The organism is Dactylosporangium sp. NBC_01737 (assembly GCF_035963215.1).
Taxonomy (GTDB): Bacteria; Actinomycetota; Actinomycetes; order Mycobacteriales; family Micromonosporaceae; genus Dactylosporangium.
Window position 1 is genome coordinate 688,350 of record NZ_CP109153.1, and the last position, 57,542, is coordinate 745,891.

Genomic DNA, 57,542 nt, shown 5'->3' on the forward strand with positions numbered 1-57,542 from the left:
CACCTTCAGCGCGTCGGACAGGCCGATCAGCTCGTCCAGGTCGGCCGAGATGAGCAGCACGCCCATGCCGGCGATCCGGGCGTTGCGGATGTGGTCCCAGATGGCGGCCTGGGCGCCGACGTCGACCCCGCGGGTCGGGTGGGCGGCGATGAGCACCTTCGGCTGGTGGCTCATCTCCCGGCCGACGATGAGCTTCTGCTGGTTGCCGCCGGACAGCGCGACCGCGGCCACGTCGATGCTCGGCGTGCGCACGTCGTATTCGGCGACGATCCGGGTGGTGTCGCGGCGGGCGCCGCCGACGTTGATCAGGAAGCCGCGGGCGTTGGGCGGCTCGGTCTGGTGGCCGAGGATCCGGTTCTCCCACAGCGGCGCGTCCAGCAGCAGGCCCTGCCGGTGCCGGTCCTCCGGGATGTAGCCGACGCCCGCCTCGCGCCGCCGGCGGGTGTCCCACCCGGCGATCTCGACGCCGTCGAGCTCGACGGTGCCCGTGGAGGCGCGCATGCCGATGATCGCCTCTGCGAGCTCGGCCTGGCCGTTGCCCTCGACGCCGGCGATGCCGACGACCTCGCCCTTGTGGATGGTGAACGTGGCGTCGTCCACGATCGGCCGCCCGTCGGGGCCGCGGACCGTGAGCCCCCGCACGACCAGGACCGGCACGTCGGTGACGGTCGACTCGCGGGCCTCGGGGCTGGGCAGCTCGCTGCCGACCATGAGGGTCGCCAGCTGGCGGGCGGTGACCTGGTCGGGCTTGACGGACGCGACGGTGGTGCCGCGCCGGATGACGGTGATGTCGTCGGCGACGCCGCGGACCTCGTCCAGCTTGTGCGAGATGAACAGCACGGTCAGGCCCTCACGGATGAGCTCGCGGAGGTTGCCGAACAGCTCGTCGACCTCCTGCGGGACCAGCACCGCGGTCGGCTCGTCGAGGATGAGGATGCGGGCGCCCCGGTAGAGCACCTTGAGGATCTCGACCCGCTGGCGGTCGCCGACGCCGAGGTCCTCGACCAGCGCGTCGGGCTCGACGTCCAGCCCGTACCGCTGGGAGATCTCGGTGATCTTGTCCTTGGCCTGGGTGCCGATGCCGTGCAGCTTCTCGGCGCCGAGGACCACGTTCTCCGTGACCGTGAAATTGTCGGCGAGCATGAAGTGCTGGTGCACCATGCCGATGCCGACCTCGATCGCGCCCTGGGGCGAGGAGAACTTCACCGGGTTGCCCTCGATGAGGATCTCGCCCTCGTCCGGCGGCTGCATCCCGTAGAGGATCTTCATGAGGGTCGACTTGCCGGCACCGTTCTCACCGACGATCGCGTGGATCGTCCCCTTACGGACGGTGAGGTTGACGTCGGAGTTCGCCACGACGCCGGGGAACCGCTTGGTGATCCCCTTCAGCTCGACGGCGGGTGGGTCCGCGGTCACGAGAGGCTCCTTCAACAAGTGATGGCGGGGGACCGGATCACAGTCCCCCGCCTCACGCCCAGCTTCCGATTACTTGGTCGGCACCGTGATCGTGCCGGCGACGATGTCCGCCTTGAACTTGTCGAGCTTGTCCTTGATGTCGTCGACCTGGCCACCGGAGGTGGAGTAGCCCACGCCGTCGGACTTGAGGTCGAAGACGGTCGGACCGGCCTTGAACTTGTCCTGGCCGAAGTCCTTGACGAAGTTGAACACCGCGTTGTCGACCCGCTTGAGCATCGACGTCATGATGACCGTCTTGAGCGAGGCGTCGGTCACGGTGTTGTACTGGTCGGAGTCGACGCCGATGGCCAGGGCGTTCTTGGCCTTGGCGGCCTCGAAGACACCCGTGCCGGAGCCGCCGGCGGCCGCGTAGATGATGTCGGCCTTCTGGTCATACATACCGGTCGCCGCGGTCTTGCCACCCGCGGGGTCGTTGAAGCCCTTGCAGGCCTCGGCCGGGGTCGACAGGTAGTTGGTCAGCACCTTGACGTCGGCCTTGGCGGCCTTGGCGCCGGCGGCGAAGCCCGCCTCGAACTTCTTGATCAGGTCGACCTGGCAGCCACCGATGAAGCCGACCGTGCCGGTCTTCGTCTTCAGCGCCGCGGCCGCACCGACCAGGAAGGAGCCCTGCTCCTCGGCGAACACGAGGTCGGCCACGTTGTCGGCGGCGGTGCCGCCGTCGACGATGGCGAACTTGGTCTGCGGGCAGTCCTTCGCGGCGCGAGCGAGCGGGCCGTTCTTGGAGTCCGCGCCGTCGTAGACGAAGCCGACCGCGATGACCGGGTTGTAACCGGTCGTGCAGAGCAGCTTCAGACGCGTGTACTTGTCGTTCTCGCTCTCGCCGGCGACCGCGGCCAGGTCCTTGACCTCAAGGTTCAGCTCCGACTTGACCCGGTCGAGACCGGCTGCCGCGGAGTCGTTGAACGATTTGTCGCCGCGGCCACCGATGTCGAACGCAAGGCCGACCTTGACGCTCTTCTTCGTGGTGCCGCTGCTCGTGCTGCCTGGCTCGTCGCCCTTGTCATCGCCGCAAGCGGCCATGCTGCCCAACGCGACAATCGCCACCGCGGCGGCCGCGAGAACCTTCATCCCACGCACTCGGCGCAAGACGGTCTCCCTTCACCAAAGCACCGCCCCAACGCGGTGAATCCCAACGGCGGGAGCGTACGCCCTCGGACCGACAGTTCCGTTGTTTGCTGCCGGGTTGGGAGGAGTGCGTTATAGGGCCGTGACGTGCCGACCGTCCCTCCAGCCTACTGAGATCGATCTTGTAACGCCCGGTTTACTTCCAAAAGACGGCAACGGCGGCGTTAACGAGCGTTAGCCCCACCAAAGCCAGGAAATGCCCACGGTTGACCTGCTCGCGCTTGCGTGAGAAGAACGCCATGGCGAAGATCGCCAGCCCGATGACGGCCTTGACGGCGAGCTTGGCGGCCGGCGGCTCGTCGCCGTCGCGCAGGGGCGCGGACAGCGCGATGCCGGTCACGACCTGGACGGTCGCACCCCACAACATGGCGTTGTTGATCCGCAGCTTCCCGGTGAGGTACTGGGTGATCGACCCGCCCAGCAGCAGCGCGAAGCCGATGAGGTGGGCATAGAGGAGGATGAGCCGCAAAGGTTCCACAGGCGCAAGGTAGCGGTTGGTTGACTCTCCCGCTGCTGGAGGGTCCACGATGGCCGCATGAACATCGGCGAGCTGTCCCGGCTGTCCGGCCTGCCGGTCAAGACGATCCGCTACTACTCCGACGTCGGACTGGTCCCGGAGGCCGAGCGCTCCCACGCCGGCTACCGCCGCTACGACCACGACTCGCTGGTCAGGCTCGAGTTCGTGCGCACGCTGCGGGAACTCGGGCTGGACATCGCGACCATCAAGCGGGTCCTGGACCGCGGCGAGGACCTCGGCGCCGTCGCCGCCGCGCACGCCGAGGCGCTCGGCGTGCAGATCCGGGTGCTGCGGCTGCGCCGGGCGGCGCTGCGCGCGGTGTCCCTGCACTCGGCACAGGGCGACCCGACCCCCGCGGAGCTGGACCGGATGACCCGCATCGCGCAGGCGAGCACCGACGAGCGCCGGCGCATCGTGGACGAGTTCTTCGACAGCATCTTCACCGGGATCGCCGACTCCGCAGAGGCCGCGGAGTTCACCGCGCGCATGCGCAGCGTCTCCCCCGAGCTGCCCGACGACCCCACCGACGCGCAGGTCGACGCGTGGATCGAGCTCGCCGGGATGCTGCGCGAGCAGGACTTCCGGGCGCGGCTGCGGGAGATGAGCAAGCGGAGCTTCGCATCGGACGAGCGCCGCCTGGCGCCCACCGACATGTCGGAGATCTCGTGGTTCACCGGTCACGTCGGCGCGTACATGGACGACGGCGTGGCGCCCGGAAGCCCTCAGGCGGTGCCGGTGGTCGCCGCCGTCCTGGACCGGTGGGGCGTGGCCGAGGGCGACCGCGAGGCGCTCATCGACCAGCTCACCCTCGCCGTCGACCCGCGCGCCGAGCGCTACTGGCAGCTCATGGCGGTGATCAACGGGTGGCCGCCGGTCCCGGCCACCATGCACCGGTGGGAGTGGTTCCTGAACGCCCTCCGGGCGGGCCGTGGCCCGTTAGCGTGACCTGGTGGAGTGGTGGCGGCACGCGGTCATCTATCAGGTCTATCCGCGCAGCTTCGCCGACGCCGACGGTGACGGCGTCGGTGACCTGCCCGGCATCACCGCCCGGCTCGGCCACCTCGCCGACCTCGGGGTCGACGCGCTGTGGCTCTCGCCGTTCTACCGCTCCCCCATGGTCGACGGCGGCTACGACGTCAGCGACTACCGCGACGTCGACCCCGTCTTCGGCACCCTTGCCGACTTCGACGCCCTGCTGGCCGAGGCCCACCGGCTCGGGCTGCGGGTGATCGTCGACATCGTGCCCAACCACACGTCGTCGCTGCACCCGTGGTTCGTGCAGGGCCGGCGCGACCGGTACATCTTCCGCGACGAGCCGAACGGGTGGCGGTCGCTGTTCGGCGGACCCGCCTGGACGCAGGTCGCCGACGGGCAGTGGTACCTGCACCTGTTCGCGCCCGAGCAGCCGGACCTGAACTGGCACAACCCGGACGTGCGGTCGGAGTTCGACGACATCCTGCGCTTCTGGCTGGACCGCGGCGTCGACGGCTTCCGGGTCGACGTCGCCCACGGCATGATCAAGGACCTGGCCGGCGTGACCCTCTTCGACCACGAGGACGTCCACGAGATCCACCGCCGCTGGCGCAAGATCCTCGACTCCTACCCCGGCGACCGGATGGCCGTCGCGGAGGTGTTCGACACCGCGCCGGACCGGGTGGCGCGCTACGTGTCCGTCGGCGAGCTGCACCAGGCGTTCAACTTCGACTTCCTGGAGGCACCCTGGGACCCGGTGGTCCTGCGCCGGATCATCGACGCGTCCCTGGCCGCCGCGGTTACGGTCGGCGCGCCGCCGACCTGGGTGCTGTCCAACCACGACCGGCGCCGGCACGTGACCCGCTTCGGCAGCGTCCGGCGGGCCCGCGCCGCCGTCCTGCTGATGCTCGGCCTGCCCGGCAGCGCATACCTGTACCAGGGCGAGGAGCTCGGCCTGCCGGAGGTCCTGGACCTGCCGGACGAGATGCGGGTCGACCCGCAGTGGATCCGCTCCGGGGGCACCGAGCTCGGCCGGGACGGCTGCCGCGTGCCGCTGCCCTGGTCGGGCGAAGCCCCGCCGTTCGGCTTCGGGCCGGGCGGCTCCTGGCTGCCGCAGCCGGCGGACTGGGCCCCGCTGACGGTCGCCGCGCAGCGCGACGACCCGCGCTCCACGCTGACCCTCTACCGGGAGGCGCTGCGGCTGCGCCGCCCGGCCACGACGCTGCGCTGGCTCGACGCACCCGACGGCGTGCTGCTGTTCGAGACGGAGACCACCCGGGTCGCGGCGAACCTGACCGCCGCCGCGGTGCGGGTCGAGGGGCCGGCCACCCCGCTGCTGAGCAGCAGCGAGATGGCCGGCGAGCTGCCACCGGACACGACCGCCTGGTGGGCGATCCAACCGGACTAGGCCGTCAGCTTGGCCGCGATCCGGGCGAAGCCTGCCCGGATCTCCTCGATCGACGGCGCCTCGTGCGTGTGGTCGTCGTGGTCGTGGTCGTGGTCATGGCCGTGATGATCGTGATCTTCGTAGTCGGCGAACTCCTCGTCGAGCGCCGCCGTCTCCAGGTCCTCGTTCTCGGCCGCCAGGCGGGAGGCGGCGATGTCACCGAGGATCTGCTCGGCGGTGACGTGCGGCTGGAGCGGCTCGACCACCGCCATCAGGTCCTCGTCGGCCACCACGGCCTCGGCGAGGGCGAGCGCGTGCGCCCGCTCGTAGGGCCCGCACACGACGGGCTCCCACTCCTCGTCCTCGTTCAACGGGCCGAAGGTGATGATCCACGGCAGGGTCAGCGCCGGCGCGTCGGCCGGCAGGTCCAAAGTCACAAGTGCACCCACGGCGCCCATCATGACGGGTCGCGCGGCTCCGGTGTCGCCGAACCGCCGGACGGGGCGGGACGCCGGCCGATGTTGGCCGCCATGTCGGCCGCCACCGTGACCGCCTCCGGGTCGGCCGCGCCCGCCGGTGTCCCGGTGGCGGGCTGCCCCGCGGCGGCCGTCTTCGGGTGCTCCGCGCGCACATTCTCCGCCACCCGCTGGGTGGTCTCCGCGGCCTCCTCGACCAGCTCGGCCGCGCGGACCGCCGCCTTCACGTCGCTGCGCGGCTCGCCGCCGGCGAGGTCCTTGGCCCGGCCGTGCGTGTCGGTGGCCGCCAGCGCCGCGGCGAACAGCAGCAGCTGGTGCAGCAGGTACATGTACAGCAGCAACCCGATCGTGCCCGCGACCAGCTGGTAGGCCGGGTTGTCCTCGGTGCGGGTGATGTAGAGCTTGCCCAGCGACTTGAGCACGCCGAGCCCGACCGCGAAGAGCAGCGCGGAGGGCAGCAGCCGCCGCAGCGACATCCGCAGCCGCGGCACGCCGGCCAGCAGCGCCATGCCCAGGACCAGGTCCACGATCCCGGACAGCAGCGTCGAGGTGCCCCGCAGCGCCACCCGGACCGGGTCCTGCTCGAGGTCGCCGGCCAGCCAGTACAGCAGCTCCTGGACGCCGGCGAAGATGCCGATCGACACGATGAGCAGCAGCCCCAGCGCCACCAGCACGGCGAGGTCCACGAGCCAGCGCACCACCGGGTTGCCCGGGTGCTCCTGCAGGTGCCACAGCGCGCGCTGCGAGGAGCGCAGGTTCTCCACCCAGCCGACCCCGGCGATGACCAGGCCGAGCAGGGCGATGAGCCCGATCTGCTGGCTGCCGGCGAAGATCTGGTCGGAGTGCAGCTGCGGCAGGTTGACCGCCAGGTAGCTCTGCACCCGCTCGACGACCGCCTCGTTGCCGCCGAGGACCCGGCCGAGGATGAAGAACGCCACGACCACCATCGCGAACACGGCGAAGAAGCCGTAGTAGGCGGTGGCGGCGGCGAGGCGGGCCGCGTCGAGGTCGAAGTAGCGCTCCTGCGCCCGCCAGACGTGATCGAACACGCGGGAGCGGCGGCGGCCCGCGGCCACCACCCGATCGAAGCCGGCTTCCAGCCGGTCCAGCAGGCTCACTCTCTTATCGTCGCTGATCGGCGGCGGAGTGGCGCGGCGACAGCCGGTACTGCGCGTACGGCTGCCATCGACCGCTCTCGTCGTGCTCGAACAGCGCGAACCCGTCGACGGGGAACGCCGCCTCGTAGCCGGCCAGGTCGGCGAAGGCCGCGTCGAGCCGCTCCGGGGCCACGTTGTGCGCGACCGTCACGTGCGGGTGGTACGGGAACGGCACCGTCGCCTCGATCGCGGCGGCGCCGAGGACGGCCTGGTGCAGCTGCTCGCACTCGCTGATGCCGGCCGCGACCGCCACGAACACGACCTGGGTCAGCGGGCGGAAGGTGCCGGTCCCGCGCAGCCGCACCGTGAACGGGCCGTGCCGCCGCGCGACCTCGGCGAGGTGCCGGTCGATCGCGGGCAGGTCGGCCGCGTCGACGTCGGTCGGGCCGAGCAGGGTGACGTGCGCCGGCACGTGCGCGGCGGCCGGGTCGCCCGCGGCCAGGCGGGCGGCGGTGAGCTCGCTGCCCCACGGGTCGGGGAGGTCGATCGCGACGCCGATGGTGGTCCGCACGCGAGCCACGTCAGTGCGCAGCACCCGGTGCGAGGAACCCGATCCGGTCGTAGACCGTGCTCAGGGTGGCACCGGCGACCGCGCGCGCCTTCTCGGCGCCGATCGCGAGCAGCTTGTCCAGCTGCGCCGGGTCCTCCAGGTAGGTGTTGGTGCGCTGCTGGATCGGGCGCAGGAACTCCACCACGACCTCGGCGAGGTCCTTCTTGAGGTCGCCGTAGCCCTTGCCGTCGTACGCCGCGACGAGGTCCTCGATGCTCCGCCCGGTCAGCGCCGAGTAGATCGTGAGGAGGTTGGAGATGCCCGGCTTGGCGGACTGGTCGAAGATGATCTCGCGGCCGGTGTCGGTGACCGCCGACTTGATCTTCTTGGCGGCCTTCGCCGGGTCCTCGAGCAGCTCGACGAGGCCGGACGCGGTCGACGCCGACTTCGACATCTTCGCGGTCGGCTCCTGCAGGTCGGTGATCTTCGCCGTGTCCTTGATGATGTACGGCGCCGGCACCGTGAACGTGGCACCGAACGTCGTGTTGAACCGCTGGGCGAGGTCGCGGGTCAGCTCCAGGTGCTGGCGCTGGTCCTCCCCGACGGGCACGGCGTCGGCCTGGTACAGCAGGATGTCGGCCGCCTGCAGGATCGGGTAGGTGAACAGCCCGATGCTGGAGCGGTCCGCGCCCTGCTTGCTCGACTTGTCCTTGAACTGGGTCATCCGGCTGGCCTCGCCGAACCCGGTGATGCAGCCCATCACCCAGCCGAGCTGCGCGTGCTCCGCCACTTGGCTCTGCACGAACAGCGTGCACCGCTCGGGGTCGAGCCCGACCGCGAGCAGCTGCGCCGCGCTCACCCGGGTGCGCCTGCGCAGCAGCGCCGGGTCGTGGCCGGCGGTGATCGCGTGCAGGTCGACCACGCAGTAGAACGTGTCGTGCGTGTCCTGCATCGCCACCCAGTTGCGCAGCGCGCCGAGATAGTTGCCCAGATGGAACGAGTCGGCGGTGGGCTGGATCCCGGAGAGCACCCGAGGACGGGCGGTGCTGACGGACGGCGACATGCGGGTCATTCTGTCAGCACCACCACAGCGGTGGCGCAACCGGGAGCATGCCGCAGGAGTCTTCAACGGTGAGGGGGTGACGGGGTGGGCGAAGAGCTCGAGGCACGCGAAGCCGTCCGTGACGCGTACGAGGCGCACTACCGGCGACTGGTCGCCGCCCTCTATGCGCTCACCGGCGACCACGCAGAGGCCCAGGACCTGGTCCAGGAGGCCTACGCGCGTGCCCTGGCCCGCCCCCGGCAGTTCCTCGACGTCGCCGATCCCGAGGCGTGGTTACGCACCGTGGCGATGAATCTGGCCCGGACCCGCTGGCGGCGGCGGCGCCTGTTCGACACACTGGTGCGCAGCGGGCGTGTCGCCCGGCCGGTGGAAAGCGTCCCCGGTGTCGACCCCAACCGGGTCGCGCTGGTCGCCGCCCTGCAGCAGCTGTCGCAGGCCACCCGGGAGACGATCGTGCTGCACCACCTGGCGGACATGTCGGTCCACGAGGTCGCCGACACCCTGGGCGTGCCCGTCGGCACGGTGAAGGCACGCCTGTCGCGGGGCCGCGCCATGCTCGCCGCGCTGCTCAGCGACACCGACGCCGACCCCCGGGCCGACGCAGGAGGGCTCCGCCGCCCCCCGGTCCTGCCCCAACGAGACGTCCAGGAGGTGCGCGATGCGCCCTGACCTGGACTTCCGCACCCTACGGGCGCAGGTCGAGTCGGCGACGTGGATGCCGGACTTCAGCCTGCTGTACCGCCGGGCCGGCCGGGTGCGCATGCGCGACCGGATGGCCGTCGTCGGCGCGCTCGTCGGCACGCTCGCCGTGTTCGCGCCCGTCGCGCTCGCCGGGGTGTTCGGCCGGCCGTCCCCCTCCGCCCTCGGCCCCAACCCCGACCTCGGCGAGCCCTGGAGCCCGCTGCCGTCGGCGTCGGCGCTGCCGAGCGGCACCTTCGACCGGACCCGGTCGATCCGGGCCGTCGCCGGCGAACTGCCCGACGGCGTGCTCGCCGCGGTCGACGTCTGCGTCGAGGTGCCCCAGGCCCGCCGGTGCAGCCTCCAGGTGGTCGCGCTGCGGCCCGAGTCGCCCGGGCAGACCAGCACGTTCGTGAAGGACGCGCTGCGGCAGAGCTCGCTGGACAAGCTCGACCACGTCGAGCTGGCGCGGCTGTCCCCACAGACGTTCATGCTCAGCGGCGAGGTCAGCGGCGGCTCCCGCACCAACCTGAAGTTCCGCCTCGACGACCCCGCCGCCGTCCCGGCCGTCACCCCGGTCCTCGGCCCGGAGACCCGCGAGGCGCTCGGCCCCACCGACCGGGCGGTGCAACTCGCGCAGTACGGGGACCTCTTCGGCATCCGGCAGAGCGACGGCACGCTCAGCCTGCTCGTCGACCAGCCGCCGATGGCCCGGCGCAGCGTCGTCGGCGGGCTGCCGGTCCAGGCCGGCTGGTGGGTCACCGGCGCCGACCTGCACACCGGCTCGCCCGCCGTCTCGGTGAGCACCGATCAGGGCCGGCACTGGCTGGCCAGGTCGCTCAACGTGCCACCGGGGATCGACGCGCCCACGGTCGTCACCCTGGACGGCGTCACGGCGCACGCCTTCGTCCGGTACAGCAAGGGCATCCGGCACTTCCGTACCCGTGACGGCGGCGACAGCTGGCAGGAGGTGACCACGAAGATCGAGCTGCCGGGACCGCTGAGCAACGACGGAGCCCTCAACGGCCGCGCGTTCGACGCGCTGGTGCGCCCGGACCGGTCGGTGCTGCTGTGGGTCAGGGGCGACTCCGAGACCGTCTACCTGGAAAGCCTCGACGGGGAGCACTTCGGCGTGGTCGCCGGCCCGACCGGCGGTGTCGAACCCGTCGACAACGGCTTCGTCTCGCTCGCCGACCCGCCCTGGCTGGCCATCGACGGCCGCGACTGGCACGCCGCGACCCTCCCGGCGACCGTCCTGCCCAACTGAACGCTGTTTCGCAGAAGATTGGAACCGGGGCGGCCGGTCGGGGATCGTGAGCGGTGTGAGCGAGCTCGAGGGGGTCTACCACGCCTGCTACCGGAGGCTGGTGACACAGCTCTACGCGTTCACGACCGACCTCACCGAGGCGCAGGACGTGGTCCAGGAGGCGTTCGCCCGCGCCGCCGCCCGCCCCGGCGGCTTCATCGGCATCGACAACCCTGAGGCGTGGCTGCGCACCGTGGCCGTCAACGTCGTCCGCCGCCGCTGGCGCCGCCGGAAGCTGCTGGACCTGATCCTGCTCCGCGAGCGCGCCGTGCAGCGGCACGTCGAGGCGGGCCCGTCGCCGGAGCGCACCGACCTGACCGAGGCACTGGACGCCATACCCCGCACGTACCGGGAGGTCATCGTGCTGCACTACTACGCCGACCTCAGCGTCGAGGAGATCTCCGCCGCGCTCGGGGTGCCCGGCGGCACCGTCAAGTCGCGGCTGTCCCGGGGGCGCGCCGCCCTCGCCCAGCGGCTGCCCGGCTACTCCCCGCCGGCTTCCTCCCCGGCACCTTCGGAGGTGCGCCATGCCTGACGAGCTGGAGACCCTGCTCCGCGCCCAGCGACTCGACTTCGACCAGCCGCCCATGTCGGCGATCACCGCCCGCGCCCGTTTCCTGCGCAGGCGGCGCCGCGCCGTCCAGGCCGGGGCGGCCGCGCTGACGCTGCTCGCCGCGTCCGTGGCCTTCCTCGCGCCCCGCGACGCCCCCGCGCCGCAGGTGGCGGCGTCCCCGTCGCCCGGCGGCGTCTGGACGGGCGGCGGCATCACCGTCAACGGCCTGCCCGCCCTGCCCCGCGACCTGCCGGGCAAGATCGACGACGCGGAGTTCATCGACGCCGACCGGGGCTTCCTGCTGACCCGTGAGTGCGCCGCCGCCTCGTGTACCGCCTGGGTCAGCGCCTCCACCGACGGCGGCCGGACGTGGAGCACGGCCCGCGCCCCTGGCGTGTTCGGCACGCCCCCGCTCGGCGCGGTGTCGTCGCTGGTCGTCACCGGCTCCCGGATCACCCTGGTCGGCGCCGACGGCACCCGCTCCAGCAGCACCGACGGCGTCGCCTGGGACACCGCCACCGGCCCGCCCGCCCTCGCCGCGGGCGCCCTGCCCGGCGACGCCCGGCTGATCCTGCTCGGCGGTCAGGTCGCGGCGCTGCTGCACGACGGGACGAGCCTGGTCACTCCGGCCGCCCAGCCGCCGCTGACGGTGCACTGGGTGTCCCCGGTCCGCGCCGGCAGCGGGTCGTGGTGGGTCGGCGGCGCGGTGGACGGCCGCCCGGCGGTGGCGGTGTCCCGCGACGACGGCGCCACCTGGAAACTGACGACGTTCGCCGGCACCGGCACCGCCCAGGTGGCGTTCCTCGGCACGGACGTGTACGTGGCGGTGACCGACCCGCGGACCGGCCCGCCCGGGCTGACGGGGGTCGCGGCCTCCACCGACGGCGGCGCCCAGTTCACCGACCCCCGGCCGGTCACGGGCACCACCATCGGCGGCGACCTGGTCCCGCTCCTGGACGGCCGGCTGCTGTTCGTCGACGGCGCCGGCCACTGGCTGGTCTCCACCGACCGCGGCGCCACCTGGCAGCGCGTCTCCGGCCTGCACCCGACCGAACGCCTGGCGAGGACACAGGTCGGCTGGGTCGCCTACGGCATGTCCACGATCTACACCGCGTACTCCGTCGACGGCGCCACCTGGCAGAAGCTCGACGCCCAGTAGCCCCGCTCAGCTGCGGATGAAGTCCCAGGCGTCCTGGACCATCGTGGCCAGCTCCGCGTGCCGCGGGGTCCAGGACAGCTCCGACTTCGCCTTGTCGGAGGCGGCCACGAGCTGCGCCGGGTCACCCGGGCGGCGGGGCGCCATCTCGACCGGGACCGGGTGGCCGGTGACCTCGCGCACCACCTCGACGACCTGGCGGTTGGAGAAGCCGGTGCCGTTGCCGAGGTTGTAGACGCGGTGGCCGGGGCCGTCCATCGTGCCGAGGGCCAGCAGGTGGGCGGCGCCCAGGTCGCCGACGTGGATGTAGTCGCGGACGTTGGTGCCGTCGGGGGTGTCGTAGTCGTCGCCGAAGAGCTGGAGCTTCTCGCGGCGGCCGAGGGCGACCTGCAGGGCGATCGGGATCAGGTGGGTCTCCGGGTCGTGCCGTTCCCCGATCATCGACCCGTCGGGGCGGCGCAGCGCCCCGGCGACGTTGAAGTAGCGCAGGCTGACGGCGGAGATGCCGTGGCCGACGGCCTCGCCGGTGAGGGCGTGGTCGGCGGCGAGCTTCGAGGTCGCATACGGGTTGGGCGGCCGCACCGCCGCGGTCTCCGGGATCGGGACCACGTCGGGGTCGCCGTAGACGTTGGCGGTGGAGGAGAACACCAGGCGGCGGGTGCCGGCGGCACGCATCGCGTCGAGCAGCAGCAGCGTGCCGACGGTGTTGTTCTCCCAGTACTTCTCCGGCTTCTGCACGCTCTCGCCGGCGGCGATGAACGCGGCGAAGTGCAGCACGCCGTCGAACGCGGCGTCGCGGGTCAGCACGTCGCCGATCGCGTCGTGCACCCGGCCGCGGACGAAGACGGCGCCCTGCGGCACCGACGACTCATGGCCGGTGGAGAGGTCGTCGAGCACTGTCACGTCGTGACCGGCGTCGAGCAGCAGGGCGGTGACGACGCTGCCGATGTAGCCGGCGCCCCCGGTGACGAGCAGTTTCACGGCGTTCCTCCAAAAGTCATCAGGAACCAACAAATTTACACGTCCGTGGTGAATGACGTGGTTCCCGCCGCCTACAATTTCGTGCATGCCGGAGCCCGGCCCCGGGACCATGAGACACGCCGTGGCGAGTCTGCTGAGCCGCTGGGCGCAGCGCCTTCACGCTACCAACGAGTCCTCCGACGTCAGCGAGGCCGAGTTACGGACCCTGATCGCGGTGAACACCGGCACCGGCCACGTGCGTGAGGTGATGGTCCCACGCACCGAGGTGCTGTTCCTCGACGCGGGGCTGACGGTCGCGGAGGCGGTGACGGAGGTGCGCAACACGCGCCACTCCCGGTTTCCCGTGATCGACGGCGACCAGGACGACGTGCTCGGCTTCGTCCACGTGCGCGACCTGACGCTGCTGCCCGCGGTCGACCCGTGCCTGCGGCTGCGGGAGCTGACCCGCGAGGTGAAGCGGCTGCCGGCGAGCAAGCGGGTCCTGGCCGCGCTGTCCGAGATGCGCCGGGAGGGCCACCACCTGGCGGTCGTCATGGACGAGTACGGCGGCACGGCCGGCATCGTGACCCTGGAGGACCTGATCGAGGAACTCGTCGGCGAGATCCACGACGAGTACGACGCACCCCCGGAGGCCGCCGACGAATCCGCGGAGGTCGACGGCCGCCTCAACCTCGCCGACCTCGCCGAGCGGACCGGCCTGGCACTGCCCACCGGCCCGTACGAGACCGTGGCCGGCTTCGTCATGGCCCGCCTGGGCCGTCTGCCCCGCATGGGCGACGAGGTCCGGCACGACGGCTGGCACCTGCACGTCGCCACGGTCGAGGGCCGCCGGGTGGCGCGGGTGTCAGTGATCCGCCCGCGCCAGCCGTAGCAGACGATGGTCAGCCGGCCTCGATGATCATGCCGGCGCCGACGGTGCGGTTGCTGGACTCGTCGATGATGATGAATCCGCCGGTGGTGCGGTTGCGGCGGTACTCGTCCGCGAGCAGCGGCACCGTGGTGCGGAGCTTGACCCGGCCGATCTCGTTGAGCGCGAGGGACGTCGCCGACTCGTCGCGGTGCAGCGTGTTGACGTCGAGCCGGTATTGCAGGCCACGGACCACGGCACGGGCCGAGCGGGTCGTGTGCTTGATCGAATACTTGGCGCCGACGGTCAGCGGGCGGGTCTCGTCCATCCAGCAGATCATCGCCTCGATGTCCTGGGCGACCGCGGGCGCGTTGTTCGGCCGGCAGATCAGGTCACCGCGGGCGATGTCGATCTCGTCGGCGAGCCGGATCGTCACCGACATCGGCGGGTAGGCCTCCTGCAGCGGCCCGTCGGCGGTCTCGATGTGCGTGATCTTCGTGGTGAAGCCCGACGGCAGGACCATGACCTCGTCGCCGGGCTTCAGGACACCGGAGGCGACCTGGCCCGCGTAGCCGCGGTAGTCCGCGACCGTCGTGGACTGCGGGCGGATCACGTACTGCACCGGGAAGCGCACGTCGACCAGGTTGCGGTCCGAGGCGATGTGCACGTGCTCCAGGTGGTGCAGCAGCGACGGCCCCTCATACCACGGCATCTTCTCCGAGCGGGTGACCAGGTTGTCACCGTGCAGGGCCGAGATCGGGATGACCGTCAGGTCGGGCGCCTCGAGCTTCGCGGCGAACGAGGTGAACTCGTCGGCGATCCGCTCGAACACCTCCTGCGAGTAGTCGACCAGGTCCATCTTGTTGACGCACAGCACCAGGTGCGGCACGCGCAGCAGCGAGCACAGGAAGGCGTGCCGCCGGGACTGCTCGACCAGGCCCTTGCGGGCGTCGACCAGGATCAGCGCCAGGTCGGCGGTGGACGCGCCGGTCACCATGTTGCGCGTGTACTGGATGTGCCCCGGCGTGTCGGCGATGATGAACTTCCGCCGTGGGGTGGCGAAGTACCGGTAGGCCACGTCGATCGTGATGCCCTGCTCCCGCTCGGCCCGCAGGCCGTCGGTGAGCAGCGCGAGGTTGGTGTACTCGTCGCCGCGGGAGCGCGAGGTCGCCTCGACCGCCTCCAGCTGGTCCTCGAAGATGGCCTTCGAGTCATACAGCAGCCGGCCGATCAGGGTCGACTTGCCGTCGTCGACGGAGCCGGCGGTCGCGAACCGCAGCAGGTCCATCTGCCGCTGGGCGGGAGTCTCAACAACGGCGGTCATCTTAGAAGTACCCCTCACGCTTACGGTCTTCCATGGCCGCCTCGCTGACCTTGTCGTCGCCCCGGGTCGCGCCGCGCTCCGTGATCCGGGTGGCGGCGACCTCGTCGATGACCTTGTCGATCGTGTCCGCGTCGCTGCGGACCGCGGCGGTGCAGGAGGCGTCGCCGACGGTGCGGTAGCGCACCCGCTCCACGAACGGCGTCTCACCCGCCTTCAGTGGCAGGAACTCGTTGACCGCGTAGAGCATCCCACCACGGTCGACGACCTCACGGTCGTGCGCGTAGTAGATGTCGGGCAGGCCGATGCCCTCGCGGGCGATGTAGTGCCAGACGTCCAGCTCGGTCCAGTTGGACAGCGGGAACACCCGGATCGACTCGCCGGGCGCGATGCGGGCGTTGTAGAGCCCCCACAGCTCGGGCCGCTGGTTGCGCGGGTCCCACTGCCCGAAGCCGTCGCGGAAACTGAAGACCCGCTCCTTGGCGCGGGCCTTCTCCTCGTCGCGGCGGGCGCCGCCGAACAACGCGTCGAAGCGGTATTTCTCGACCGCGTCGAGCAGGACCGGGGTCTGGATGCGGTTGCGCATGCCGTCGCCGGACTCGCGGACCAGGCCGCTGTCGATCGCCTCCTCGACGCTGGCCACGATGAGCTGCACGTTGAGATCGGTGACCCGGCGGTCACGGTAGGCGAGGACCTCCGGGAAGTTGTGTCCCGTGTCGACGTGCATGACGGGGAACGGAATCCGTCCTGGTGCGAACGCCTTCTCGGCGAGACGGAGCATGACGATCGAGTCCTTGCCGCCGGAGAACAGCAGGACCGGTCGCTCGAACTCGGCGACCACCTCACGCATGATGAACAGGCTCTCGGCCTCGAGAGCGTCCAGATGCGAGACGCGGTAGGGCGCGCGACTCATGGTTGGCGGAAACCTTTCCCTAGGAAGCGACAGACGCGCTGATCGCGGCCAGCAACTGAGGCGCCAGTGCCTTCCGACACACCACCAGGTCAGGCAGCCGTGGGTCGGGCTGGTTGTATTCCAACGTAGTCCCGTCGATCCGGGAAGCATGCAGACCCGTGGCGACCGCCACAGCGACCGGGGCGGCGGAGTCCCACTCGTACTGGCCGCCGGCGTGGACGTAGGCGTCGACGGCACCGTCGATCACCGCGGCGATCTTGGCACCGGCGGAGCCCATGGGCACGAGCTCGATCGGCAGCCGCTCGGCGAGCGCCGCGAGCAGCGCCGGCGGGCGGGTGCGGCTGGCGGCGAGCCGGATCGGCTCACCCTGCACCCCGGGCATCGGGGGGAACGGCGGCGGCGCGTCGGTGCCCAGGACGCAGTGCTGCGCAGGCAGGGCCACCGCACCGGCGAGGAGCCGGCCCCAGCCGACGGCGCGCTCCGGCTGCGGGGTGCCGTCGCCGGCATACTCGGTGATCCGCGCGGACGTGCGCCCCCACAGGGCGACGTGGACCGCCCAGTCGGCGCGGCCCTCCTCGCCGAACTCGCGGGTGCCGTCGAGCGGGTCGACGATCCAGACGCGGTCGGCGCTGAGCCGGGTGGCGCTGTCGGCGCCCTCCTCGGACAGCACGGCGTCGGCCGGGCGCCAGCGCTCCAGCTGCGCGACCAGCAGCTCGTGCGACAGCCGGTCACCGGCCTTGCGCAGGGCGGCCGGGTCGGAATACCCCATCTCCTCGCGCAGCTTCAACAGCAGGTCGCCCGCGCGCTGAGCCAGCCAGCGGGCGAACCCGCCGTCGGTGGCGGGTGGCAGATCGGTCATCAGTACGCTCCAGCCCCTCGGGTCACCGCGCTCAACGTCCGCAGCATGATCACCAGGTCGAGCGACAGCGACCAGTTCTCCACATACTGCAGGTCGAGGCGGACCGCTTCGTCCCACGATAGGTCCGACCGGCCGGACACCTGCCAGAGGCCGGTCATCCCGGGCCGCACCGCCAGCCTGCGCCGGGCGTCGTCCGGATACACGGCGACCTCCTCCGGCAGCGGCGGGCGCGGCCCGACCAGTGACATGCTGCCCCCGAGCACATTGAGCAGCTGGGGCAGCTCGTCGAGCGAAAACTTGCGCAGAAGCCGCCCGACGCGGGTGACCCGTGGGTCGTTGCGCAGTTTGAACAGTGCGCCGTCGACTTCGTTGAGGTGCCGCAGCTCGGCAAGGCGGGCTTCGGCGTCCAGGTGCATTGTGCGGAACTTGACGATCACGAACTCACGACCGTCTTTGCCCACACGTACTTGACGAAACAGTACCGGCCCTCGTGACTCCGCGCGAACCGCGAGCGCCAGACCAGCCAGAAGTGGACTCAACGCGATCAGCAACATGACGGCACCGACCCTGTCCACGACCGCCTTCAGCACCCGCCTCGCGCCGGTGAGCGTGGGATGCTCGACGTGCAGCATCGGCAGGCCGTCGACGGGCCGGATCGTGGTCCGGCTACCGGCGACGTCGATCAGGGTGCTCGCCACGATCAGGTCGATGTCGTCGCGTTCGAGGCGCCACGCCAGCCGGCGCAGCGCGTGCCCGTCCAGCTCCGGGCACGACAGCACCAGCACCGTGTCGGCCCTGGCCTGGCGGACCGCCCCGGCGATCTCGTCGAACGTGCCCAGCACCGGCACGTCCGGCACGGTGCCCTCCTCCGCGAGGCAGGCGCCGACGACCTTCAGGCCGTGGTACCGCTCCCGGCACAGCTGCCTGGTCATCGTCTCGACCGCCAGCTCGTGGCCGACGACCACGACCCGCCGCATGCAGGCGCCGCGCGTCTTGCGGGCCCGGTGCAGCAGCTGCCGCAGCACGAACCGCGACACCAGGCACCCGGACGTGACCAGCGGCAGCGCCACCACGAACCAGCCGCGGGCGATGGAGATCTCCGCCGCGTAGGCGCCGACGATGGTCGCGGCGGTCAGCGCCAGGCCGGCCCGCAGCACCCGCTGGTACTCGTCGGTGCCGACGAACAGGTACCGCTTCTCGTAGGCGCGGTTCGCGGCGAGCGTCGCGGTGAACGCGACCGGCAGGAGCGCGGACAGCAGCGCGTACCGGCTGTTGTAGTTGGTCAGGACCGAGCCGAACCGGACCTCGAACGCGACGAGCCCGGCGAGCACGCCGATCAGGGCGTCGATCAGCAGCAGGGTCCGCAGGTAGCGGCCCTCCCATGCCCAGCGGGCCCGGTGCCGGGGCGCCCTGGCGGGTTCCCTGCCGGGGTCCATGGCCGGTCCGGCGGGCTTCGCGGCCGGTACGAACGTCGCCACCCGCCCGACGGCGTCCTCGACCTCGGCCTGGAGCTGGGCTGACACGTGTGCGGGCGGGACGGGCGGCCCGGGCGCCGGCGAGACGGGGGCGGCGGTCCGTGCGGCCGCCGAGGGCAGCCCTTCCGGGCCGCGGGCGATGGTGCCCATCGGGCTGGGCCGCCGCCGGACCACCTGCCGCTCGACCGTGTCGGCCCGCTGGATCGGCTCCGCGGCCTTGACCTGGGCCACCGGCTCCGCGGGCTGGATCCTGGTCACGGACCCGGCGGGCGCGGTCCGCGGCACGGACGCGGTGGGCGCGGTCCGCGGCACGGACGCGATGGGCGGGGTTCCTGTGGCGGGGGCGGCCTGGTCGGTGGCGGTGGGCCTGTGGCCGGCCTGCAGGGCGTTGCTCTGCCGCTCGGGACGCCGCAGGCCGCCGGAGCGCTCGTCGCGGCGGAGACCACCCGGCCGCTCCTCCCAGCGGAGGCCGGCGGCCCGCTCGTCCCGGCGGGTGCCGGCGGCGCGCTCCTCACGCCGCGAAACGGCGGCGTGCTCCTCGCGGCGCGGACCGGCCAGACGCTCGTCACGCTGCGGACGGGCGGCGCGTTCCTCGCGGCGCGGGCCGGCGGTGCGCTCGTCACGGCGCGGGCCGGCGGCGCGTTCCTCGCGGCGCAGGCCGCCGGGGCGGTCCTCGGGGCGCAGATGGGCCGGGCGGTGGAAGCCGTCCCGCGTTCGCCCGCTGTCGACCGCCACGCACGCCTCCTCAAGTCCGCCTTCTTTGCAAAAGGTGCGACTTGGAGTACAACGTGCAACTCGGACATGCGTCACGGCGACACACGGACCGGCATGCAAGGTTCAGACCGGACGGACGATGGACAACCAGGACCTTATGACGCGTGATACCGGTTCTGCGCCGGCTCCAGCCCCTGCTCGATTACCATCTCCACGGCGTCCGCCGCGCGGTCGATGAAGAAGTCGAGCTCCTTGCGCTCCACGGTGGTGAAGTCCGACAGCACGAAGTCCGCCGGGTTCTGCCGGCCGGGCGGGCGGCCGATGCCGAAGCGGACCCGCACGTAGTCCTTGCTGCCCAGCGACGTCGACATGGACCGCAGGCCGTTGTGGCCGCCCTCGCCGCCGCCCTGCTTGAGCCGCAGCTGCTCGTAGGGCACGTCGAGCTCGTCGTGCACGGCGATCACCTGGGCGACCGGCACCTTGTAGAACTGGGCCAGCCCGGCGACCGGGCCGCCGGAAAGGTTCATGAACGTCAGCGGCTTGACCAGCACGATGCGTGGCCCGCCGATGCGCAGGCGTCCCTCGGCCACGTCGGCGGCGACCCGCCGGTGCCGGGACAGGCGCAGCCCGGCCCGCTGGGCGAGCAGGTCGGCGACCATGAAGCCGACGTTGTGGCGGTGGCGCGCGTATTCGGGCCCGGGGTTGCCCAGCCCGACGATCAGCCAGGGCGCGGTGTCCGTCATCAGGGTCCCCTCATGCGACAAGGCCGCGGGTGCCCGTCAGGCGCCTGCGACCCCGGGTCGGACGACTCCGGCATCGGCCGGGTCATGCGAAGAGGTCGCGGGTGCCCGTCAGGCGCCCGCGACCTCTCATCGAACGACTCAGGCGTCGGCCGGCTCCGGGGTCGCCTCGGCCTCGACGGCCTCGGCGGCCTCGCCGGTCTCGCCCTCGAGCGCCTCGGCGGTCGGGGCGCCGGTGACGACGGCGATGACGAGGCCGGGGTCGGCGGCCAGCTCGGACCCGGCGGGCAGCTGGACGTCGCCGGCGGTCACGTGGCTGCCGGCCTCGAGACCGGCGATGGAGACCTCGACGAACTCGGGCAGCTTCACCGCGTCGGCCAGGATCGCAAGCGTGGTGTTCTCGACCATGACGAGGGTGTCGCGGGCGGCCTCACCGGTCAGGTGGACCGGGATCTCGACCGTGACCTTCTCGCCACGGCGCACGACGAGCAGGTCGACGTGCTCGTAGGTGTCCTTGATCGGGTCGCGCTGGATCGCCTTCGGCAGGGCGAGCGCGGTGCCGCCGCCGGTGATCTCGATGTTGAAGATCTGGTTCTTGCCGCCGTGCCGGATGGCGGCGGCGAACTCGCGGGCAGGGAGGGCGATGTGGCGGGGCGCTTCGCCGTGGCCGTACAGCACGGCGGGCACCTTGCCGGCCCGGCGCGTGCGGCGGGCACCACCCTTGCCGAACTCGGTGCGGGGCTCAGCGCTGATCTTTACCTCGGACACGGCAAAAACTCCTGATGCGGTTGTGCGGCGGGCACCGGCCGGCGCGACCGGTAACAGTTGTCGTGGTGCGGCGCTCGGGCGAGGAGGCGCACGGGGCACAGGCCCGGAGCACCGCGTCGATCACGGAGCCCGCATGGCCGTCATGCTGAACCGGCGAAGACCGCTTCCGCGGTGGTCACTGGAACGCACGCCCGGCCCTTGGAGCACCCTCGCCGTGGCAACCGCACTAGCTTACCCGAGACTCCAGACCGCCTTCACATCGCACCCGTCCGGTTGTGCAGATCACGCGGGCGTGTCAACCGGACGGGCCGCGAAGGCCACCGGAAAATCAGGACAGGCCGCCGAAAAGGGTCGTGACCGAGCCGTCGTCGAACACCTCGCGGATGGCCCGGGCCAGCAGCGGGGCGATCGAGAGCTGGGTGATCTTGTCGACTTTCTTGTCACCCGGCAGTGGCAGCGTGTTGGTCACCACGATCTCGCTGATCCGGCTGGCGTCGAGCCGGTCGCAGGCGGGGTCGGACAGCACCGCGTGGGTCGCGGCGACCACGACGTCGGCGGCGCCCTCGTTGAAGAGGATGTCCGCGGCGCCGACGATCGTGCCGCCGGTGTCGATCATGTCGTCGACGATCAGGCAGACCCGGCCCTCGACCTCACCGACGACCCGGTTCGCCACCACCTGGTTGGGCTTGGACGGGTCGCGGGTCTTGTGGATGAACGCCAGGGGGCAGCCGCCGAGGCGGTCCGTCCAGCGCTCGGCGACCCGCACCCGGCCGGAGTCGGGCGCGACGACGGTGATCGGGCGTCCGGCGTACTTGGCCTCGATGTGGTCGGCGAGGGTGTTCATGGCGAACAGGTGGTCGACCGGGCCGTCGAAGAAGCCCTGGATCTGCGCGGTGTGCAGGTCCACGGTGAGGATCCGGTTGGCACCGGCGGTCTTGAGCAGGTCGGCGACGAGCCGGGCGGAGATCGGCTCGCGGCCGCGGTGCTTCTTGTCCTGCCGGGCGTACGGGTAGAACGGCAGGACAACGGTGATCCGCTTGGTCGAGCCGCGCTTGAGCGCGTCGACCATGATCAGGCACTCCATCAGCCAGTCGTTGATCGGCGCGACCATCGACTGCACGACGAAGGCGTCCGACCCGCGCACCGACTCCCGGTAGCGGATGAAGATCTCCCCGCTGGCGAAGTCGTAGGCGTCCATCGGTGTCGGCTCGACGCCGAGCACCGCCCCTATCTCCTCAGCGAGCGCGGGAAAACCCCGGCCGGAGAAGAGCATGAGGTTCTTGCGGTTCTCCGAACTGATGCTGGCCATTTGGGTCGCCCGCTCCCGATCTCGTGGTTGGGCTCATTGTTCGTCGCGTGGCCCCACGTCGGCCACCTGACCGGGGGTGACGTGGTTTTGTTCACGTGCGAGGGCGTCGCGTGCGGCCTGCGCGGCGGCTGTGCCAGCTCGCCTGCGCTCGACCCAGCCCTCGATGTTGCGCTGCTGGGCGCGGGACACCCCGAGCGCACCCGGGGGCACGTCCTTGGTGATCACGCTGCCCGCGGCGGTGTAGGCACCGTCGCCGACGTGCACCGGCGCGACGAACATGTTGTCGGCGCCGGTGCGCGCGTGGGCGCCGATCACCGAGCGGCGCTTCTGGATCCCGTCGTAGTTGACGAAGACGGTCGCGGCGCCGATGTTGGTGCCCTCGCCGATCTCCGCGTCGCCGACGTAGGACAGGTGCGGGACCTTCGCGCCGTCGCCGAGGGTGGCGGCCTTGGTCTCCACGAACGTGCCGATCTTCGACTTGCGGCCGAGCCGTGTGCCGGGGCGCAGGTAGGCGAACGGCCCGACGGACGCCTGCGGCCCGATCTCGGAGGACAGCGCGTGGGTGCGCACGACGCTGGCGCCGTCGCCGACGACCACGTCGATGAGCGAGGTGTCCGGACCGATCACCGCGCCCTCGCCGATGCGGGTCGCGCCGCGCAGGTGGGTGTTGGGCTCGACGACGGCGTCCCGCGAGAGGGTGACGGTGACGTCGATCCAGGTGGTCGCCGGGTCGATGATCGCGACGCCGGCGCGCATCCACTCGTCGTTGATGCGGTCCCGCATGAGCGCCCGCAGCCCGGCGAGCTGGGCCCGGTCGTTGGCGCCCAGGGTCTCCGTCGCGTCCGGGGCACGGTGCGCGACGATCGGCGCCCCGGCCTCGGCGAGCAGGCCGATGACGTCGGTGAGGTACTCCTCACCCTGGTCGTTGTCGGTGGACAGCTTGCCGAGCATCTCGCGCAGCCGCTCGGCGTCGAACACGTACACCCCCGAGTTGATCTCGTGGATGCCCCGCTGGGCGGGTGTGGCGTCGCGCTCCTCGACGATCGCGGTGAACTCGCCGCCCCTGTTGCGCACGATGCGGCCGAGCCCGGTGGGGTCGGTGACGTCGGCGGTCAGGACGGTGGCGGCGGCCTTGGTCGTCTCGTGCGTGTGCACGAGCGCGCTGAGGGTCTCCGCGCGCAGCAGCGGGGTGTCGCCGCCGAGCACGACGACGGTCCCGGTGAGCTCCGGGGTCTCGTCCAGCGCGATGCGCACGGCGTGGCCGGTGCCGCGCTGCTCGATCTGGGTGACCGGCACGGCGGCCGGCGCGACCTGCTCCAGGTGGGCCCGGACCAGTTCGCCGCCGTGGCCGACGACCACGGTGGCGGGGCCGCCGATCGCCGCTTCGGCGGCGGCGAGCACGTGGCCCACCAGGGTCCGGCCGAGCAGCGGGTGCAGCACTTTCGGCAGGGCGGACTTCATCCGCTTTCCCTCGCCGGCGGCCAGGATGATCACATTTCGCACGAGCGCGCTCCTCGACGGTGTCGGTGCGCCTCATCGTAGTCAGGTGGCTGGGGTGCCAGGATTCGAACCTGGACTGCGAGGCTCCAAAGGCCTGCGGGCTGCCGTTACCCCACACCCCAAAGATCTGCCTGTGCAGCCTACCGGTCGCATCAATCGCACTCGTATCGAGGCCGGTTTGCTCACCCGTGGGGCGCTTCGGCCGATGCTTCTGGACGAAGATCACAGAAGACGGCGGGTAATCGACTTGACACAGAGCTCGTCTGGCGAACCTACGCTCCCGTAAGTTACGGTGACGTAAGCGTAGCCCGTCGATCTCCCCCGCCCGGCGAAGAGCCTGTGAGAGGTGCCATGTCCGCTGTACTCCTTGATCCCACCCCAGGTCAGACCCCCGAGCGCGGGCCGAAGGCCCTCACCGAGGGCCGCCAGAGCATCGGGATCCTGGTAGCCCTCTGGGGCTTCGTCGTCCTGCCGTTCGTCGCCATCCTGGCTGCCGTCCCCGTCGCCTGGGGGTGGGGGCTCACCTGGCTCGACGTCGCGCTCGGCACGATCTTCTACGTGGTCGGCGGGCTCGGCATCGGCTCGGGCTTCCACCGGTACCTCACGCACGGCGCCTTCAAGGCAAACCGGGGGCTGCGCATCGCCCTGACGGTCGCCGGCAGCACCGCGATCGAGGGCAGCCCGACCCAGTGGGTCGCCGACCACCGCCGCCACCACGCGTTCTCCGACCGCGAGGGCGACCCGCACTCGCCGTGGCGCTTCGGGGAGTCCTTCGGCGGTCTCGTGAAGGGCCTGTTCTACGCCCACGTGGGCTGGCTGTTCTTCCGCGAGCTGTCCAACCGGGAGCGCTTCGCCCCGGACCTGCTCGCCGACAGGGACATCCGCCGCATCGACAAGCTGTTCCCGGTGATCGTCGTCCTCTCGGCCACGCTGCCCGCGATCATCGCCGGCCTGGTCACCTGGTCGTGGCAGGGCGCGCTGTCGGCGTTCTTCTGGGCGGGCGTGGTCCGCATCGGCCTGCTGCACCACGTCACCTGGTCGATCAACTCGATCTGCCACGTGTACGGCGAGCGCCCGTTCGAGACCCGCGACGGCGACAAGGCCAGCAACTTCTGGCCCCTGGCGATCCTGTCCTTCGGCGAGAGCTGGCACAACCTGCACCACGCCGACCCGACCTGCGCCCGCCACGGCGTCGACAAGGGCCAGATCGACATCAACGCCAGGCTCATCTGGATCTTCGAGAAGCTCGGCTGGGCCACCGACGTGCGCTGGCCGAAGCGTGACCGGCTCGATGCGAAGCGGGTCGCCGCCGCTGGTGGCGCGGCTGGCACGATGAGCGGGTGACCGACCTTCCGGAGGAAACACCGCACATCCACCAACGACCGAGCCCACCGCCGCCGGTCTCGCCGAAGTCACGGGTGCGGATGTCCGCCGCCCAGCGTCGCGAGCAGCTCATCGCCATCGGGCGGGCGCTGTTCGCGGAGCGGGGATTCGACGCCACCTCCATCGAGGAGGTGGCGTCGCGTGCGAAGGTCTCCAAACCCGTCGTCTACGAGCATTTCGGCGGCAAGGAGGGGCTCTACGCGGTGGTCGTGGACCGCGAGGTCCGCAACCTGCTCGACCGGATCACCAACGCGCTGACCGCGGGCCACCCGCACGAGCTGCTCGAGCAGGCGGCCCTCGCGCTGCTGGACTACATCGAGCACGAGACCGACGGCTTCTGGGTCCTGGTCCGCGAGTCGCCGGTGATGTCGCCGAACGGCAACCTCATGAGCGTCCTCAACGACGTCGCCCACCAGGCCGAACACATACTGGGCTCGGAGTTCAAACGCCGCGGCTTCGACCCGAAGCTCGCCGAGCTCTACTCGCAGGCCCTCGTCGGCATGGTCGCGCTGACCGGCCGGTGGTGGCTGGAGGTGCGCAAGCCGCGCAAGGAGGTCGTCGCGGCCCACCTGGTCAACCTGGCGTGGAACGGGCTGTCCAACATGGAGGCCAAGCCGACCCTCGTCACCAGGCAGGGCAAGTAGTCACCAGGCAGGGCGGGTGGCTGAAGGCGGCGCCGCCGGCGCCGCCTTCACTCACGCGACGCGGGCGCCGTGCCGGAAGTGCTCCTCGGCCTCCGCGTCCGAGACGCTGCCGACCCGGTCGTAGAGGCTCGCGACACCGGTGATGCCCGCGAGAATGAACGTGACGACCACGTTGACCATCGAGAACGCGAAGATGTTTGCCTCGGTCTGCATCAGCGCGAGGGACCCCATGCCGACGATCGTCAGCACGATCCCGGCGAGCTGGTTGATGTGGTGGGCCAGGTTGCGGCCGATGAGGTTGGCACCGAGCACGACGACCCCGGCGACCAGCGACAGCAGCGAGAACGCGGGGTTGGTGCGCAGGCCCAGCACCCACTCCGCATTGTCCTGGGTGAAGAAGTCGTTCCCCGACGTCTGGGCGAAGCCGACCACGCCGAAGACCAGCATGTAGAGGCCCGCAACGACGCAGAGCAGCCGGTACAGGGGCCGGAGGTGATGGTTGATCGGAAAGTGAGCGGCCATGACCGCATTCTAGGACGGGGTCATCCGGCGATCTCGGCGAGGGCGAGCCATTGCTCCTCGATGAGCGCCTTCTCCTCCTGTACCGCGCGCAGCTCCGCGTCCAGTGAGGTGATCCGGGCGTAGTCGGTGGCGTGCTCCGCCAGCTGGGCGTGCAGCGCCGCCTCCTTCTGCGTCAGCCGGTCCATGCTGCGCTCCAGCTTCGACAGCTCCTTCTTCGCGGCCCGCGCGTCCTTGTCCGACGCGCGCAGGTCGGCGGCCTTCTCCCGGCTGAGTGCCGGCGCCGGGTCCGTGCCCGCGCCGAAGCCCTCCCCTTCGCCGGCGATGCGCTCCAGGTATTCGTCGACGCCGCCTGGCAGGTGCACCAGGTTTCCGTCGCCGAACATGCCGTAGACGACGTCGGCGACCCGCTCGACCAGGTACCGGTCGTGGCTGGCCACCACGATCGTGCCCGGCCACGAGTCCAGCAGGTCCTCGAGCGCGGCGAGGGTGTCGATGTCCAGGTCGTTGGTCGGCTCGTCGAGCAGCAGCACGTTGGGCTCCGCGGCGAGCAGGCGCAGCAGCTGCAGCCGGCGGCGCTCACCACCGGAGAGATCCGCGACGGGCGTCCAGACCCGGGCGCCGCTGAAGCCGAAGACCTCGGCCAGCTGCGACGCGGTCAGCTCCCGGTCGCCGAGCCTGACCCGCTTGGCGACCTCCTCGACCGCCTCCAGCAGGCGCAGCCCGGCCGGCAGCTCGTGCAGCTCCTGCGACAGGAACGCGGCCCGCACGGTGCTGCCGCGCAGGATACGGCCGCCGTCGGGGTCGCGGACCCCGGCGAGGACCCGCAGCAGGGTCGTCTTGCCGGCGCCGTTGGCGCCCAGGATCGCGATCCGGTCGCCGGGGCCGACCAGCCAGTCCACATCGGACAGCAGGGCCCGCTCGCCGGCCCGCAGGTCCACCTTGGACAGTTCGTACACCTGCTTGCCCAGCCGCGTGACGGCCAGGCGCTGCAACGACACCGTGTCCCGGGCCGGCGGCACGTCGGCGATGAGGGCGTTGGCCGCGTCGATGCGGAACTTCGGCTTGCTGGTCCGGGCCGGCGGGCCGCGCCGCAGCCAGGCGATCTCCTTGCGCAGCAGGTTCTGCCGGCGGGACTCGACCTCGGCGGCGACCCGCAGCCGCTCCGCCCGGGCGAGGGTCCAGGCGGCGTAGCCACCCTCGTAGGCGCGCACGGTCGCGTCGGCGACCTCCCACGTGGTCGTGCAGACCGCGTCGAGGAACCACCGGTCGTGGGTGACGACCATGAGCGCGCCGCGGCGCTGCAGCAGGTGCCGTGCCAGCCAGGCGATGCCGGCGACGTCGAGGTGGTTGGTGGGCTCGTCGAGGATCAGCAGGTCCGAGGGGCGCACCAGCAGCGCGGCGATCGCGATGCGGCGCCGCTCACCGCCGGACATCGGCCCGACCGGCGCGTCCAGGCCCAGGTGCGGCATGCCGAGCCCGTTGAGCACGGTGCGGACACCGGCGTCGCCGGCCCATTCGTGCTCCGCGGCGAACGCGGCCGGCAGCCAGGCGGTGCCGATGATGACGTCGCGGACGGTCGCCGCCGGCGGCAGGTCCAGGGCCTGCGGCAGGGCCGCGACCCGCAGGTCACGCCGGTGGGTGACGCGGCCCTCGTCGGGCTCGTCGGCCTTGGTGAGCATCCGCAGCAGGGTCGTCTTGCCGGCGCCGTTGAGCCCGACGACGCCGATCCGGTCGGAGTCGTCCACGCCGAGGGACACCTCGTCGAAGATCCGCCCCGCGGGGTAGGTCTTGCCGACCTTGTCCAGGTTGATGATGTTGGCCATCTACAGCACTCTCGCTCCGGGCACGGGACCGACTGCGGTGCGCACCGCGCGGCAGCAGTCGCTGGCTTCCAGGTCGGCGGCCAGCAGCGCCGCGTGCCTGGCGTCCTCGGCCAGGAACACGACGGTCGGGCCGGAACCGGAGACCAGCCCGGCGAGCGCGCCGGCGTCCAGCCCGGTGTCCAGTACACCCTGCAGCTCCGGACGCAGGTGCAGCGCGGCGGCCTGCAGGTCGTTGGCGAGGTGGGCGGCGAGCACGTCGGGGTCGCGCTGGCGCAGCGCGGCGAGCAGCCCGTCGGGCGGTCCCGCCTCGCTCTGGGCGCCCAGCTGGTCGAACGTCTTGTAGACCGTCGGGGTCGACAGGCCTTCCTCGGCGACCGCGAGGACCCAGTGCCACGCGTGCCCGCCGGTCAGGATCGGGCTGACCAGCTCGCCGCGGCCGGTGCCCAGCGCCGTGCCGCCCAGGACCAGGAACGGGATGTCCGAGCCCAGGGTCGCGGCGATGCCGGCCAGGTCGTCGCGCGACATCCCGGTCCCCCACAGCTGGTCGCAGGCGACCAGCGCGGCGGCCGCGTCGGCGCTGCCGCCGGCCAGGCCCGCGGCGATCGGGATCTGCTTCTTCAGGTGCAGCCGGGCGTGCGGGTCGTGCCCGGTCTCGTCCGCCAGCGCCCGCGCGGCCCGCATGACGAGGTTGTCCTCGCCGAGCGACAGCTGACCGGTCCCCTCACCTTCCATGGTGAGGGTCAGCGTGTCGCCGCGGCGGGCGGTGATCTCGTCGTAGAGCCCGATCGCGTGGTACACCGTGGTCAGCTCGTGGAAGCCGTCGGAGCGCACCGGGCCGACGTGCAGATGCAGGTTGATCTTCGCGGGCACGCGGACCCGGACGGGCCCGTGCGCGGCCAGGCGCGGCCGGTCGAACTCCTCGTCGTCGTCGGAGAAGAGCGGCTCGGTCACGTGGAGCACCCTACCTGGGCGAGGCGTGCTCCTGCCGCTGGCTCGCGATGCGGGTGAAGTCCTGCACCGTGAGCTGCTCCCCGCGGGCGCCGGGGTCCACCTGCGCGGCCCGCAGGATCCGCTCCGCCACGTCCGGGCCGCCCGCCCATCCCGCGAGCGCGGCCCGCAGCGTCTTGCGGCGCTGGGCGAACGCGGCGTCCACCACAGCGAACGTCTCCTTGCGGTCGGAGCCGGCGGGCGGCTCCCGCCGCGTGAACGCCACCAGGCCCGAGTCGACGTTCGGCACCGGCCAGAACACGCTCGGCGGCACCTTGCCGGCCAGCTTCGACGTCGCGTACCAGGCGAGCTTGACGCTCGGCACGCCGTAGACGCGGCCGCCGGGGCCGGCCACGAGCCGGTCCGCGACCTCCTTCTGCACCATGACCAGGCCCTTGCGCAGCGACGGCAGGGTCGCCAGCAGGTGCAGCACGACCGGCACGGCGACGTTGTACGGCAGGTTCGCCACCAGTGCCGTCGGCGCCTGATCGACCTGTGCCTTCAGCGCGTCACCCTCGATCACGTGCAGCCGGTCGGCGTGTTCCGGGGCGAACCGGGTCACCGTGCCGGGCAGGGCCCTGGCCAGTACCGGATCGATCTCGACGGCACACACGATCTTCGCCGCCTCGAGCAGGCCGAGGGTGAGCGAGCCGAGTCCCGGCCCCACCTCCAGGGCCACGTCGTCGTCGGTGAGCTCGGCGGCGCGCACGATCCGGCGCACCGTGTTGGGGTCGTGCACGAAGTTCTGCCCCAGCTGCTTGGTCGGCCTGATGCCCAGCGACGCGGCGAGCTCCCGGATCTCGGCCGGCCCGAGCAGCGTCATCGCCACTCGCCGAACGCGCGGGTGCCGTTGTCGGAGATGGCCGCGCACAGCGCGTCCAGGTCGTGCCCCGTCACCTCGGCAAGGGCGCGGACCGTCAGCGGGATGAGGTAGCTGGCGTTCGGCCGGCCGCGGAACGGCGTCGGGGTCAGGAACGGCGCGTCGGTCTCCACCAGCAGCCCGTCCAGCGGCGTGACCGCCGCGGCGGCCCGCAGGTCCTTCGCGTTGCCGAAGGTGACGGTGCCGGCGAAGCTCAGCAGGAACCCGCGGTCCAGGCACTCCCGGGCGAACGCCTCGTCGCCGGAGAAGCAGTGCATGACGACCTGGTCGGGGGCGCCCTCCTCGTCCAGCACCCGCAGGATGTCGTCGTGCGCGTCACGGTCGTGGATGACCAGGGTCTTGCCGTGCCGTTTCGCGATCCCGATGTGCGCCCGGAAGCTCTCGTGCTGGGCCTTGCGCCCGTCGTCGCCGGTGCGGAAGTAGTCCAGCCCGGTCTCGCCGATCGCCCGGACCCGCGGGTGCGCGGCGAGCCGCTCGATCTCCCGCAGCGCGGCGTCCAGGTCGTTGAGGCGGGGCGCGTCGTTCGGATGCAGGGCGACGGTCGCCACCACCTCAGGGTGTTGTTCGGCCACCTGTACACCCCACTGCGACGACGCCACGTCGACGCCGACCTGCACGAGACGGTCGACCCCCGCGGCTGACGCCTTCGCTATTGCATCCGCAACCGTCGATGGACCGCCGACCCCGTCGTCCTCCAGGGTGATGTCGATGTGGGTGTGGCTGTCCAGCACCGCGACCGGCAACGGCTCGGGCGGCGGAGGGAACGTGCCCTCCCGGCTGTGTTTTCTGGCACTCACAGCGCCGGCTCGCTTCGCTCCCCGGCACCGCGAGGCACCAGACGCTGCAACATCATTCGCTCGCTTCGCTCACTCATCGGCGTTAAGCATGCCACCCCCGGTCCGGCGTTCACGATTCGTTCACCTGGGCAACACCACCCGGCCTTAGCGTCGCGAATGTGACAGTCATCGGGCATGCGGAAGGGTCGGCGACCCACAGCGTCACGCTCGACGGGGCGACCTATCCCGCCGAGGAGATCGCGCAGGGCGCAGCGTACGAGGTGTACGCGGCACAACCCGCCCCCGGCTTCCTGCCCAACCCGCGCCCCGGCGCCCGCTGGCCGTTCCGCCGGTTCGTGCACGCCACGGAGGTCGCCGCCTTCTCCGGGCTCCCGGACTTCGCGGGCTTCGCGGACGAGCCGCTCCTCATGCCCGTCACCCGGTCCATGGACTGGGCCGGCCTGCACAAGCTCACGCAGACCCCGTCGGCGGCCGCCCAGGTCGCCGCGATCCGCCGCACCGCTGCCATCCGCCGCGGCACCCGCATGATCAAGTTCCTGACGGGCCAGCAGCTCGGCGGGCACCTGCGCGGCTGGCCGATCAGCGGCTTCTGCTACCGCGCCTTCGACGTCGCCCACCTGCGCACCCCGATCGACCTGGCGATCCTCAGCGGCGGCATCCCCGAGTCCGACGGCGGCGTCGTCTTCGCGATCCGCTGGCGGGCCGTCGACCCGTGGGACTACGAGGTGCCGCTCGCCGACGCGTACGCCGGGCTCGTCGCCATGCCGCCGCACGACCGGCTCGGCTCCCCCGTCATCGGCACCGGCTTCGCCCCGAGCGGCCGGCACATCGTGCCCGAGTTCGTCACCCGCGACCTGGCCGAGCTGCCGGTCCCGGCGAACACGTCGCTGGTCGCCTACACCGGCGACGGCACCGAGGTGACGCTCTACACGTACCTGCCGGAGCAGCGCGCCTGGAGCCGCATGCACGGCCCCCAGTGGCGCCACCTGCTGCCCGACACGATCGCCGCCGACCAGGAGTACTTCCCGACCGCGACGCCACTGGCCCGCTACGTGGGCCGCTACCGCGACAACGTGTACGAGGCGATCGTCGACCCGCCCGGCGAGTTCCGGGTCGCGGCCAAGACCCGCGCCGCCCGCTATCCCCTGGACGCCCTGGCCCGCCGCGTCCCGTCGGCCACCTGGCGCGACGCGCGCTGCACGGTCATCCGCGAGGAGGGCGACTGGCTCCGCCTGCGCCTCAGCCGCCCGGACGGCGACCAGGTGGCGCGCCTCGGCGCACACTGCGTGGAGCGCGGCCTGTACGAGGCCTGGGCCCCGTCCGCCGAGGTCACCGAGGCGCGCGAGGACGACCACTGGTTCGAGCTGTAACGGCGCCCGGCTGAGCGCTGCGGCACACTCGGCCACCGCTCCTGATCCAAGGACGGATCCGGTCACCCCCGTGGCCACCGCCGTCCTTCGATCACCACAGCGAAACCTCCGGCCGGCGCACCGCTTCACAGATCGAAGTCGTCCCGTGGCCGTTCGGGCGGCCGGCCCGCGACTTCGATCACGCCGGCGCCGGACCAGTGGGGTAACCCGGTGCATCGTGGCAATCGACCGCCCCCGCAGCCGCGAGCGGGGAGTGGCGATCACCGCTCGGGATGGGCGTCCGTGCGTTGCGGTGCTAGCTGGCCTGAGCCTTCGAGGCGTCGGCCACCCCCGGGGTGCCGGCGGCGTGGGAGAAGGACTGCAGGCCCTGGACCAGGGCGGCGCGGTCGTCCGGGGACATGCGACGCAGCACCGCGGCGATCGTCTCCTGGCGCTGGCGGCCGAGGCCGTCGAGCAGGCGGCGCGCCGTCGGGGTCAGGACCAGCCAGACCTCGCGCCGGTCGCGGTCGTCGTTGGTGCGGCGCAGCAGGTCGGCGGCCTCGAGGCGGTCGCAGAGGCGGCTGGCGGAGGACGGCGCGGTGTGCAGCGCGATCGCCAGCTGGGTCAGGTTGATCGAGCCGGCCTGGTCCACGACGCCGAGGACGCGCAGCTGAGCGGCGGAGACCCCGGAGTTGTCATTGGCGGCGCTGGTGGCGAGGACCAGCGCCTGGCCCGCGGCGTCGACCAGTGCCGCGGCCGCGAAGGCCGCGTCGTCACTGCCAGCCGGGTGCGGTGAGGGTCGGCTCCGCACGTCGTCCTCCGGGGTTCGCGGGGATCACGGGTCGGCTCTGGGCGACCAGTCGAGGCAGACGATCAGCGCATCGTCGGCGAGCTCGGCACCCGCGTGATAGTCACGAAGGCTCCGCATGACGCTGCTGATCGCCTCGGCCGGTGGTTGCAACCGGGTCGATCGTATGGCACGGCTCAACTCGCGCTCACCGTACGCGGTCTCGTTCGGCCGGGTGGCGGCGTGTACCCCGTCGCTGACGACGAAGATCCGGTCGCCGGGGTGCAGTCGTTCGTGCTCCTCGACGTACCTGGTGTCGCCGAACATGCCCAGCGGCAGCTGCGGGTCGAGGACCATGTCGCGGACCTGCCCGCCGCGGACCAGGAGCATGCGGGGCGAGCCGGCGTCGATGATGCGCAGCTCGCCGGTGGCGATGTTGAGCGACAGCAGCAGGGTCGCCACGTGGCGGATGCCGCCGTACTGCGAGGAGATCGCGTCGGCGGCGAGGACGGCCTGGTCGGCGAGGTCGCCGGGGGCGCTCTGCCCGGCGGGGATCGAGCGGCGGGCGTTGCGCATCGCGTTGACCGCGAGCGTGGTGAGCAGCGCGGCGTCCAGGCCGGTGCCCATGCCGTTGAGCGCGGTGACGGTGAGCCAGTCGCCGTTGATGGACCAGTCGAAGTGGTCGCCGCCGACCGCGTACGCCGGCTCCAGCTGCCCGGCGAGCTTCACGCCCGGCTGGTCGTAGCCCCGGGCGGGCAGGAGGTCCCACTGCATCTCGGCGGCCATCGTCAGCCGGCCGCTACGCCGCCGGTCCATGTGGTAGCGGTCGGTGCGCTTGTACGCGGCCTGCAACGCCACCGCGAACGTGCCGGCGAGGTCGCGCAGCCCTTCCCGCGACCGCTGCGCCCGCTCGGCGTCCATGACGACGCTGAGCACCCCGACGCGCTCGCCCCACGCGGTGATCGGCAGGTGCAGCCGGGCGAGGGCCTGACCCTCGCGGGACTCCAGCACGACCGTCTGGCTGGCGAACGCCCTGGTGGCCGAGGGTAGCTGGTCGTCCGCGCGGTCGGGCTCGACCCCGCTCGGGGAGAGCGTGGTCGAGCGGTAGTCGGCGAGCCACACGGTGCTGCTCTTCGTGCCGTGTGACGCGCTCAGGTGAGCGTCGAGCACCTCCACCAGGCGATCAGGTGGTGCGGTGCGCAAAGCCTTCTCGATGGAGCCAACGCCGGACATGCGAGCCCTTCACCATCCGCGACCGAAGCCTTTGCTTGCCGTGCGGCAAATAATATAAGGCAGTCCGTCGACTCTGGTGTTACCCCGCTACCTCCCGGTACTACACCCAGCGCGATCCGAGCCACATACGGGAGAACCATTCCGTGTACGTAATGTCCATACCACTATAGATCGGGTAGAAGTACGCGAAACAGGCAGCGACGAGCAGAACGTACGCTCCGGCGACGATCGACCCGATCAGCCGGTGGTCGCTGTCGGGCTTGACGTGCCGCGGCGGGCCGATGATGGCGCCGAGCACGTACACGACGGCGAGGACCAGGAACGGCTCGGCCGGCAGGGCGTAGAAGTAGAACATCGTGCGGTGGTCGGGCATCGACTGGAACCACGGCACGATCCCGGCGAGGGCGCACACCATGATCAGCCAGGCGCGGCCGTCGCGGCGGGCGATGGCCAGCCAGCCGAGGGCGATCAGCGCCGGCAGGAACGACCACCACAGCACGGGCGTGCCGAGCAGCAGGATCTCCGACGCGCAGCTGCCCGCGCCGCACGGCCCGTCGGTGTTCCAGTAGAACGCCACCGGGCGGCCCAGCAGCAGCCACATCCACGGCCAGGACTGGTACTGGTGCTTCGCGCTCAGCCCGGTGTGGAACTTGTACGCCTCTTGGTGGTAGTGCCACAGGTTGATCAGCGGGTCGAGGAGACCGTCGCTCGCCCGTCCGTTCGTCTGCGCGTTCCAGTGCCGGAAGTATCCCTCGTCGGACAGGAACCAGCCGGTCCAGGTCGCGAGGTACGCCAGCAGCGCGAGACCGATCACGGCGAAGATCCAGCCGCCGTCGTCGAGGATGCCGTCGCGGATCGAGTGCCGCGACCCGGCCGCGCGGCGGGCGCTGATGTCGAAGATCAGCGTCAGCGCGACGAAGAGCAGCACGTACCACAGCGCGCTCCACTTGACGCCGCAGGCGAGGCCGAGGGAGACGGCGCAGGCCAGCCGGTACCAGGGGATCCCGAGGCGGGGCCGGTTGCCGGCGCCGGGGCGGCTCGGGTCGATCCCGCGCTCCAGCGCGGCGAGCCAGCGGGCGCGGCGTTGCTCGCGGTCCAGGACGAGGAAGTAGAACGCGACCACGATCCAGAACATGAGGAAGATGTCCAGCAGCGCCGCCCGGGACAGCACGAAATGCATCCCGTCCAGCGACATCAGCAGCCCCGCCGTCGCCGCCAGGAGCGTGGAACGGAACAGCCGCCGCGCGGCCAGGACGATCAGCAGGATCGACACCACACCGACCGTGACCGCGGCGATGCGCCACCCGAACGAGTTGTACCCGAAGATCTGCTCGCCCAGCCCGATCATCCACTTCCCCAGCGGCGGGTGCACCACGTACTGCGGGGTGCCGTCCTCCGGGTTCCACTCGACCCCGTGCTGCAACAGGTCCCACGCCTCGTTGGCGTAATAGACCTCGTCGAACACCGTCTCCTTCGGGTGCGCCAGATTCACCATCCGCAGCAGCAACCCGATCCCGGTGATCAGCACCGCCGCCAACCAGAAACCGGGCGTGGCGGGTGCCGGACGGGCGAGCCGGCGACGCACCGCGTCGGCGACCGGGCGGGCCGGGGACGGCTCAACCGCCTGCGGCGGCGTCTCGCTTGCGTCGGTCAGCACCGAGGTCATTGCGCGATCGTAGGCGGTGGGATGCCACCATCGCACATGTGCCATTGATTCTGCTCGGAGCTCCGCTGGGCAACCCCGAGGACGCCTCGCCCCGCCTGCGGTCGGTCCTCGCCACCGCCGACGTCGTCGCCGCCGAGGACACCCGCAGGCTGGGGCGCCTCGCCCAGGCCCTCGGCGTCACCGTCGGCGGCCGGCTCGTCAGCTACTTCGAGGGCAACGAGGAGCGCCGCACCCCGGAGCTCGCGGACCTGCTCGCGGCCGGGGCAACCGTCGCGGTCGTCACTGACGGCGGCATGCCCAGCGTGTCCGACCCGGGATTCAGACTGGTCCGCGCGGCGGTGGCATTGGGTGTACCGGTGAGCGTCGCCCCGGGCCCGAGCGCCGTCACGACCGCGCTCGCCGTGTCCGGTCTGCCCTGCGACCGGTTCTGCTTCGAGGGGTTCCCACCCCGCAAGCAGGGTGAACGCCGCGCGTACTTCGCCTCGCTCGCCGCCGAGCCGCGGACCCTCGTCTTCTTCGAGTCCCCGCACCGCATCGAGGACACCATGCGCGACCTGGCCACCGCCTTCGGCGCCGACCGCCCCGCGGCGCTGTGCCGCGAGCTGACGAAGACCTACGAGGAGATCCGCCGCGGCACCCTCGGCGACCTGGCCCAGGACGCCGCGTCCGCCCGCGGCGAGATCACCCTCGTCGTCGGCGGCGCCCCGGCCGTCACCCTGGAACGCCCTACCGACGCCGCCCTGTCCGCCTCCGTGGCCGACCTCGTCGCCACCGGCACCTCGAAGAAGGACGCCATCACCGAGGTGGCCACCCGCTTCGGCCTCCCCAGACGCGAGGTCTACGCCGCCGCGCACGCCTGAAACTTCCAGGGCCGGCTAGTAGCTGGCGACGAGGACCCCGAGGCCGAGCACCAGCGGGGCCGCGACGGTCACCGCGCAGGCGGCCAGGCGGGTCCGGAAGCGGCCGAGGCGGCCGGCGCCGGTGGCCCAGCAGAGGGCGGCGCCGCAGAGCAGGATCAGGGCCAGGCCGACCGTCCAGCGCACGCGCAGGCCGGAGGGGTTGCCGGCGTACGCGATCCGCCCGCCCTCGCGCATCCGTGCGTCCAGAACGGTGCCGGGGGTGTCGTCGGCGCCGACGAGGGGTACGCCCGCGACCGCCGGATGCGCCTCGGACTGGAAGGTGGCGTAGCAGCGGCGCAGGACGCCGTCGCCCTTGCAGCGGGTGATCTGGGCGAGGCCGCGCTCGCCCTGACCCATGTCGAGCCAGAACGGTTCGGCGCTGGTCCAGGCGAAGAAGCCGGCGAGCAGGGCGATCACCAGCATCGCGGGCAGGCCGACGGCGGGGTTGCGGGAGTGCCGGACCTTCCACGGCAGGCGCTTCGGGGGCGGGGAGGTACGGGCGGCGTCGCGGGGCCGGCGCATGACGCGCATCGCGGGCGGCGGCCAGAGCTCGCCCGCGTCGGAGAGCCGGGCGTCGGACCAGTGGGCGTCGGGCGCCTGGGTGCCGGGCGCCTGCAGCGCGGACAGCTGGGCCGCGGTCCGCTCCAGGTGGTCGGTGGCGAGCTGCAGGTGTTCGACGACCGCCGTGGCGCCCGCGTCGTAGGCGCCGGCATCCGGGTCGGTGAGGCCGGGAACGACCGGCACGAGGTCGCGGGCGGGCCCGGCGGCCGGCGCCCTGACCGTCGTGGTCGTGGTGGTCGGCCACAACGGGAACCCGTCGGGGTCGAGGGCCTTGGGTGGGATCCCGGCGGCCTGGCCACGCCACCACGCTGCTTCTTCGCTCACCGGTTCATTGGACAACGGGCGATACTGCATATTTCGGACGTCACCTAGCGTGTCGGGAGAAACTATCCGTTCGCCGAACGAGCGGGCGGGTCACTACGCTTGCAGGTCATGAGTCGTGTTCTCGCCGCGGTCGCCTGGCCTTACGCCAACGGGCCGCGCCACATCGGTCACGTGTCCGGCTTCGGAGTGCCTTCCGACGTGTTCAGCCGGTACATGCGAATGGCCGGTCATGACGTGCTGATGGTCTCCGGCACCGATGAGCACGGCACCCCGATCCAGGTCCAGGCCGACGCCGAGGGGGTGACCCCGCGCGAGCTCGTCGACCGGTACAACCGCGTCATCGTCGAGGACCTGCACGGGCTCGGCCTGACGTATGACCTGTTCACCCGCACCACCACCGGCAACCACTACCAGGTCGTCCAGGAGCTCTTCGAGGGCCTGCACGACAACGGGTACATCATCGCGAAGACCACGCTCGGCGCCCGGTCGCCGTCGACGGGGCGCACGCTGCCGGACCGGTACATCGAGGGCACCTGCCCGATCTGCGGCTACGACAGCGCCCGCGGCGACCAGTGCGACAACTGCGGCAACCAGCTCGACCCCGACCAGCTCATCAACCCGCGGTCGAAGATCAACGGTGAGACGCCGGAGTTCGTGGAGACCGAGCACTTCTTCCTGGACCTGCCCGCGTTCGCGGACCAGCTCAACGCCTGGCTCGACACCCGCGAGGGCTGGCGGCCCAACGTGCTGAAGTTCTCCCGCAACCTCATCGCCGATCTCCAGCCGCGGGCGATCACCCGTGACCTGGAGTGGGGGGTGCCGATCCCGCTCGACGGCTGGCGCGACCGCGACGACAAGCGCATCTACGTGTGGTTCGACGCGGTCATCGGATACCTGTCGGCGTCGGTCGAGTGGGCCCGCCGCACCGGTGACCCGCAGGCGTGGCGCAAGTGGTGGCAGGACCCGGACGCCGAGGCGTTCTACTTCATGGGCAAGGACAACATCGTCTTCCACTCGGTGATCTGGCCGTCGATCCTGCTGGGCTACTCGGCGCCGAAGCCGGGCTCGCTCGGTGCGCTCAACCTGCCGACCGAGGTGGTGTCCTCGGAGTACCTGACGATGGAGGGCAGGAAGTTCTCCTCGTCGCGGCGGGTCGTCATCTACGTGCGGGACTTCCTGGAGCGCTACGACGCCGACGCGCTGCGGTACTTCATCGCCGTGGCCGGCCCGGAGGCGACCGACACCGACTTCACCTGGTCGGAGTTCCGCCGCCGCAACAACGACGAGCTGGTCGCCGGCTGGGGCAACCTGGTCAACCGCTCGATCTCGATGGCCGCGAAGAACTTCGGGGAGATCCCGGCGGCGGGCGAGCTGACGGCGGAGGACACCACGCTGCTGGAGGCGGTCCGGGCCGGGTTCGGCACGGTCGGCGACCTGCTCGCCAAGCACCGGCAGAAGGCGGCGATCTCCGAGGCGATGCGCGTCGTCGGCGAGGTCAACAAGTACTTCTCCGACCAGTCGCCGTGGAAGCTCAAGGAGGACAAGGCCCGGATGGGCACCGTGCTGCACGTCGCCCTGCAGGCGGTGCGCGACTGCAACACGCTGCTCACGCCGTTCCTGCCGCACGCGGCGCAGCAGATCCACGAGCTGCTGGGCGGCACCGGCGTGCACGCCCCGATGCCGCAGATCGTCGACGTCGAGGACCTGGACAACGGCCTCATGTATCCGATCCTGACCGGCGACTACACGGTCGGCGCGACGTGGGTCAGCGTCCCGGTCGTCGCGGGCACCCCGTTGTCGGCGCCGACGCCGGTGTTCAAGAAGCTCGACGAGTCGATCGTCGAGGAGGAGCTGGCCCGGCTGCAGAGCTGATGACCGCGGCCCCCGGCCGTCGCCGTCAGACGGCCGGCCGGGGGTGCAGCGGGATCTCCGCCCAGACGATCTTGCCGTCGGCGACCGCGCGGGTGCCCCAGCGGTCCGAGGTGGCGCGCACGATGTGCAGGCCGCGGTGGTGCTCGTCGTCGAAGGTCGGCTCGATCAGGAACGGCAGCCGGTTGTCCTGGTCGAAGACCTCGACCGCGACGTGGGCGGGCAGCAGGTGCAGGCGCAGCTCGACGTGGCGGGTGCGGGCGTGGGTCGCCGCGTTGGCGAAGAGCTCGGCGACGACCGCGACCGCGGTCTCCGTCCGCTCGCCGGGCACCCCCCACCCGTCCAGGGTCTCCTCGACGAAGCGGCGGGCGGTGCGGCTCTGCGCCGCCGACGCCGGGTAGGCCGCGACGGCGGTGAGCGGCACCTCGGCCGGCGGCTGCCGGACGTAGAGCACCGCGATGTCGTCCTCGTGGTGGGCGGGGTCGACCATCCCTGCGACGAGGTCGTCGATGGCGGCCAGGGTCGGCCGGGGGTGCAGGGCGATGCGCCCCTGCAGGTCGGCGAGGCGGTCCTCGATGTTGCTGTCGCGCCGTTCGATCAGGCCGTCGGTGTACAGCAGCAGCGCCTCACCGGGCGGCACGGCGACGACGTGCTCGGTGTACGGGAAGTCGACGGTGCCCAGCGGCGGTCCGACCGGCCCGGTCAGCAGCCGCGACGGCTGGCCCGCGAGGACCCCGACGGCCGGCGGGTGGCCCGCGTTGGCGTAGCTCAGGGTGCCGTGCACCAGGTCGTAGACGGCGTAGAGGCAGGTCGCCATCTGCGTGTCGAGGTCGGCGGTGAGCAGCGTGTTCAGCTGCCGCAGCAGGGAGCCCGGGGAAAGGTCCAGCGACGCGTACGAGCGGATCGCCGTGCGCAGCTGCCCCATGACGGCGGCGGCGCGGATGCCCTTGCCCATGACGTCGCCGACGACCAGCGCGACCCGGCCCGCCGACAGCGGCAGCAGGTCGACCCAGTCGCCGCCGACCTCGACGCCCTTCGCGGCCGGCAGGTACCGCGAGACCACCTCGAGCCCGTCGAGGCGGGGGATCCGGGGCAGGAGGCTGCGCTGCAGCTCGACCGCGGCGTTGCGCTGCCGCAGGTACATGCGGGCGTTGTCGAGGGCGCCGGCGGCGTGGGCCGCGACGCCGACGGCGAGCCGCTCGTGCCGTTCGGTGAACCGGGCCCGTTGCGGGTGGCCGAAGAAGAAGCCGCCGAGCACCTCGCCGGTGGAGGAGATGACGGGCACGGCCAGGTAGCTCACGACCGGCAGATGACCATCGGGAATGCCGGAATACGGTTCGTTGTGCCCATACCTCGGGTCCTTGGTGATGTCGTCACTGCGCATGTACCCGACACCGCGGAACGTCGGATCGAACACCTTCGTGTTACGCGGCATCGGAAACTTTGAAAACGCCTCTTTCGGCACTCCGGAGAGGGTGTACAGCAGGTACGACTCGCCGACCTCGTCGGTGACGTTGTAGAAGAACGAACCGAACGCCGCGCCGGTGAGATCCGTCGCCACGTCGGTGGCGCGCTGGACGACCCGGTCGACGTCGAGCTCCGAGGACAGGTCGGTGCCGACGGCGTGCAACGCCTCGGCGATGCCGGTCTCCTCCCGCAGCCGGGCCTCCCGCTCGCGCAGCTCGTGCTGGCTGCGGCGCAGCCGGTCGGCGGCGGCGGCGAGCTCGGCGACGGTCTGCTCCATGCGGGCCGCCTGCTCCGCCGCGGCCCGCTCGACGGCGGTGAGCAGATCGCCGAGCGCCGCCTCGCGCTGCGCGGGGCAGGCGCCCTGGTGCCGCTGCAGCCCTATCCGCAAATTGAGGCTGACCAGCTCGAACAGCCTCGCGGTCGGCTCGTCCAGCCGGACGGTGACGCCGGCGAGCATGCGGTGGCCGGGGTCGCCGACCGCGAGCACGACCCGCACCGGATAGTCGTCGGCGTCGTGCAGCTGGACGCCCGCGGGGCCCTCGACGGGCAGGGCGGCCGGTGGCGGGTCGCCGACGCTGACGACCGTCGCGCCGGCGGCGAGGCGGATCCAGGCGAAGGCCGGTGGCCCGTCCTGGCCGTCGCGCACCCGGTCGCGCAGCAGCACCGCGACGGCCCGCAACGCACCGGGGAGATCCTCCTGCGTCGCGGCGGCGGCGCGCACGTCGGTCCCGCAGCGCACGATCTCGCTCAGCGAGAGGCTGTTGAGGTCGTACACCGGACCTCCGGTCTTGGAACATTCGCGGACGAACCATCCAAACCAGCAACCGGGTGGCGGCGCAACGGCTGCGGCGGAACCACCGGTCACAGAGAGCGCCTGGAATGTACCCTATGCCGCTTGTCGGAGCGTGCAACTTGCAGATTGGCATGTGTTTGAGCAACCGACGGAGCACCTAAGAGGAGTGTTGCTGATGACACCGTTGTAATTATGAGCAACAAATCTGACCAGATCCGATGGTTCTGAGTAATGAGTGGTGTCAATCTGAGTAGATCTCAAATCGACACGCCGAGACCCTAAGTGGGAGGATCTTCGCAGCCGTGCAGTACGGGCCCGCCGCGGGTCGAAACCGGCCATTCCGCACACCCCTGTGCGGCGCCCAGGAAGCCCTCAGGACCCAGGTTCACGCTGTGTAGCCACAAGACGCGCAGTGACAACTGACGCGGACAGCAAAACTGGACAAAATGCGTCGATCGCCCTCACTGGCGCGTACACGGTGTACGGCAGGCCAGCGTAATCAATCGATGCATGTCTACCTGTAGAGCGCTCAACCGTGCGATATCCGTCAATGTTTGTAGCTATGCAATCGACGCTGGCGAATGTGAGGCTCCCCTCGGGACCGGTCGGAGATCTATGGTGGTCGGCGTCAGTTGTCCGACCATTACCACCCCCAGGAAGGGCCGACCGGCACGTCGGAAAACCGCGTCTTCGGGAGTGACTGGTGCACACGAGCCATCACGGCGTTCCACGCGAGAGCACTCTTGACAAATTGGCGCACAACGACGCCGCAGAACGGTTCCGCGTCTGGAACGCGCCGAACCGGCCGATCGAGGCGGAGGTCGTTGAGCGGCACGGCGACACGCCCGCGCTGCCGACGGTGCACCTCGCCCGGGCCCGGCTCATGGACCAGCTCGACGCGGCCGTCTCGCACCCGGTGACCCTGCTCTGCGCGCCGACCGGCTGGGGCAAGACCGCCCTGGTCGCGTCCTGGATCCGTGCCGGATGTGCCCCTGGCCGCGCCGCCTACGTGCGGTTCGAGGTCAACTGCGGCGCCACCGCCTGGCGGCAGCTGACGAAGGCCCTGACCACCGCCGGCATCGCCGTGGACCCCACCACCTACGCGTGGAGCAACGCCCACCACCACGAACGCGCCGTCGTCGTCCTCGACGACCTGCACCACGTCACCAACCACACCGTGCTGCGCCGGCTCGAGCGGCTCATCACCCGGCTCGGCGACCGGATCAGCTTCCTCATCCTCGCGCGGACCGAGCCGCCGTTGTCGCTGTACCGGTGGCGGGTCCGCGGCCAGCTCAACGAGCTGCGCACCGACCACCTGGCCCTCACCCAGGACGAGGTCGCCGGCCTCGCCGAGGGCTACGGGGTGCGCCTGGCCCAGCACGTCCGCTACGCCCTGTGGCACGTCACCGAGGGCTGGCCGGCGGCGGTCGCGGTGATCCTGTCCGCGATGGTCGGCCGGCACGAGCCGGAGCGGATGGTCACCGACATCATCCTCGGCGAGGCCGGGCTCAACGAGGAGGTCGGGCTCAGCGAATACGTCCGGCGCGAGATCCTGCAGCACCTCGACCCCGAGATACGCGAGGTCATGCTGCGCACCTCCATCCTGGAGACCGTGTGTCCCGGCCTGGTCGAGGCCCTCACCGGCAGCCGCGGCGGTGCCCGGCTGCTCGCCCAGATGAGCCGTGCGAACGCCCTCGCCAGCTTCTACGGCGGCTCGCACTCCTGGTACCGCTACCGCAGGCTGCTGCGGGCGATGCTGCGCGCCGAGCTGCGCGTCACGCTGCCGTTCGCCGAGGAGCGGGCGCTGCACCGGGCCGCGGCCGGCTGGTACGCCGCCAACGGCCTGCCCAGCGACGCCCTGACGCACGCCATAGCGGGCAGCGACTGGGTCTCGGCCGAACGATTATTCATGCAGTACTGGCCCGAGCTGGCCGGATCCGGTCCGCGGGCGATGACGGCGCGGGACGGCACGCAGCCACCGCCGGACATCGCCGATCGGCCGATGCTCGCCTTCGCCCTCGCCGTGTACTGCCGCGACACCGGCGACCTGGTCGGCATGTCCGCGTTCATCAGGCTGGGTGAACGCGGGCTCGGCGAGGCGCCCACAGCGGTGCAGGCCGAGGTCCTCGCGGCGATGCGGCTCGCGGAGGCCGAAGCCGCCGAGAACCCGGACCGGGCCGGGGAGGCGGCGGCGCGGCTGCTGGAGCGCACCGAGGAGGCCGCAAGCGAGCACGTCTACGCCGACTTCACCGACGCGGCGCGCGCCGTCGTGCACCTGACCCTCGCCGGCGCCGGGGTGGCCGGCGGGCGGCTGGACGAGGCCGACACGGCGCTGGAACGCGGCGCCGACCTGGCCCGCAAGTCCGGGTTCAACCTGCTCACCGTGCAGGCCAACCGCCTGCAGGCGCTCGCGCACCTCAGCTGCGGGCGGCTGTCGGCGGCGGCGGCCTGCGCCCGGCGGGTCCTGGACAGCTGCCGCGACGCGGGGATCGCCGAGTCGCGCAACATCAGCTACGCCCGGCTGGTGCTGGCCGCCGTCTGCCGGGAGCGCGGGCAGCTCGACGAGGCCCGCTTCCACATCGAGGAGAGCGTCAGCGCCAACGCCGTGCCCGACCCCAACGGGTGGGTCAGCGGGGCGATCGCCCTCGCGCTGCTGCTCTTCGACCGCGGCGACCACACCGGCGCCCTGGAGGCCCTCGAACCGCTGCTGGACAGCCGGGTCGGCTCGATGCCCCGCTACGCGGACGTCACCGCCCGGGCCCTGCAGGCCGAGCTGTGCCTGCACTCCGGCCGGATGGACCGGGCGCACACGGTCATCGCCGAGGCGGTGCGGTGCTGGCCGGAGTCGGAGGAGCCGCTGCTGACCCTCGGCCGCCTGCACCTGGCCGAGGGGCGCCCGTCAACCGCCGCGCAGCTGGCCGACCGGGTCCTGGACCGCAAGCCCGTGTCGCTGGTCACCGCCGTGTCGGCCACGGTCCTGCTGGCCCAGGCGCTGCGGCAGCTCGGTGACGTCGGCGCCGCGTCGGAGCAGCTCGACCAGGCGCTGCGGATGGCCGGGCCCGAAGGCATCCGCCGGCCGTTCCAGGGGCACGCCACCTGGATCGCGGAGGTGCTCGCTGCGCCGCCGGTGCTGACCGTCAGCCGCCCGCGGGAGCTGGAGCGTGACGAGCGGTACGGCATTGCCGACGCCCGCGCGCAGCCCCCGGCGGTGCAGGCCGCCGCGGCGCAGACCGACGGGTCGCCGCCCGCCGGGGCGCTGCCGGCCCCGGCTCCTCCCGGCGGGGTCGCGGACAGTCTCGCGGCGTGGACCGCGCCGGCGGGTCCCACCATGGCCGACCCGCTCACCGAGAAGGAGTCGCAGGTGCTGTTCTACCTGCGCAGCATGCTGTCGATCGCCGAGATCGCCGCGGTGCTGAGCGTGTCGACCAACACCGTGAAGACCCACGTCAGGCACGTGTACCGCAAGCTCGGCGTCAGCCGTCGCCGCGACGCGGTGCGCCGCGCCCGGGAACTGTCCCTGATCTGAGCGCTCACCCCGCGGGGTGGTGCGGCCGTTGCCGCCAACCACCCTTTCCGGGCGAGCCACCCACCCGGCTGTGGGGGCCACGATATGGGCGGTTGCCGGTGCTCCGGCCGTCGACCGACGAAGGCTCAGGGGTGTGACGTGGTGACGACGGATGTTGCGGTCAACGGTGTGCGGGTCGGCGTGCGGTACGCGGTCGCCGACACGATCGCCGGCGTCGGCGGGGACTGGTTCCTCGGCATCGCCCTTCCGGGCGGCGACGTGATGCTGGCCGTCGGCGACGTAATGGGCCACGGCCCCGACGCGGCCGGCACGATGCTGCAGCTGCGGGCGTCGATGACGTCTCTCGCCCTGGCCGGGGACGAACCCGGCACCATCCTCGCCGCCCTCAACCGGATGCTGTGCCGGCGCCGCACGACGATGCTCGCCACCGCGGTCTGCGGCCGGTTCCGCCCCGCCGACCGGATGCTCGTCTGGGCCCGCGCGGGCCACCTGCCGATCCTGCGCGCCAACGCCGACGGCGTCGGGCCGCTGCGCCAGCCGTCCGGCATGGCGCTCGGCGTCGAGCCCTGCGCCGCGTACCCACATGCGGCCGTGCGCATCGAACCCGGCGAGCTGCTCTTCATGTACACCGACGGCGTCGTCGAACGTCGCGACCAGGCCATCGACCAGGGCGTCCAGGGGCTCGCCGACGACGTGCGGGCCGCGATGCACGCCTCCGCGCCGGACGAGCGGATGGACCGCGCGCTGGACGGCGCCCGGCGCGGCAACCCCGACGACGACGCCTGCCTGTTGGCCGCCGAGCCGGTGGCCAGATGACCCGGAAGCTCACCCATCGAGGGTGATCCCTGCTCACCCGCCTCCCTCCAATCATGTTCCCAGGCACGACGTGGACGTTCCGGGCGCGCGGGCGGCGCGTCCGGAACGGCCATCCGGGCCTGTTCCGGGGGGAACAGATAACAACGGGGGAGATAGGCCGTGCCGGTCCTGGTTTCGACCGGGGCCGGCACGGCCCGCAGTGTTTTTCCGGCCGTTGTCCCCCAGGTGAAATCGATTCAGCAGACGGCAGAGGCAGTAGGGAGAGTACGGCGGATGGACAGCGGCGGCGGCGGTGTGGTGAAGGAATGGACCATGTTCGGAACGACGATGCTCACGCTCGTCGGCACGTTGAACGTCTCGCAGGGACTGCTGGTGGGGTTCGCCAGCGGCGGCATCGGCTTCGACAGGAATGACGTGGCGTTCACCAGCGCCACGACGTGGGCGGCGGCGACGGTGACCCTCGGTGTGCTGCTCGGCGTCACCGGCTTCGCGCTGCGCGCCCGCAAGAGCAGCGCCCGGGCCGCCGCGGTCAGCATCGTGGCGCTGCACGCGATCTCGCAGCTGGCCATGCTCCGGGCCTACCCGGCGTGGTCGCTGCTCATGATCACACTCGATGTGATCATTCTCTTCATCCTCACGGTACCGAGAGGCAGGGCGGCCGAGGCCGACGCCGAACCGGACGAGACCCCGATCGCGTCCGTCACGAAGCTCGCGCTGCGGCGCAACAGCCGCTCCGACCGGTACCGCGGCCGCCACAAGGCCGGCCGGCCCATCGTGCGGCACGAGGACGACGACGTGATCCTGGTGGACATCGTCGAGGAGCTCGAACCCGCCGTTTCCGCCACGGTGGACGTGGACGTCGACGACATCGACTTCGACTCCCCCACCTCGTGGGTCCGCGCCGTCGGGCACGCCACCGTCCCGATGATCCTGGGGGAGCCGGTCGAGGAGTCACTGGTCCCCATCCAGCGCGCCTCCCTCGACCCGCTGATGGACCCGCTGCCGGTGCTGATCGCCGCGCAGGCCGACACCGCGATCATCGAGGGCGTCATGGTCGAGGACGAGGAGGAGCTCGCCGCGATCGGCGCCCGCCCGTACGTGACCCAGTAGCTCGAACATCCCCACCGCCGACAGCGGCGCCCACAATGACGTGGGCGCCGCTGTTGTCTGTGCGGGCACCTGTCTGTATGGGCTCGGCTGTGTGTGCGTGCGCTGGGCACCGACGACGACACGGTGGATGGGGATCGGATTGCCCGTCGCCCGGGAGACGGAGACGACGGAGACACCAGGGACGCAGACGCCAAGGACGCAGACGCCAAGAAGGGCGGCCCCCGGTTTCCCGGGGGCCGCCCTTTCCGTCTGCGCGAACCGACCTACAGCAGGTTCAGCTCGCGAGCCCGCTCGATCACCTCTCGCCGCCTGCCGACCCCCAGCTTGCGGTAGATGTTCTTCATGTGCGTCTTCACCGTGTTGACGGACACGTAGAGCATCGAGGCGATCTCACCGGCCGACAGCGTGCCCTGCAGGTAGCGCAGGACGGCCAGTTCGCGTTCGGTGAGCGGTTCGGCCAGCTCGCCCGCCACGGCGGCGGGGCGGCCGAAGCCGTTGAGCTCGGTGGCGATGTCCTCGGCGACGCCGCGGTAGCCGCTGCCCGCCGGCAGGTAGGTCACCAGCAGCTCCCTGACCGGCTGGCCGCCGGCCACGAACGGCCAGCGGATGCCCTCGTCCTCGGCGCAGCGCAGCGCCTGCTCGAGGGCCCGGCCGGCCTTGGACCGGTCACCGAGGGCGCGCAACGCCCGGGCGCAGGTGAGGTTGGCGTCGACCGTCCACACCAGCGAGCCGGTGGTGTACTCCAGGAACGGCTGGACCGCGCCGAGTGCCGCCGCCGGGCGGCGCTCGGCGAGGTGGGCCTTCGCCCGCACCACACCCAGCCACGGCGTGAGCAGCTCGACGGGCTCCAGGTTCAGCAGCCTCTTGGCCGCCTCCACGTCGCCGGCGGCGAGTCGCAGCTCGGCCTCGGCGAGCGTGACGCAGTGCTGCAGCCGCTGGGTGTACCGCCAGTCCGCGAGCTGCCGCCGGATCGCGGCGAGCTCGGTGCAGGCGGCCCTGGCGTCGCCGGCGGCGGCCCGGATGTGGGCCCGGGACATCGTCGCCACCGCCACCAGGCCCGGGTCGGCGAGACCGCCGCCGTCCAGGGCACGGTCCAGGTAGTGCTCGGCCGCCGGCACCCTGGCCTGCAGGTAGCAGACCTCGGCGACGGTGAGCTGGGCCCAGACCACGTCACTGCCCTGCGTCTGTCCCTCGCGGTCGGCGAGGGCCAGGGCCTCCTTGCCGTAGCGCATCGCCGCGGACAACCGGCCGCGGGTCGCGTTGAGCTGCGCGAGCTGGCGCAGCGCGGCCAGCTGGGACTGGACCCCGCCGCAGCGGCGGGCCAGGTTCAGCGCCTCCGTCAGGGCGAGCTCCGCGGCGGCCAGGTCACCCTGCAGCAGCCGGGCACCCCCGACCGCGACCAGGGCCAGGGCCCGCATCCGGGCGGTGTCCTGGTCGTCGAGGCCCATGTCGTCGCGCAGCAGCAGCGGCGCCGTGGCCAGGATCAGGTCGGGCTTGCCGGACTGGTGCGCCTCGGCCATGCGGAAACTGTCGACGATGGGCCGCAGCGCCGTGCGGGCCGACTCGACCAGGGTGTGCTGGGAACGGTCGACCAGGTGCAGGAACGTCTCCGTGCCCTGCGGGTCGCTGGCGTCGAGGCGCTCCGCCGCGAACGCCAGGGCCAGCCGCGGATCGTTGCGGACCTCCTGCGGCGGCGGCGGGACCAGCTCCTTGATGGTCCGCAGCCGGGCGCCTGGCACCAGCTCCTGCCAGCTCGCCGCGAGCAGGTCGGACGCCTGGCCCCAGTTGCGGGCTGCCAGGGCGTGCCGCAGCGCGTCGGCCGGCAGGTCGTGCGCGGCGAACCAGTCCGCGGCCCGCCGGTGCAGCTGGCGGACCTGCTCGGGCCGGCGGTGGCGCAGTTCGTCGTAGAGCATCAGCCCGAACAGCGGATGGCACCGGTACATGCCGGCGTTGCCGCTGCCCTGCACGACGAACAGGTTCGAGTGCTCCAGCTGCGCCAGGATCCGCGCGCCGTCGACCCGCCCGGTCAACGCCTCCACGAGCTCCGCGCTGACCTGGTCGAGCACCGACGTGCACAGGACGACCTCGCGGATGTCCTCCGGCAGGGTGTCGAAGACCTCGCCGACGAGGTACTCCCCCAGCGCCCGGTCCTGCAGCGCGAAGCGGGGCACCAGGCTGTCGGGCTCCGGGTGTCCCTGCACGGCGAGGGCGGCGAGTCGCAGTCCCGCCGCCCATCCACGCATCACCGCGTGCAGCTCGACCAGCGCCGACTCGGCGAGCCGGACGCCGTGCGCGTTGAGCATCTGCGCCGTCTCGTCGAGGGTGAAGCCCAGCGTCCCGTTGCGCAGCTCGGCGAGCGCGCCGCGGATGCGGAACCGGTACAGGGTGAGCGCCGGGTCGGTCCGGCAGGCGATGACGAGACGCAGGCGGTCACCCGCCTGGGAAAGCAGTGTCTCGAGCTCACCCCACACCCGCGGGACGGACAGTTCCTGCAGGTCGTCGAGGATCACGGCGACCGGCGGGCCCGGCCGGCGCAGCAGCACGATCAGTTCGTCGAGTGCCTCGCCACCGTCGGCGGGTGCCGCGGTGACCTGGTGCTCCGCGGTTGCTGCCGCGACCGCCCCGAGCACGTGTTCCCAAAAGCGTGGGCCGTGGTGCGCCTCGACCGTCAACCACGCCAGCGGCCAGGGGACCCGCCCCGCCGCGACCCACTCGGCCAGCAGGGTGGTCTTGCCCCACCCCGCCGGAGCGGAGATCAATGTCAAAGGCCCCGCCACCGCCCGATCCAACGCGTCCAAAAGACGCGGTCGTGGCACGTGATAGCGGGGCGGCTCAGGCACTGCGAAGTGCAGCGCGGGACGGGTGATGGTGTCAATAAGCGTCTTCTGCCCCAACGTATTTCGCCCCCTCCCACCCACCGCAGCACGGCGGATGACCACGGGATTGTGGGGCGATTAAAGGTGAGGACGCCTCACCCGTAGGGGGTGAACAAATGACGCTGCGTGCTCACCCGAGCCTGCGTACGCATCGGAAGCCTACGTGGCAGCTGCCGTTGTCGACCGCCTCCGGCTGCCGGGCGGCGGGACGGAACCGGTGGTCGTAGCCGGTGGAGCACAGGTAGGAGCCACCCTTGACGACCCGGCTGGCATAGACGGCCGCCCCTGCGGGAGTGTCGACGCGGGGGTTCTCCGCGACCTCACCCTGCGGCTGGAGGGGGTCGTCGCCCATGTCGAACCTCGCGTTGCCGGAGCGGTAGTAGTCCGAGGTCCACTCCCACACGTTACCGACCACGTCGAAGAGCCCGTACGCGTTGGCGGCGAACGCACCGACCGGGCTGGTGCCGTGCCCGCTGTCGCTGCGATCGAGCCACGGGAATATGCCGTGCCAGATGTTGGCACGTCCCGGCTCGGGTTCGTCACCCCATGGGTACACCGCCTGCTCGAGCCCGCCGCGGGCGGCGAACTCCCACTCCGCCTCGGTGGGCAGGTCCTTGCCGGCCCACCGGGCGTACGCGGCGGCGTCCTCGTAGGCGACGTGCACCACCGGGTGCGCGGACTTCCCCCGGATGTCGGAATCCGGGCCCCACGGATGTCGCCAGGACGCGCCGGGGCGGAACTCCCACCACACCCGCCAGTCGCGCAGCGGCACCGGGCCCGGCGGTTGCACGAACACCATCGAGCCGGGCAGCGTGCCCGGCTCGGGTTGCCGCTCCGCCACGGTCTCGTAGCCGGTCTCCTGCGTGAACAGGGCGAACTCCGCGTTCGTCACGGGATGCGAGTCGATCCAGAAGCCGTCGACGGTGACCTTGCGCACCGGCGCCTCTTCCGGATAGAAGCCATCCGCACCCATGGCGAAGGTGCCACCAGGTATCCAGGCCATCTCCACGACCGCATTGTGCTGGCGCCGCCGGGTGAGAAGTCCTCACCCGGTGCGGGTGACGGGCGGTCCGTCGATGGTTCGATCGATGGACGGGCACGCCAACTCACACAACCAGGGTGATGCCCGGTCATCCGGATGCGCGGCAACGTTCGGTTCCAAAAGCACCGGTTCGCAATTTCCGCAAGGGAGGGAGGTCGCCACACGAGCTTCGCCGGATCCGGCCGCGGCGCCTCCTCTCTTGTCCGCCGCGGCCGGACGACGAACCTGCTCCCCTGGGTCAGACCTGCCAACCCCTGCCTCCTGCCGGTGTCCCGCTCGTGCAGAGGAAGGAACACAGAGGCCATGACCAAGAGCAGAACCGTGTGGTTCGGCTGGGTCACCTTCGCGGCCGTCATGCTCGTCGTGCTCGGGCTCCTCAACGTGCTCGAAGGACTCGTCGCGCTGCTGCAGAACCAGGTGGCATTCATCGACGGCGACAGTCTCGTCGTCGTCAACCTGACCGGCTGGGGCATCCTCATGCTGGCGTTCGGCGCCCTGTTGCTGGCCGCCGGGATCGGGCTGTTCGCCCGCAACACCGCCGCCCGGGTGGCGGCGATCATCATCGTGGCGCTGCACATGCTGATCCAGGTCGGCTGGCTCGGCGCGTACCCGGTGTGGTCGCTGCTGATGATCACGCTCAGTGTGGTGGTGCTGTTCGCACTCACGGTGCACTGGAGCGACTCGCTGGAGCCCGCCGCGGAGACGGCGGCCGCGGGAGCGGCACCGGGCATCCATCGCGCGGACCGCGAGCAGCCCCGCGAGTTCCAGCCCGACTACCAGTCCGAGTACCAGCCGGACTACCAGTCGCAGGGCAGTGGCATCCCGATGAACTCGCCCACCTCGCCGAGCCACCCGGCGGCGCGCCCGTCCGGGGCGCCCAGTTACAGCGCCGGGCCGGCCTCAGGCCAGACGTCCGGGACGAACGTCGGCCCGTACCCGCCGAGCGGGCCCTACCAGTCGGGGCGGCCGGGCGCGACGGCCAGGCCGAACGAGGGCTCGCACCCGGGCGAGCCGGCCCGGCCCGAGCAGACGGCCCGCCACGGCGGCGGCGATCTGGGGCAGGGCGAGCTCCCGCGGTACGGCGACATGGACGAGATGACCGGCCGGCACGCGGACACGGGCCGCTGGTCGGATCCCCCGCGCGGCGCGCATGCCGCACCGACCTCGGACTACGGCGTGATCTGAGCAGGTGGGGAAGAGCAGTAAGGAAGACCGGTAAGAAGGAAGACCGGTAAGGAAAAGAACCAGCAAGGAAGCAGAGAAGGTGGCTGCCCCCGTGGCAGCCACCTTCTTCGTGCGGAAACGCCTGAGGCGCCGACGCGGGCCTGGGAGCGCGTCGGCGCCTCTCGCGCCGTCTTTCGGTGTTCAGACGCCTGTGACTTGCGATGGGTGGGCGGCCTCCTCCGGATCAGCCGCCCACCCATCGGCTCCCGCCGCCCTCGCTGAAGAGCGTCCGGTGCGCAGGATGCGGGCCGTGTCCACCGCTCCTCCTGCCCCGTTGAGTACCCCCTGCTCAACGGTGTTCACCTGGCGCTCCAGCTGGGTCGTCACGTCGGGGACCACCGACGACGTGACGCCCGCGGCTGGCGGGAACGGGCGGACCATCGCGGATGGTGCAGCAGTCACCATCAGGGCCGCCCGCAGTTCGTTCATGGCAGGAATCCTGCTGGCTGTCAGAGTGATGCGTCCTCACCCCGGCAGGGTGATCGGCCAGCGGGCAGATCGTCACTCCGCACAGGTGGGGCGGCGCCCGGACCGCCGCCGCGACGCTCGATCTACATGTCGATCCACGTCACGGAACGGAGAGCACCGCGATGGCCACGTTGACCGTCTGGAAGTTCGACACCCCTGAAGGCGCCTCGCAAGCCGCTGAGAAGCTCCAGGACCTCGCGAAGCAGGGTCTGGTGACCATCGAGGACGCCGCGACCGTGTCCTGGCAGCACGGCTCCGACAAGCCCAAGACCCGGCAGCTGCACAACCTCACCGCCCGCGGCGCGCTCGGCGGCATGTTCTGGGGCATGCTCTTCGGCCTGATCTTCCTCATCCCGCTGTTCGGCATGGCGGTCGGCGCGGCGGCCGGCGCCATTGCGGGTTCGCTGACCGACGTCGGCATCGACGACGACTTCATCAAGCGGACCCGCGAGGAGATCCAGCCCGGGACGTCGGCGCTGTTCCTGCTGACCACCGACGTGGTGGTCGACCGGGTCCGCGACGCGTTCGCCGGTGAGCGGCCGAAGCTGCTGCACACCAACCTGTCCAAGGAGCAGGAGGACCACCTGCACGAGGTCTTCGCCTGACAGGCCGGCCCCGGACAGGGCGGTGCCCGGTGTCCATCATGGACACCGGGCACCGGGACGGGGCAGTACGTCGTTCAGGCGTTGGGCAGGTTGGCCATCTCCTTCTCCGCGGTCTCGACCTCGGCGGTCAGCTTGGCGTGCTGCTCGGACAGCACGTCCAGCAGCCTCCTGGTCGTCTGCAGGCTCTCGGTGCCGATGGAACGGGTCGATGCGAGGAGGTTCTCCGCCGCCTCGCGCTGCCGCTGCCGGCGGGTGTCCCACTGCGCGCGGCGGGACTGCTCGGCTCGGGCCTCTTCGGAGCGGCGCTGCGCCAGCGCGGTCTGGAAGTCGCGGATCGCGTCCTCGGCGTGCTTGCGGGCGTCGGCGAGCATCGCCTCCGCCGCGATCCGGGCGCCGTCCAGCTCTCCGGCGGCCTGCCTGCGCAGTTCGTCCGCCTCCTGCTCCGCCAGCTCGATCATCTGCTGGATCCGGCCACCGACGGCCTTGGAGCTCTCGTCGCCGCACGTGCACTGGCGCAGATCGGTGTTGAGCCGTTCGACTCTGCCCGCGAGCTGCTGCTCGCGGTAACGCGCCGAGGCCAGCTCCGTCTCCACCGTGGTCAGCCGCATCTGCAAGGTGGCGACGTAGCGGTCGACCTGGGCACGGTGGTAGCCCCTGAGGCTCAGCTCGAACCCGTTTTCGCCGCGGAGCTCGATTTCGCCGACAAGCGCGCTCATCCTGGGCTCATCCCCTCCCCCGCCCGTCGAAGCGACGGGCGATATCGGGAACGCTGCCGACCACTGTGGTGACCGCGCGTCATCCGTTCCGGGTGAGCCTCCTGCGCCCGGCGTGCCGGTGCAGCGACGTCGATGGAACCGTTGCTACGCAAGGCAAACAGCCACATCGGTTCAGGGAAGACCACCCAGGCAGGGTGAGGCCCCGCAGCTGCGGGCGGTGCTTTGCTCGTCACGTTTGGCGAGGTATGAAATCGGGGGGCACCGAGTGTCGCAAGCGCTGGTACAGCAGGATCGCCGTGGAACGGCCCCGTCGACGTTGGCGGTGCCGGATCTCCCGCCCGGATACGTGCTGCGTGACCGTGTCGTCGCGCAGCTGGACGCCGCGGTGCGTGCGCCGCTGACGCTGGTGACCGCGCCCGCCGGTTGGGGCAAGACCGCGGCGCTGGTCGCCTGGGCCCGCACCGCGCGGATCGGTGACGAGATGCCGGTGGTGCGCTGGGTGACCTCGCACTCGCCGGACGGCGCCGACGTGCCCGGCCGCCTGCGGGGGGCGCTGTCCGCCGGCGACGTGAAGGGTGACCTGACCGGCGGCGAGGACGACGACGACCTCACACGGGTCGTCGACTCCCTCGACCGGCCCCACATCGTGGTCGTCGACGACGTGCGCGAGATCAGCGACCCGGCTGCCCTGACGGAGCTGGAGTCGTTGGTACGGCACGGGATGGGCCGCCTGCACCTGGTGCTGTCGTGCCGGCGTGACCCCGCGCTGCCGCTGTACCGCTGGCGGGTCAACGGCTCGCTGACGGAGATGCGCACGACCGACCTGTCGCTGACCATCACCGAGACCGCGCAGCTGCTCGCCGCGCACGACGTGGTCCTGCCCGGCAGCACCCTGTACGCGCTGCACTCGATGACCGAGGGCTGGCCGGCCGGTGTGCGGCTGGCCGCGATGGCGATGCGCGGGCACCCGGAGCCGGAGCGGGTCCTCGACGACGGCGGCCCCTACAGCACCGCCGTCGGCGACTTCCTCACCGGCGAGGTCATCGAGACGCTGCCCGCCGACACCCGCCGGCTGCTGTTCGACACGGCGGTCGCGACCCGGCTCAACGCCGGCCTGGTCGAGGCGATCACCGGCCGCGACGACGGCGCCCGGGTCCTCGCGGAGCTCAAGGGCTCCAACGCGTTCCTCACCCGCAACGCCGGCCCCGGCGGCTGGTACCGGTTCCATCCGCTGTTCGCCCGTACGCTGCACTCCGAGCTGCTGCGCCGCAACCCGGAACGGGTCGCTGAGCTGCACCGCAGGGCGGCGGCGTGGCATGCGACGTACGGCATCCCGGCCGAGGCGATGCGCCACGCGCTGCTCGCCGAGGACTGGCCGGGTGCGGTCGAGACCCTTGAGCGGCACTGGCCCGACATCGTCGGCGGGGTCCGCTACGACCGCCCGCACGAGGCGGCGCCGCACGCGCCGGCCGGCGACGAGCACACCGACCCGCGGCTGGCCCTGGCGTTCGCGGCGGAGCGCCTGCGGGTCGGCGACCTGGAGGGCACCCGCGACTTCCTGCGGCGCAGCAACCGCGCCACGGACACCTCGAACCCGCAGCCCGGACCGGCCACGAGCACCGTCACCGGCGCCGGCACCGCGAACGGCAACGGCTCCTCGGCGGCGAACGGCGGTGGCGCGGCCAACGGCAACGCGAGCGGCGCGGCGAACGCCGCCGGCGAAGCGGCGCCGGGTCGCCGGGACGCCACCGGCCCGACCGCCACGACCGCCACAACCGGCCCCACCGGCCCGACCGCCACGACCGGCCCGACCGCTACGACCGCTACGACGGGGCTGAGCACCCCGCCCGGCCCGAACAGCCCGACCAGTCCGAACGCCCCCGGCAACCCGGGCAACCCCGCCGGACCGGGCGGTGGGACCGGCACGGGTGGCGGGACGGGCACGACCGCGCAGGCCGCCCGCCCGGGCCAGACCGCGCCGGGCCAGACCGCGCCGGGCCAGACCGCGCCGGGCCAGACCGCGCCGGGCCAGACCGCGCCGGGCATGCCGGCCACGCAGCCCGGCCCGGCAGCACCGGGGACGGCGACAGGAGCGGGCGCGGCGGTGGCGAGGCCCACCTCGGGCGGCGCCAACGCGACGGCCGTCATGACCGCCCCGGCCCCGGCCACCGGACAGCCCGCCACCGGCCAGGCGGCCCCCAACGGCCAGCCGGCATCGGACGCGCAGACTGCCACCGCGAAGAGTCCGGCCCGGGTCAGCGCCCGCATGATCGCCGGGTTCATGGCCGCCGAGGCGTGGCTGTCCGGCGACCCGCGCAGGACCCTCGCGGCCCTGGGTGAGCTCAACCGGCCCGAGGAGCAGAACGACGAGGTCCGGGCACTGTCCATGTTGGACGAGGGCGAGGCGCGGCTGCGGCTGGGCGAGCTCGCCGCCGCCGGGACGCCGCTGCACGGTGCCCTGGTGCTCGCCCAGCGCACGGGCATGGCGCAGGCGCAGGTGTGCGCGGCGGCCCAGCTGTCGGTGCTCGAAGCGGCCCGCGGCCGGCTGCGGGCCTCGGCCCGTCTCGGCCGGCAGGCGCTGGTGACCGCGGACCGCTTCGGCATCACCGACGCCACCGACCTCGGCTGGGTGCGGATGGCCCTGGCCAGCGTGTACGGCGAATGGGACCGCATCGCGGAGGCCGACCGCCTCCTGGACGAGGGCCTCGACCTCGCCGCCGGCGACCCCGACCTGCTGGTCGCGATCGCCACCGTGCGGGCGAAGCTGCGCCACGGCTCCGGCCGGCTCGCCGCGGCCCTCGAGGTCCTGCACACAGCCCGCCGCGAGCTCGGCGGCGCACCACTGGCCCCGAGCGTGGAGCGGGCCCTGGCACTGACCGAGGCGGAGCTGCGCATCAGCGGCGGCGACCTCGGTGCGGCGAGGCGACTCGTCGCGACCGGCGGCGACCCGGACGTGTACCCGGGCTGGGCCGCCTGTGTCGACGCGTCGGCGGCGCTGGTCGAGGGCAAGGCGGCCGCCGCCGCGTCGACCGCCCAGCAGTACGCGACCCCGTCGGTGGACAACGCGCTGACGTGGACCGTGCACGCCGCGATCCTGACGTCGCTGGCGGGCAGGGCGCTCGGCGACCGCAACCGGGTCCTGCGCGGCCTGGAGGTGGCCCTGGACATCGCCGAGGAGGAGAGCTTCCGGCGGCCGTTCCTGGTCGGCGGGCACCCCGTGCGGGATCTTCTGGCCAACTTCGCGCCGCTGCTGCCGGTGTACCACCCGCTCGCCGCGGAACTGGCCGCCGGGTCCTCGCCCCTCGCGGGCGGCGGGCGCGGCGCCGACGGCAGCCTCGTCGAGCCGCTCACCGAACGGGAACTGACGGTGCTGCGCTACCTGCAGGGCACGA

General features: G+C 71.9%; 48 protein-coding genes and 1 tRNA gene (2 of these 49 cut by a window edge). 18 read left to right on the plus strand and 31 right to left on the minus strand.

Annotated features, from left to right (window positions below):
* The 3 genes from OHA72_RS03135 to OHA72_RS03145 form a co-directional block, all read right to left on the minus strand.
* On the minus strand, positions 1-1,416 hold the 5' portion of the coding sequence (locus OHA72_RS03135) for an ABC transporter ATP-binding protein (RefSeq protein ID WP_327006351.1). The gene continues 105 nt to the left of window position 1, outside the view; the window shows 1,416 of its 1,521 coding nt (coding positions 1-1,416); it begins with the start codon at positions 1,414-1,416; its stop codon lies off the left edge, out of view.
* Positions 1,417-1,485: 69 nt separating this feature from the next.
* The gene (locus OHA72_RS03140) at positions 1,486-2,544 is read right to left on the minus strand and encodes a BMP family lipoprotein (RefSeq protein ID WP_327006352.1); all 1,059 of its coding nucleotides are present in this window, start codon (positions 2,542-2,544) and stop codon (positions 1,486-1,488) included.
* A gap of 193 nt (positions 2,545-2,737) precedes the next feature.
* The gene (locus OHA72_RS03145) at positions 2,738-3,079 is read right to left on the minus strand and encodes a hypothetical protein (protein WP_327006353.1); all 342 of its coding nucleotides are present in this window, start codon (positions 3,077-3,079) and stop codon (positions 2,738-2,740) included.
* A 57-nt stretch (positions 3,080-3,136) separates the two neighbouring features.
* Between OHA72_RS03145 and OHA72_RS03150 the strand changes: the two genes are divergently transcribed.
* Both OHA72_RS03150 and OHA72_RS03155 read left to right on the plus strand, forming a co-directional pair.
* On the plus strand, positions 3,137-4,063 hold the full coding sequence (locus tag OHA72_RS03150; protein ID WP_327006354.1) for a MerR family transcriptional regulator: 927 nt from the start codon (positions 3,137-3,139) through the stop codon (positions 4,061-4,063).
* Positions 4,064-4,067: 4 nt separating this feature from the next.
* On the plus strand, positions 4,068-5,498 hold the full coding sequence (locus tag OHA72_RS03155) for a glycoside hydrolase family 13 protein (protein ID WP_442788499.1): 1,431 nt from the start codon (positions 4,068-4,070) through the stop codon (positions 5,496-5,498).
* Here OHA72_RS03155 and OHA72_RS03160 read toward each other — a convergent pair.
* From OHA72_RS03160 to trpS, 4 genes are read right to left on the minus strand one after another with little or no spacing between them, the layout of a single operon-like run.
* Positions 5,495-5,926 (minus strand): hypothetical protein, encoded by a 432-nt coding sequence (locus OHA72_RS03160; protein WP_327006355.1) that lies wholly within the window; start codon positions 5,924-5,926, stop codon positions 5,495-5,497. The two genes, OHA72_RS03155 and OHA72_RS03160, sit on opposite strands and share 4 nt — an antisense overlap.
* Before the next feature lie 8 nt (positions 5,927-5,934).
* On the minus strand, positions 5,935-7,071 hold the full coding sequence (locus tag OHA72_RS03165) for a YihY/virulence factor BrkB family protein (protein ID WP_327006356.1): 1,137 nt from the start codon (positions 7,069-7,071) through the stop codon (positions 5,935-5,937).
* Positions 7,072-7,075: 4 nt separating this feature from the next.
* Positions 7,076-7,621: a 2'-5' RNA ligase family protein gene (locus tag OHA72_RS03170; RefSeq protein ID WP_327006357.1), complete on the minus strand. Its 546-nt coding sequence runs from the start codon at positions 7,619-7,621 to the stop codon at positions 7,076-7,078.
* Between the two features lie 10 nt (positions 7,622-7,631).
* Positions 7,632-8,672 (minus strand): tryptophan--tRNA ligase, encoded by a 1,041-nt coding sequence (gene trpS, locus OHA72_RS03175; protein WP_327006358.1) that lies wholly within the window; start codon positions 8,670-8,672, stop codon positions 7,632-7,634.
* A gap of 75 nt (positions 8,673-8,747) precedes the next feature.
* On the opposite strand from trpS, the gene OHA72_RS03180 reads away from it, so the two are divergent.
* The 4 genes from OHA72_RS03180 to OHA72_RS03195 are packed head-to-tail and all read left to right on the plus strand — an operon-like array spanning position 8,748 to position 12,359.
* Positions 8,748-9,332 carry an RNA polymerase sigma factor gene (locus tag OHA72_RS03180; protein WP_327006359.1) on the plus strand — a complete coding sequence of 195 codons (585 nt, stop codon included), beginning with the start codon at positions 8,748-8,750 and terminating at the stop codon, positions 9,330-9,332.
* Complete coding sequence (locus OHA72_RS03185) at positions 9,322-10,608, plus strand: sialidase family protein (protein WP_327006360.1); 1,287 nt, start codon at positions 9,322-9,324, stop codon at positions 10,606-10,608. The genes OHA72_RS03180 and OHA72_RS03185 overlap by 11 nt, the downstream gene beginning before the upstream one ends.
* 55 nt (positions 10,609-10,663) lie before the next feature.
* Positions 10,664-11,182 carry an RNA polymerase sigma factor gene (locus OHA72_RS03190; protein ID WP_327006361.1) on the plus strand — a complete coding sequence of 173 codons (519 nt, stop codon included), beginning with the start codon at positions 10,664-10,666 and terminating at the stop codon, positions 11,180-11,182.
* Positions 11,175-12,359 (plus strand): sialidase family protein, encoded by a 1,185-nt coding sequence (locus tag OHA72_RS03195; protein ID WP_327006362.1) that lies wholly within the window; start codon positions 11,175-11,177, stop codon positions 12,357-12,359. Before OHA72_RS03190 ends, OHA72_RS03195 begins: the two co-directional genes overlap by 8 nt.
* Positions 12,360-12,365: 6 nt before the next feature.
* On the opposite strand, the gene galE is transcribed toward OHA72_RS03195, so the two are convergent.
* The gene (galE, locus tag OHA72_RS03200; RefSeq protein ID WP_327006363.1) at positions 12,366-13,337 is read right to left on the minus strand and encodes a UDP-glucose 4-epimerase GalE; all 972 of its coding nucleotides are present in this window, start codon (positions 13,335-13,337) and stop codon (positions 12,366-12,368) included.
* Between the two features lie 121 nt (positions 13,338-13,458).
* Between galE and OHA72_RS03205 the strand changes: the two genes are divergently transcribed.
* Entirely contained in the window at positions 13,459-14,208 is a 750-nt protein-coding gene (locus OHA72_RS03205) for a hemolysin family protein (protein WP_442788501.1), read from the plus strand.
* Between the two features lie 10 nt (positions 14,209-14,218).
* Here the strand turns inward: OHA72_RS03205 and cysN are convergent, their stop codons facing one another.
* The 9 genes from cysN to OHA72_RS03250 all read right to left on the minus strand — a co-directional run bounded on the left by cysN (position 14,219) and on the right by OHA72_RS03250 (position 23,905).
* Positions 14,219-15,508, minus strand: coding sequence for a sulfate adenylyltransferase subunit CysN (gene cysN, locus OHA72_RS03210; RefSeq protein ID WP_327006364.1), 1,290 nt, complete (start codon positions 15,506-15,508; stop codon positions 14,219-14,221).
* A gap of 1 nt (position 15,509) precedes the next feature.
* Positions 15,510-16,418, minus strand: a complete 909-nt coding sequence (cysD, locus tag OHA72_RS03215; protein WP_327006365.1) for a sulfate adenylyltransferase subunit CysD — start codon at positions 16,416-16,418, stop codon at positions 15,510-15,512.
* A gap of 19 nt (positions 16,419-16,437) precedes the next feature.
* Positions 16,438-17,277, minus strand: a complete 840-nt coding sequence (locus tag OHA72_RS03220) for an inositol monophosphatase family protein (RefSeq protein ID WP_327006366.1) — start codon at positions 17,275-17,277, stop codon at positions 16,438-16,440.
* The gene (locus OHA72_RS03225; protein ID WP_327006367.1) at positions 17,277-19,487 is read right to left on the minus strand and encodes a sugar transferase; all 2,211 of its coding nucleotides are present in this window, start codon (positions 19,485-19,487) and stop codon (positions 17,277-17,279) included. The genes OHA72_RS03220 and OHA72_RS03225 overlap by 1 nt, the downstream gene beginning before the upstream one ends.
* 134 nt (positions 19,488-19,621) lie before the next feature.
* A complete protein-coding gene (gene pth / locus OHA72_RS03230) occupies positions 19,622-20,209 on the minus strand; it encodes an aminoacyl-tRNA hydrolase (RefSeq protein ID WP_442788502.1) in 588 nt (195 codons plus the stop codon).
* Positions 20,210-20,347: 138 nt separating this feature from the next.
* Entirely contained in the window at positions 20,348-20,974 is a 627-nt protein-coding gene (locus OHA72_RS03235; protein WP_327006368.1) for a 50S ribosomal protein L25/general stress protein Ctc, read from the minus strand.
* A gap of 328 nt (positions 20,975-21,302) precedes the next feature.
* Positions 21,303-22,283, minus strand: a complete 981-nt coding sequence (locus tag OHA72_RS03240; RefSeq protein ID WP_327006369.1) for a ribose-phosphate diphosphokinase — start codon at positions 22,281-22,283, stop codon at positions 21,303-21,305.
* Positions 22,284-22,316: 33 nt separating this feature from the next.
* On the minus strand, positions 22,317-23,744 hold the full coding sequence (glmU, locus tag OHA72_RS03245) for a bifunctional UDP-N-acetylglucosamine diphosphorylase/glucosamine-1-phosphate N-acetyltransferase GlmU (protein ID WP_327011438.1): 1,428 nt from the start codon (positions 23,742-23,744) through the stop codon (positions 22,317-22,319).
* 86 nt (positions 23,745-23,830) lie between these two features.
* Positions 23,831-23,905: transfer RNA gene (locus tag OHA72_RS03250), tRNA-Gln, on the minus strand.
* 229 nt (positions 23,906-24,134) lie between these two features.
* Between OHA72_RS03250 and OHA72_RS03255 the strand changes: the two genes are divergently transcribed.
* Together OHA72_RS03255 and OHA72_RS03260 are read left to right on the plus strand one after the other, a co-directional pair.
* Positions 24,135-25,127 carry an acyl-CoA desaturase gene (locus OHA72_RS03255; protein ID WP_327006370.1) on the plus strand — a complete coding sequence of 331 codons (993 nt, stop codon included), beginning with the start codon at positions 24,135-24,137 and terminating at the stop codon, positions 25,125-25,127.
* An 80-nt stretch (positions 25,128-25,207) separates the two neighbouring features.
* Positions 25,208-25,810: a TetR family transcriptional regulator gene (locus OHA72_RS03260; protein WP_327011439.1), complete on the plus strand. Its 603-nt coding sequence runs from the start codon at positions 25,208-25,210 to the stop codon at positions 25,808-25,810.
* Between the two features lie 51 nt (positions 25,811-25,861).
* On the opposite strand, the gene OHA72_RS03265 is transcribed toward OHA72_RS03260, so the two are convergent.
* The 5 genes from OHA72_RS03265 to OHA72_RS03285 are packed head-to-tail and all read right to left on the minus strand — an operon-like array spanning position 25,862 to position 30,819.
* A complete protein-coding gene (locus OHA72_RS03265; protein ID WP_327006371.1) occupies positions 25,862-26,332 on the minus strand; it encodes a DUF4383 domain-containing protein in 471 nt (156 codons plus the stop codon).
* A 20-nt stretch (positions 26,333-26,352) separates the two neighbouring features.
* Complete coding sequence (locus tag OHA72_RS03270; protein WP_327006372.1) at positions 26,353-28,155, minus strand: ABC-F family ATP-binding cassette domain-containing protein; 1,803 nt, start codon at positions 28,153-28,155, stop codon at positions 26,353-26,355.
* A complete protein-coding gene (locus tag OHA72_RS03275) occupies positions 28,156-29,106 on the minus strand; it encodes a 4-(cytidine 5'-diphospho)-2-C-methyl-D-erythritol kinase (RefSeq protein ID WP_442788503.1) in 951 nt (316 codons plus the stop codon).
* Between the two features lie 10 nt (positions 29,107-29,116).
* A complete protein-coding gene (rsmA, locus tag OHA72_RS03280; RefSeq protein ID WP_327006373.1) occupies positions 29,117-29,965 on the minus strand; it encodes a 16S rRNA (adenine(1518)-N(6)/adenine(1519)-N(6))-dimethyltransferase RsmA in 849 nt (282 codons plus the stop codon).
* Positions 29,962-30,819, minus strand: a complete 858-nt coding sequence (locus tag OHA72_RS03285; protein WP_327006374.1) for a TatD family hydrolase — start codon at positions 30,817-30,819, stop codon at positions 29,962-29,964. The genes rsmA and OHA72_RS03285 overlap by 4 nt, the downstream gene beginning before the upstream one ends.
* Positions 30,820-30,977: 158 nt before the next feature.
* On the opposite strand from OHA72_RS03285, the gene OHA72_RS03290 reads away from it, so the two are divergent.
* Complete coding sequence (locus OHA72_RS03290) at positions 30,978-32,189, plus strand: hypothetical protein (RefSeq protein ID WP_327006375.1); 1,212 nt, start codon at positions 30,978-30,980, stop codon at positions 32,187-32,189.
* 295 nt (positions 32,190-32,484) lie between these two features.
* Here the strand turns inward: OHA72_RS03290 and OHA72_RS03295 are convergent, their stop codons facing one another.
* From OHA72_RS03295 to OHA72_RS03305, 3 genes are all read right to left on the minus strand, one after another.
* A complete protein-coding gene (locus OHA72_RS03295) occupies positions 32,485-32,979 on the minus strand; it encodes a MarR family transcriptional regulator (RefSeq protein WP_327006376.1) in 495 nt (164 codons plus the stop codon).
* A 24-nt stretch (positions 32,980-33,003) separates the two neighbouring features.
* Positions 33,004-34,131: a PP2C family protein-serine/threonine phosphatase gene (locus tag OHA72_RS03300; protein ID WP_327006377.1), complete on the minus strand. Its 1,128-nt coding sequence runs from the start codon at positions 34,129-34,131 to the stop codon at positions 33,004-33,006.
* Between the two features lie 157 nt (positions 34,132-34,288).
* Complete coding sequence (locus OHA72_RS03305; protein WP_442788504.1) at positions 34,289-35,899, minus strand: dolichyl-phosphate-mannose--protein mannosyltransferase; 1,611 nt, start codon at positions 35,897-35,899, stop codon at positions 34,289-34,291.
* Between OHA72_RS03305 and rsmI the strand changes: the two genes are divergently transcribed.
* Positions 35,854-36,714 carry a 16S rRNA (cytidine(1402)-2'-O)-methyltransferase gene (rsmI, locus tag OHA72_RS03310; protein WP_442788505.1) on the plus strand — a complete coding sequence of 287 codons (861 nt, stop codon included), beginning with the start codon at positions 35,854-35,856 and terminating at the stop codon, positions 36,712-36,714. The two genes, OHA72_RS03305 and rsmI, sit on opposite strands and share 46 nt — an antisense overlap.
* A 15-nt stretch (positions 36,715-36,729) precedes the next feature.
* On the opposite strand, the gene OHA72_RS03315 is transcribed toward rsmI, so the two are convergent.
* Positions 36,730-37,638: a hypothetical protein gene (locus OHA72_RS03315; RefSeq protein WP_327006379.1), complete on the minus strand. Its 909-nt coding sequence runs from the start codon at positions 37,636-37,638 to the stop codon at positions 36,730-36,732.
* A gap of 108 nt (positions 37,639-37,746) precedes the next feature.
* On the opposite strand from OHA72_RS03315, the gene metG reads away from it, so the two are divergent.
* Positions 37,747-39,510 (plus strand): methionine--tRNA ligase, encoded by a 1,764-nt coding sequence (gene metG, locus OHA72_RS03320; protein ID WP_327006380.1) that lies wholly within the window; start codon positions 37,747-37,749, stop codon positions 39,508-39,510.
* A gap of 25 nt (positions 39,511-39,535) precedes the next feature.
* Here the strand turns inward: metG and OHA72_RS03325 are convergent, their stop codons facing one another.
* Positions 39,536-41,749, minus strand: a complete 2,214-nt coding sequence (locus tag OHA72_RS03325) for a SpoIIE family protein phosphatase (protein WP_327006381.1) — start codon at positions 41,747-41,749, stop codon at positions 39,536-39,538.
* Positions 41,750-42,518: 769 nt separating this feature from the next.
* Between OHA72_RS03325 and OHA72_RS03330 the strand changes: the two genes are divergently transcribed.
* From OHA72_RS03330 to OHA72_RS03340, 3 genes are all read left to right on the plus strand, one after another.
* On the plus strand, positions 42,519-45,293 hold the full coding sequence (locus OHA72_RS03330; protein ID WP_327006382.1) for a winged helix-turn-helix domain-containing protein: 2,775 nt from the start codon (positions 42,519-42,521) through the stop codon (positions 45,291-45,293).
* A 141-nt stretch (positions 45,294-45,434) separates the two neighbouring features.
* Positions 45,435-46,109, plus strand: a complete 675-nt coding sequence (locus OHA72_RS03335) for a PP2C family protein-serine/threonine phosphatase (RefSeq protein WP_327006383.1) — start codon at positions 45,435-45,437, stop codon at positions 46,107-46,109.
* Positions 46,110-46,421: 312 nt separating this feature from the next.
* Positions 46,422-47,219: a DUF7144 family membrane protein gene (locus tag OHA72_RS03340; protein WP_327006384.1), complete on the plus strand. Its 798-nt coding sequence runs from the start codon at positions 46,422-46,424 to the stop codon at positions 47,217-47,219.
* Between the two features lie 263 nt (positions 47,220-47,482).
* On the opposite strand, the gene OHA72_RS03345 is transcribed toward OHA72_RS03340, so the two are convergent.
* Together OHA72_RS03345 and OHA72_RS03350 are read right to left on the minus strand one after the other, a co-directional pair.
* Positions 47,483-49,996: a winged helix-turn-helix domain-containing protein gene (locus tag OHA72_RS03345; protein WP_327006385.1), complete on the minus strand. Its 2,514-nt coding sequence runs from the start codon at positions 49,994-49,996 to the stop codon at positions 47,483-47,485.
* Between the two features lie 229 nt (positions 49,997-50,225).
* The gene (locus OHA72_RS03350; protein ID WP_327011442.1) at positions 50,226-51,098 is read right to left on the minus strand and encodes a formylglycine-generating enzyme family protein; all 873 of its coding nucleotides are present in this window, start codon (positions 51,096-51,098) and stop codon (positions 50,226-50,228) included.
* Between the two features lie 342 nt (positions 51,099-51,440).
* On the opposite strand from OHA72_RS03350, the gene OHA72_RS03355 reads away from it, so the two are divergent.
* Positions 51,441-52,322: a DUF7144 family membrane protein gene (locus tag OHA72_RS03355; RefSeq protein ID WP_327006386.1), complete on the plus strand. Its 882-nt coding sequence runs from the start codon at positions 51,441-51,443 to the stop codon at positions 52,320-52,322.
* Positions 52,323-52,502: 180 nt separating this feature from the next.
* Here the strand turns inward: OHA72_RS03355 and OHA72_RS03360 are convergent, their stop codons facing one another.
* Positions 52,503-52,790, minus strand: a complete 288-nt coding sequence (locus OHA72_RS03360; RefSeq protein WP_327006387.1) for a hypothetical protein — start codon at positions 52,788-52,790, stop codon at positions 52,503-52,505.
* A 161-nt stretch (positions 52,791-52,951) separates the two neighbouring features.
* Between OHA72_RS03360 and OHA72_RS03365 the strand changes: the two genes are divergently transcribed.
* Entirely contained in the window at positions 52,952-53,434 is a 483-nt protein-coding gene (locus OHA72_RS03365; protein WP_327006388.1) for a DUF1269 domain-containing protein, read from the plus strand.
* 74 nt (positions 53,435-53,508) lie between these two features.
* On the opposite strand, the gene OHA72_RS03370 is transcribed toward OHA72_RS03365, so the two are convergent.
* A complete protein-coding gene (locus OHA72_RS03370; RefSeq protein ID WP_327006389.1) occupies positions 53,509-54,150 on the minus strand; it encodes a hypothetical protein in 642 nt (213 codons plus the stop codon).
* Between the two features lie 322 nt (positions 54,151-54,472).
* On the opposite strand from OHA72_RS03370, the gene OHA72_RS03375 reads away from it, so the two are divergent.
* On the plus strand, positions 54,473-57,542 hold the 5' portion of the coding sequence (locus tag OHA72_RS03375; RefSeq protein WP_327006390.1) for a winged helix-turn-helix domain-containing protein. It continues 140 nt past the right edge of the window; the window shows 3,070 of its 3,210 coding nt (coding positions 1-3,070); the start codon lies at positions 54,473-54,475; its stop codon lies off the right edge, out of view.

What these genes read in the sequence shown, in the direction of transcription:
- trpS (WP_327006358.1), bottom strand. Translation starts at nt 8,672, where the DNA reads ATGACCCGCATGTCGCCGTCCGTCAGCACCGCCCGTCCTCGGGTGCTC.
- OHA72_RS03340 (WP_327006384.1), top strand. Translation starts at nt 46,422, where the DNA reads ATGTTCGGAACGACGATGCTCACGCTCGTCGGCACGTTGAACGTCTCG.
- OHA72_RS03260 (WP_327011439.1), top strand. Translation starts at nt 25,208, where the DNA reads ATGTCCGCCGCCCAGCGTCGCGAGCAGCTCATCGCCATCGGGCGGGCG.
- OHA72_RS03185 (WP_327006360.1), top strand. Translation starts at nt 9,322, where the DNA reads ATGCGCCCTGACCTGGACTTCCGCACCCTACGGGCGCAGGTCGAGTCG.
- OHA72_RS03360 (WP_327006387.1), bottom strand. Translation starts at nt 52,790, where the DNA reads ATGAACGAACTGCGGGCGGCCCTGATGGTGACTGCTGCACCATCCGCG.
- rsmA (WP_327006373.1), bottom strand. Translation starts at nt 29,965, where the DNA reads ATGACGCTGCTCGGGCCGGCCGAGATCCGGGAGCTCGCCGCGTCGCTG.
- cysN (WP_327006364.1), bottom strand. Translation starts at nt 15,508, where the DNA reads ATGACCGCCGTTGTTGAGACTCCCGCCCAGCGGCAGATGGACCTGCTG.
- OHA72_RS03220 (WP_327006366.1), bottom strand. Translation starts at nt 17,277, where the DNA reads ATGACCGATCTGCCACCCGCCACCGACGGCGGGTTCGCCCGCTGGCTG.
- OHA72_RS03195 (WP_327006362.1), top strand. Translation starts at nt 11,175, where the DNA reads ATGCCTGACGAGCTGGAGACCCTGCTCCGCGCCCAGCGACTCGACTTC.
- glmU (WP_327011438.1), bottom strand. Translation starts at nt 23,744, where the DNA reads ATGAAGTCCGCCCTGCCGAAAGTGCTGCACCCGCTGCTCGGCCGGACC.
- OHA72_RS03355 (WP_327006386.1), top strand. Translation starts at nt 51,441, where the DNA reads ATGACCAAGAGCAGAACCGTGTGGTTCGGCTGGGTCACCTTCGCGGCC.
- cysD (WP_327006365.1), bottom strand. Translation starts at nt 16,418, where the DNA reads ATGAGTCGCGCGCCCTACCGCGTCTCGCATCTGGACGCTCTCGAGGCC.
- OHA72_RS03150 (WP_327006354.1), top strand. Translation starts at nt 3,137, where the DNA reads ATGAACATCGGCGAGCTGTCCCGGCTGTCCGGCCTGCCGGTCAAGACG.
- OHA72_RS03370 (WP_327006389.1), bottom strand. Translation starts at nt 54,150, where the DNA reads ATGAGCGCGCTTGTCGGCGAAATCGAGCTCCGCGGCGAAAACGGGTTC.
- OHA72_RS03255 (WP_327006370.1), top strand. Translation starts at nt 24,135, where the DNA reads ATGTCCGCTGTACTCCTTGATCCCACCCCAGGTCAGACCCCCGAGCGC.
- OHA72_RS03350 (WP_327011442.1), bottom strand. Translation starts at nt 51,098, where the DNA reads ATGGCCTGGATACCTGGTGGCACCTTCGCCATGGGTGCGGATGGCTTC.
- OHA72_RS03270 (WP_327006372.1), bottom strand. Translation starts at nt 28,155, where the DNA reads ATGGCCAACATCATCAACCTGGACAAGGTCGGCAAGACCTACCCCGCG.
- OHA72_RS03365 (WP_327006388.1), top strand. Translation starts at nt 52,952, where the DNA reads ATGGCCACGTTGACCGTCTGGAAGTTCGACACCCCTGAAGGCGCCTCG.
- metG (WP_327006380.1), top strand. Translation starts at nt 37,747, where the DNA reads ATGAGTCGTGTTCTCGCCGCGGTCGCCTGGCCTTACGCCAACGGGCCG.
- OHA72_RS03265 (WP_327006371.1), bottom strand. Translation starts at nt 26,332, where the DNA reads ATGGCCGCTCACTTTCCGATCAACCATCACCTCCGGCCCCTGTACCGG.
- OHA72_RS03240 (WP_327006369.1), bottom strand. Translation starts at nt 22,283, where the DNA reads ATGGCCAGCATCAGTTCGGAGAACCGCAAGAACCTCATGCTCTTCTCC.
- OHA72_RS03305 (WP_442788504.1), bottom strand. Translation starts at nt 35,899, where the DNA reads ATGGCACATGTGCGATGGTGGCATCCCACCGCCTACGATCGCGCAATG.
- pth (WP_442788502.1), bottom strand. Translation starts at nt 20,209, where the DNA reads ATGACGGACACCGCGCCCTGGCTGATCGTCGGGCTGGGCAACCCCGGG.
- OHA72_RS03140 (WP_327006352.1), bottom strand. Translation starts at nt 2,544, where the DNA reads ATGAAGGTTCTCGCGGCCGCCGCGGTGGCGATTGTCGCGTTGGGCAGC.